This window comes from Nonomuraea sp. NPDC048892 (genome assembly GCF_040649735.1).
Classification (GTDB): Bacteria; Actinomycetota; Actinomycetes; order Streptosporangiales; family Streptosporangiaceae; genus Nonomuraea; species Nonomuraea maheshkhaliensis.
In genome coordinates, this window is record NZ_JBEZFZ010000010.1 from 1 (window position 1) to 56,393 (window position 56,393).

Here is a 56,393-nt window from a genome sequence, read left to right on the forward strand (position 1 = left end):
CATGATCACGCCAAGGCCGTCTCCATGTCCCGCGAACGCCCCAAACCTCCACCCAGCTCAACGACCGGCCGGTGGGAGAGGTTAAAGATCAAGCTTAGAAGGTGTCTTCAATCCCCGCGTTAATGATCATTAGGGGGGACGTAAAGACCTTGTTTGCCAGGGATTATCACTAGGCGTGATCAATAGGATGCTTGGTGTTGGTGGTCCGCATCCCGCCGTTGTCCCGTACGTCGCGTGCGAGGGGAGAGCGGAGCATGCCGACCATGATCGGTCACGTCAGCCAGGAGCGGTACGAACAGATCATCACTCGCGGCCGGGAGCTGGTTGAACTCCAGGCCCGTTCCCAGTTCGAGCTCGGCGACCTGGCGCTAGAAATCGAGCCGATGCAGCCGCACGGCGGCGCGCACCCGGACCGGGGCGAGGCGCTGTTCGGCGTCTTGGAATCCCTGCAGCTGTTCGCCGACGACCTTACCATTCCGGTGAAGACACTGGAGACCTACCGCTGGGTGGCCTCCCGCTGGCCGGCCCAGCACCGCCGGCACGGGGTCCCGTACTACATGCACAAGACGCTGGCCTCGCTCCGCGATGATGAGGAGCGGTGGGAGCGCATCACCAAGCCGCCGCTGGACCAGCGCACCAGGACGCACCGGTGGACCGACACGGCCGCCAAGCAGGCCGTCGACCAGAAGTTCGCCGACACCACCTCGGTGCAGCAGAAGGTGGAGCGCATCCACGACCTGGCCCGCGATGAGCAGGTCGCCGCCGCCGTGGCGACCGATCTGCTGCGCCGCCCGGAAGTCGCCTTCAAGGCGATGACCGACACCACCGCCCGGCATCTGGTCAACCGTGCGCAGGTCGACCAGGCCCGGCAAGCCGGCGAGGCGGTCCGCGAGCGCACCCCGGCACTGCCCCGGATCGAGCGCAGCCGCGACCTCATCGAGCTGGTCGGCGCGTGCTCGGTGTTCGTGGCCGCGGATCGTCGAGCGGTCTATCGGCTGGCTGATGAACGCCCGCCGCAACGTGATCGATTTCGAACGCAAGCCCGCCCATAGCGAAGCCCACCTGACTATGGCTGCTATCACGCTCATGAGCAGGAGGCTCACCCGAAGGAAGGCCGCCCGAGCCTGGACCAAGCATCAGCTTGACTCAGCCCAGGCGGCCTGATGCGCACCTGCATGTCTCACGGCCAGATTGCGGTCTCTCCCTACCGGCCCGTGTCCGGGTTCATGGAGTCGCCGGTGATGTACAGGTTCATGTGGGTGTAGTCGAAGGTGATGGCGAACGGCTTGAAGAAGTCGTGGGTGAAGTTGGCGATCGTGTCGAACTTCATCCCGGCGCCGACCTTGGGCTTCTCCTCTGCCCACCCCTTGACCCGCCGCCGCGTCGCCTTGCCCAGACTGATCTCCTCCGGCGCGATGGGGTAGCGTACCCCGCCCCGCCCCTGCTCGGGCTCGCCGAGCTCGATGCCAGCGCGTTCGGCGAAGTCGAGGGAGGTGCCAACGCCCCGGCCGGGGCCGCCGGTGTCGAAGGTGACGACCCGGGGCCCGAAGTCGTTGAGCGAGCCCAGCGTGCAGGGGAAATGGTCTTTCGCCAGCCACAGCGGCAGGACGTCACCCTTGAGCCGCGCGGCCTCGGTGCGGAATCTGCGCAGGTTGGCCTCGGTCTTGCGACGGATGACGAACTGCTGGTGACCGTAGTCCATGGTGGTCAGGAAATGGTAGAAGTGCACGGTGCCGATGGTGCCGTGTGCCTCGGTGCCGTCGGGCAGGTTGGGCCGGTCGGCCTCGTTCCAGTGGACGGGCGCGTTGCGGACCTCGAGGTCGCCGATACGCACCGACTTGGCGATGCCGTAATACATCGTGAACTGCTGCCCGTCGGCGCTTCCCTTGCTCTCGGAGATCACCTCCAGGCCGGCCTCCTTCGCCAACTGCATGCTGAGGCCGGCCGTCGTCGCTCCCGTGTCGAGCTGGAAGATCCTCGGCTGTGTTCCGTTGATGGAGATCATCATGTGGGGCAGGGGTTCGAGGCCGAGGAACGGGATTCTGGTGCTCTGCGGGCCATGCACCTGCCAGGGGGTTCCCTGGATCGTCTCGTACAGCTTGGCGTGGGCGAGGTCGGTCTGCGAGCCGGTCAGCTCGCCGCGTTTGCGCAGCCAGGGTACGGCTTCCGACAGCCTGTCCTGGCGGATGTAGCAGTCCGCGAGCTGGTAGAGGGAGAATTCGTCGTCGGGCTTCAGGCTAACGGCGCGTTTGAGGAATCTCTCGGCGTCGGCGAACCGGTTGGACAGCAGAGCGATGTAGCCGATCTGCGCGGCGGCCTGCGCGTTGTCGGCGTTTTCCTTCAGCCGGCGCCGGTAACCTTGCTCGGCACGTTTGAAATGGCCGCTCTTGAACAGTTGGTCGGGGTCGTCGGCGAGCCACGGAGCGGCGGCTATGGCACTCGCGCCACCCATGCCCAGCAGCGGCAGCGCCGCACCTACTCCGGCGGCCAGCCCCGCGCGTTGCAGGAACTGTCGTCGATCCAGTCCCGGAAAAGTCTCTTCTTCGTGCATGGCCGGCTCCTGAGGGTCTTGGCGATTTCAGCGGCGATCTGCCCGGCCCGTTCCCCCGGCGGTCGCGGCGCAGGGGTCCGGGCAGAGGCCTGCATCAGGAAATCAGCTCTGCTGTTTCCTCTGCGTTGCCGTCCGCCTTTGGCTGCATCGAGCGTGTGGGAGGCACCCTGCCAGACAAAGTCTTAACCTCTCGCCCAAAGGGACAAGGAAGATCATTAAGGGGGATCGAAGACACCTTCTTAGTCGCGCGCAGCATGGTCGATGGCCTCCATCAGGTAGCGGCGGGTTCCGTCATGCAGGTCAGGTCCAGGAGAGCCGAGCCCGAGCAGCCTGGCCGCCCACCACCCGTCCACGGCCATCCGTATGGCTGTGGCCGCTGCGGGGTCGATGCCGTCGTCGGCGAGCCTGGCCTGCCAGGCGGCGAACCGCTCACGCAACGGCTTGAGCTGCGTCGGGTCGACGAGCATCACGGCAAGCAGCGCCACAGTGACGCGGTCGGCAGGCACCGTGGCGGTGGTGTGCCGTTCGGGGATGGTCGCCTCGACATAGGCGCGCAAGAAGTCGCCTGGGAGGGTGCCCGCCTGAGCGAGCGCGTCCTCGAAGGCCGTGGTCAGCCGGTCGGCCATGGCGCCGACCAGGGCCTCTTTTGCCCCTCGCCTCGGCGACCAAAACCCTTTGTCGGCAGGCTCCAATGGCCTGCACGATGCAGGCGGTGGCCGGCATCGGCTTATCCGGTGTGGAGGTTGCGACGATGATCAGGTCGATGTCGTCCGCCTGTAGTCGTGCGGTGAGCATGGCTCGTCGCGCGGCGGCTGTGGCGAGGTCCGATGTCGCTTCGCTGTCGGTGGCGACGCGCCGTTCACGGATTCCGGTACGCTCCTCGATCCACTCGGGGGCGACGTGCATGCGATCCGAGAGCTCGGCGTTGGGCACGACGGTCGCAGGCAGGCAGGCACCGGTTCCGGCGATGGCGACGCGGTGGTTCGCGGGCGCGGCACGTTCACGATTTCGGTTCATGTTTCTCCCTGGGGATGTCGCCGGCGTTGTGGCGTCACACGCCGGTGTGCTGGGGCGGGTCCTCGGCGACAGGGGCCGGGGGGTGCCGCGGGTGTGGCGCGTCGCCCGCTGCTGGCAGCCGCCCCGATGACGGAGGCGCAGACGAGCGCGGCACCGATGATCTGCAGCGGCGACAGGTCTTCCGCGAAGACCAGGAACGCCAGCACGCTGGTGACGACCGGCTCGGCGCTGGAGATTGCCGCCGAAGGGGCGGCGCCCAGCAGCCGAAGACCGGCGAAGAAGGCGATGATGGCGATGAGTGTGGAGACGACGGCGGTCGCCACGGCCGCCGACCAACCGGCGAGGTTGCCGGGGAAGGACGGAGCGTGGGCCAGGCACGCGCCGGCGTAGACCCCGGTCGCGGCCAGGCAGACGGTGGTGGTCGAGGCGAGCGGGCCGGCCGCGCCCGACAGGTGGCTGCCCGCCAGGATGTAGCCCGTGTAGATGACCGCCGCGGCGACCGCGAGTGCGATGCCGAGAAGATCGCCCTCCAGCGTCGGGCCGGCGACCAGCGCGACGCCCAGAGTCGCCATGCAGGTGGCCGCGAGCGTGAGCAAGGCAGGCACGCGGCGGGCCAGGACGGCGCCGCAGATGGCCACCAGCACCGGGTAGGTGTAGAAGAGGACCGCTACCAAGCCTGCTGGTATCCGTGTCAACGCGGTGAAGTAGGTCAATGACTGCCCGACGTAGCCGACGGCGCCCATCAGCACTAGGAGGCGCAGATCCCGCCCGCGCGGCCATGGGGTCGATGTGATCGCCATCAGCGCGGTGAGGGCGATCGCGGCGACGCTGAAGCGGATGAGCAGCACACCGTGAACGTCGGCGCCGCTGTCATAGGCGATCCTCGCGAAGATCGCCATGGCGCCGAAGGACACGGCGGAGCCGAGGATGAGAAGCACTCCGGTCGCGGTACGCCGGGGCAGGACCGGGGCGGTCATCGCGATCCTCCGCCCGGGTGCGCCGTCCGGCGTGGTGAGCAGGCGCCTCGCGCCGCCTCAGGCCACGTGCTTCAAGGATCGATACGGCCGCCGGGGCGGCTCTGAGTGCGCCGCGCCTTGCGCTCTTCGGCTCTGATGCCGGTGGGGCTGAGCTTCGTGGGGCTGAGCTTCATGGGGGAACCACATCCCGTCTCCTTGAGCTTCCCCCCATTCGGAGTAACCTGTCAAGTAGTGAGAATGGTGACGGCGTAGATCGGGTGTCCATAATGACGAACGAGCAGCGGGGTAAGCCCGACGTGGCTCCGGAAGGCTTGGAGACGCTCCGGCTCTTTCTCAATACGCGAGATCTGGAAGCCGGCCTCGACGAGTTCGACGAGGCCGGCTCTCTCGCGAGGTGGCTGCGCGAACACGAACTTCTCGGCCCGGACGAGACGGTGGGTCATGACGACGTCCTGCGGGCCCGCGAGCTGCGTGAGGCGCTCCGCTCCCTGCTGAGCGAGCGCTCCGAGCCCGGCCGCGCCTCCCGCGCCGCGCAGTCCTTCAACGCGGCCGCCCAGTCGGCCGCCCCGCTGCAGGTCGAGATCTCACCGGATGCGACCGTCACGTTGGTCGCGACCCGCTCCGGGGCGCCTCGCGCGCTGGGCCGCATCGTCGCCGCCGTCGCCGGGTACGCGGGAACCCCTGCCTGGGAACGCCTCAAGATCTGTGGCAACCGTGCCTGCCAATGGGCGTTCTACGATCACGCCAGAAACAAGACCGGCCGCTGGTGCAACATGGCCACCTGCGGAAACAAGGCCAAGGCGAGGAGCTATCGGCGGCGGCGATCCAACACGGTGACGGCCGGCGTCGCCTTCGATCCGGGTGGCCGCCCCGGTTCACCCCAAACCGGCCTGCGCCGGCCTGCCGGTGACCGGCAGGTGCCGACTTGATGCCCGGGCGGCCTCGCGGCCGGCCCACGTGGTGGGCCGCGCTTTCCGTACCGTGTCCTCAGCCGAAGTCGCGGGGGCCGTCCTCAGCCGGTGGGATGGTGCCTCGTGGCGGAGAGTGCGCAAGCCGGATTCGTTCGGCGACCTCGACCTGGTGGAGGACGTCGCCGCGGCCGATTACGGCGAGATGTGGGCGCTCATCAGGGACGGCCGGGCTAGCAGCGTCGCCCCCTGCGGCGGCACGACCGGATTATTGATCCCGGCTCAGGAGGCCAAGGACACATTTCTGATCTATGGGCTCAGGTAACGGCCAGTATGCGCGCAAGGTGCCGACGAGGAAGGCAGTGCCTACCCTCCGTGTCCCGCACGGGTGGAGACAGTCCGAGTGAGTTGATACCAGCGTGCGGTGGCCATCTCAGCCCGCGAGTCACACCAAGCCCGTCAGCCTGAACATCAGGGCTCAAGGCCCCGGCCAGCCCACCTTACTCAGCGCACGTTCTACCTGATCACCAAGGTCAAGATCATCGGCTTAGGAACAGGCGTCCTGGACGCTGGGGCGAGCGGCGGCGGACAGCAGGGTGAGCGCGGCCTGGCGGGCGGCCTCGCCGGCGCCGGCTGGGTCGTGATGCGCGGCGACGACGGTCGCCCCCTCGACCAGCATGAGCAGTTGTCGTCCCAGGACGGGCGGATCGACAGCTCCGGCACGGCTGGCGATGCCGGTCAGGAGATCAAGGTAGTGGCCCAGATGGCGCGCGGTGATAGTGCGAACGGCGTCCACGTGGTGCTGGGCGGCCGCGTTCAGTATCGCGCAGCCACGGAAGACCGGGTCGTCGTACCACCGCTGGAGGGCGTCGAACACCGCGGCGAGTTGCTCGCCGGGGGCGTCCCCGGCGGCTGCGGCGGCTTCGGCCAGCCAGCTCGTGACCCGCTCGCTGCGCGCTTGCAGCATGGCCTCCACGAGGCCGTCCTTGGTGCCGAAGTGCCGGTAGAGCGTCTCCTTGGACACCCCGATGCGGGTGCACAGCTCGGCGACGCCGATGCCGTCGAGGCCGCGTTCGTACAGCACCGCGGTGGCCGCTTCAAGGATGGTGGCGCGAGTGCGTGCGGGGTCGATCGTCGAGCCTTTGGTGACTGGCATGAGGTAGATGGTACCGATCGGTCCGATCCGATGTAATGTCTCAGGTCGTACCGATCGGTTCGATCTCGGGAGTCTCTTGTGTTTGACCCGCTTGCTGCCGACCCGCCGCGCGATCCTGACTTTCCGGCCACCACGCCGGCGCTGAGGTTCGACAGCGGGGGCGCGTCCCTGCTCGGTGTGCTGCACGTGCCGGCAGGCCGAGGGCCGCACCCTGTCGTCGTGCTCCTGCACGGATTCCCCGGCAACGAACGCAACTTCGATCTCGCGCAGGTGCTGCGCCGTGCGGGCTACGCGTCCTTGGTGTTCCACTATCGCGGTTCGTGGGGCGTCGGCGGCTCGTGGTCGTGGGGGCACGTGCTGGAGGACACGGCAGCGGTCGTGGCCGGACTGCGCGACCACGCCGCCGCTCACCGGCTGGATCCGCAGCGGCTGGTATTGATCGGTCATAGCCTGGGCGGCTTCGCCGCGCTGATGACCGCAGCCGCCGAACCGTCCGTCACCGCCGTCGCCTCGGTGGCCGCGTTCGACTTCGGCACGGCAGCGGCGCTCTGCCGTACCGACCCGAGTGTCCGGGCGAGCTATGTCGAGGCGTTCACCGGCGAACTCGGTCCCCTGCGGGGCACCAGCGGGGAAGCCCTCGTCGGCGAGATGGAGGCGATGGGCGACTCATGGCGGCTGGCCGGACTCGCACCGCTGCTGGCGGACCGCCCCGTACTCCTGATCGGCACCGGCCTTGACACCGTCACGCCGTACGACGTGCATCACGAACCAGTCGTCACGGCCTATCAGGCGCAGCCCGTCGAACACCTCGAACACCACCTCTTCCCGACAGACCACGCATTGTCGGACCATCGCGTGACCATGACACGTATGCTCCTGGGCTTCCTGGAACGGTGCCCGTGAGGCAGGCGCCGTGGCAGGCGCTGCGGTTGGCTCTCGGCACCGCCTCGGCGCTCGGGCTGGCGCGCTTCGCGTACGGCCTGCTTTTGCCGGCCATGCGCGAGGACCTGCGCTGGACCCTGGCTGAAGCGGGGGCGATGAGCACCGCCAACGGCCTCGGCTACCTCCTCGGCGCGCTGGTGACCGCCGCGATCGTGCGCCGCTGGGGCACCGCCGCCGCCTTCCGCGTCGGGATGACACTCACGGCCGTGTCGCTGGCTGCCACCACAGCGAGCGACGCCTACCCGGCGCTGCTGGCCGCGCGGGCCGCGGCGGGAGCGGCGGGGGCGGTGGTGTTCGTCGCCGGCGGCGTGATCGCCTCGCGCGTCGCCGCCCGCGCGGCCTCCAGCTCGCCCATCACGGTGTACTTCGCCGGCACTGGACTGGGCATCGTTGTCAGCGGTGTGAGCGTCCCCGTGTTGGGGGAGCACTGGCGCCTGGCCTGGGTCGGCCTGGCCGTCGCCGCCGCGCTGACGACCGTGGCGAGCTGGAGTGCGGCGAGCACGGGTGAGGACGCGCATGCCGCCGCGGCCGGCCGGGTCCGCGTGCGCCCGCTGTGGGGGGCCGCCCTGGCCTACCTGCTGTTCGCCGCCGGGTACATCACCTACATCACTTTCCTGTCCGCCTACCTCGCCGACCAGCACGCCTCGCTCGGGCAGGTGGTGCTCACCTGGACGGCGCTGGGCCTGGCCGTCGTTGCGGCGCCCGCGCTGTGGAGCCGCCCCACCGCCGAATGGGCCGCCACCCGGGCATTGGCCACCCTGCTCGCGATCCTGGCCGGCGGAGCGGCGCTGGCACTGGCAGCACCCACGCCATCGGTCATCCTCGCCTCCGCGATCATCTACGGGGCGACATTCATGGGCGTTCCCGCCGCCATCACCGCCCTCATCAAGGGCAACGTCCCGTCCGCCGACTGGACCGCCACGCTGGCGGCCTTCTCCACAGTGTTCGCGGCTGGGCAGACCGCCGGGCCGTGGATCGCCGGCATGGTCGCCGATCACACCTCCACCGAGGCCACCCTGGCGTGGACCGCGATCCTGTGCTCCGCGGCCTCCGCGATCGCCATCGCCGGAGGCCGCACACGCCCCGGCGTACCCGGCGCGGCACACAACTGAGACGTGCGTCTCACACCGGCGACCGACACACACCGCGCATGCGGTCGACGTTCTCCCGGGCAGCGCCTCACGAGCCACCAGACACCAATCCGACAAGAGAAAGCGAGAAAGATCATGGGGAACTTCGTGCTCATCCCAGGGATGTGCCACGGCGGCTGGTGCTTCGAGGAGCTCACCGGCGAGCTTCGCGTGCGGGGGCACGCCGTCTACCCGCTGACGCTGACCGGGCTCAGCGAGCGCAGCCATCTGCTGCACGGCGGAGTGAACCTCGACACGCACATCCAGGACGTGACCAGTGTGCTAGCCGCTGAGAACATTCAGGATGTGGTGCTGGTCGGCCACAGCTACGGGGGCATGGTGATCACCGGCGCCGCCGACCGCGCACCCGAACGAGTGAATGCCCTGGTCTACCTGGACGCCATGGTGCCGGAGCCCGGCGACTCCACCTGGACCCTCGTCTCCGACCAGGAGCGCCAGTGGTACATGGACGTGGTGGAGACCGGCTACGCGGTACGGCCGCTGCCCTTCTTCGACCCACGGGCCACGCCCCACCCACTGGCCTCGCTGCTCCAGCCACTCCAGCTCACCGGCGACCTCGCGCACATCCGCCGCAGGGACTACGTGTACGCCGCAGGATGGGACGGCCATTCCCCGTTCACCCCCGTCTACCAGCGGTTGCGCGAAGACCCCTCGTGGCGGACGTACGCGCTGGACAGCGGGCACAACCTCATGCGGGACGCGCCGCAGGACCTGTTGAAGATCCTGCTCCAGGTCGTGGCCCCCGCTGATGGCGAGGATCGGGACAGCTTCACCGCGCGGGCTGCCACCAGAGCAGTCACCACAAGACCTTCGCCGGCCGGCCAAGCGTAGCGCCGAAGCAGCGCCGCGCGCCGACGCTCTGGGAAGCCCCTTCGCACCCAGCCATTCGCTCACGCTCAGGGCCATCCTTTCCATCCGGCGAATCGACAGCTGAGAGTGCGCGTTCCTCAGTGCCTGCGGGCGGCGGGATCGTGTCTGGCCTGCCAGCGCGCGAGTGCTTCTCCGGAGACCTGGGCATAGCGGGCCAGCGAGACGACTGAGGTATGCCCGGAGTAGGCCAGCAGGGTGGAGGTCTTGGCGCCGTCCTCGGCCGCGTGGGTCAGGGCCGAGTGCCGGAGTTGATGCAGTGTCCAGCCGCCGGTGGCGCTCTCGAACAGCTCGGCCGCCCGACGATAAGACAGCCGCGCCTTCCCGCTGCCCGCACCGACATCGGCCGGTGGCAGGTCCACCCGGGCCCGCCGGTCGGTGGTGAGTACCGGCCCGCGGGCGCCTCCCAGTGCTCCTGCGGTGGCAGGCCGGTCTCGCTGTGTGGCGTGCGGTGGTAGGTCTGGCGGACGAACTCGCTGAGGGCCGTGTCCAGCTCGGCTAGGCTGAGCCATGCTCGCCCGGCCCTGTCCCGGGTGCCGCGCGGCGCGTAGCCGGTGCCGCCGCACCCCGACTCGCCCGGTCCGCATACCGTGGCGCGCTGACCGCCCGAGGCCGATCGGTGAAAGTCCGGCCCCGCCACTGGAGCTGTCGCCCCTACTGCGGCAGTGATCACCACCCCGGTCGATACCCTCGCCTCTCGATGCGACCCGGATCGCCGGCGGGCCGAGGCTGGGGCCGGTCGTCACGGTGCGGTGGCAGCGGGCCGCTCAGCGAGTGGGCCGGGCAGGAGGGGCGCGGCGGTGGGGACGCGGAGGCGTTCCACGGCGTCGCGTGCTTCTTCGTCAGGCCGTACGTCGTAGCGGAGGGTGGTGCTGGGGCTGGCGTGGCCGGCCAGGCGGGCGGTCATGATCGCGTCTGCTTGCGGCAGGAGGTTGGAGATGAACGTGCGGCGCAGGTCGTGGGGTCGTACGGGGGTGGTGGCGGCCTGTTCGGTGCGTTTGGCGAGGATGTCGCGTACGGCCTGGGGGTTCATCTGCCAGGGACGGCCGTCCGGGGTGGTGCGTACGGCGCCGCCGCGGGTCAGGCGGGGGAACAGCGGGCCGCGGTGGGTGCCGCGGCGGGCGAGCCAGGCTTCCAGGCGGCGGGCGGCGAAGGTGTTGACGGGGATGCGGCCGCACTGGCTGACGGCGGCCACATCTTGGCTGTCCTGGACGGCATGGACGAAATCCCCGCACCCGCCCGCGCCCAGGTGATCGCCGCGCTCAACGCCTCGCTGACCGCCCGCGACCAGCTCATCCTGACCAGCCGCCGCACCGAGTTCGCCACCGCCATCCACGACACTGGTCGCCCGCTCACCGCCGCCGCGGTCATTGTCCCCCAACCAGTCCCCCCACAAGCCGCTGCCGACTACCTGACCGCCTGCCTCCCCGCATCCCCGACCGACGTCTGGAGGCAGACCCTGACCGCACTACGCTCCCGCACCGTCCCCGGCCTGACCCAACTGGCCGCCACCCCGCTGGGCCTGTGGCTGATTCGCACCGTCTACGTCACTCCCGGCGCCGACCCTGCCCCCCTGACCGGCCCGCTCGGCGCCGACGCCGACGCGCTACGGGCCCACCTGCTCGACCACGTCATCCCCGCCGTCATCGCCGCCCGGCCACCCAGCACCGGCCCCGCCGACCACTTCCGGCCCCGCCACCGGCTTGACCCCGATGCCACCCGCCGCCACCTGACCTACCTGGCCCGCGCCTTCCCCCCGGCCGCCACCCGCGACATCACCTGGTGGCACATCGCTCGCACTACACCCCACATCCGGTCAACGATCGGGCTCGCGACCGGGCCCACGATCGGGCTCGCGGCCGGGATCCTGATGGGCAACCATCATGCGTGGCTGGTCTGCACCATCACGGTGGCCCGGCTAGCCCTCCAACGCCGGCTTCCCTGGCGATTCAGGAACTTCCTCGACGACGCCCACCGCCTAGGACTACTGCGTGCCGTCGGCCCGGTCTATCAGTTCCGCCACGCCGCCCTGCACGACCACCTCGCCTCCGCGGACATGTCCCAGGGGACTTCTCAACGGATCGGACACAACTTGTGAGCTGACGTCGCAGACATGTTCGCGACGTGAAGCTCGAGGTCGGGACGATGTTTACACCGCGGTCGTTCAGCAAAGTCCACGTGGAGGCGGAACTGGCCAAGCTCGACACCAGCGGCTGGCGACCGCTGCGGCCCACTCAATTGCGGGAGCTGGGGCTGACCCCGTGAACTGAGGTCCTTGAGAGAAAGGTGAGGGCCCCGTCCTCGCCCGGCAGGGCCGGGTGAGGGTTGGGGCCAGTGGGATGGCGGCGCACGGGTTACGGGCTCGGCACGGGCGGGGGCAGGATCCTGGACGGCAGTCGGCCCAGTCACGGTGCCACGTTCAGTCGGGCCACCCATCGGCCCTCCAGGCGGAGATGACCTCCACATGCCGACTCCGCCCGACTCTGCAATGTGAACGAGACCACGTCGCACACTCTGGCACCGAGTTGACCTCCCGCGCGGCGTGCTCGGCCTCGGCTCGGCTGTGCCACAGCACCCCATCCAGCCACTCACCGTCGCCCTTGGTCAGATACGGGATTGAGGCTGGAAGCCAGGAACAGCGGTTGGCACCGAGTACGGTCATCGGCCGGGCGTCTGGAGCTCACCAGCTCTAACGACGCCTTTCGGCGCCTGCTCGGCGCCCTCGCCCCCGGAGGACGCCCAGGAGGTCTGCGGAGCGCTGCGGGTCAGACTCGCCGAGCTCTACGACCCCGAAGTGGCCTCCGCGATCCAGCCTTCCTGCGGTACGCGACCATCGCCACCCCCACTGCTGAGGCCCGCCTCGGAGGCGGCCTGTCCATCACCGTGCGCTTCCCTGGCTGAACGTCACCCGGCGCCCACGATGATCAGCCGTATAGAAGCACGGTACGGCGGCCGAGCGTCGGCAGCACGCCCCCGTACGCGGCGCCACAGATAACCCGCGACCAGCCCGGCGGCCGGCGCGAGCGGCAGTACCAGCCCGACCCTGACGAGAGCCCCAGGGGGCGCGACACCACGGCAGCACCATGGACCGCGCTGTCAGCGGGTCGTAGTCATATCCGGCCGGGAATTCCCGTTGCCGACCATCGACGCATCCCAGCAGCTTCCGAGAAGGCCGTGTTCCCGGAAGCTCTCGCCACGGGGACTTCCGAGAACGAGGCCCAGAGCGCGGCGAACAGCCAGCTCAGCACTTCCGAGAACAGCAGCCGGACACCAAGCGGGAATTTCGGCCGGATAGTACAGCACCCGGATCTGCACGCCCGCAGCGTGCGTGGCGGGTCGTCGGTATGCCTTGTGGCAGATGTGGCGGGAGATCGGCGTGCCTAATCTGTGAGGTCGTCTGCGGCGCTCGCCGCACCATCCTGTTGGAGGATTCGATGACCTGGCCACGATCGGTTTTGCTTGCCCTGCCCCTGGTGATGACGATGGGAGCGTACGCATCAGCAGCCTCCGCCTCATCCAGCGGAACGCCGGCGCCGCCCCTGACCTGGTCCGCCTGCGAGGGGAAGATCTCGGCCGAGCTGCAGTGCGCCACGTTGCGCGTGCCCATCGACTGGTCGAAACCCGGCGGTAAAACGATCGCCCTCACCGTGGGCAGGGCGCCGGCGACCGGTGCGGCGGCCGCGGGCACCGTCCTGTTCAGCCCCGGAGGTCCTGGTGGCGCCGGGGTGCAGGAGTTGTCCCGGGCGCTACCCCACTTCGCTGCTCTGCGTACCCGGATGGACGTTGTCACCTGGAACCCGCGGGGCGGGGTGAGCGGTGAACATATCCCGCTGGCCTCATGCGCGGCCGGTCCCGCCTTCGCCACTCCGGACAGCCGGCGCGAGTACGACCAGGCCCTCAAGGCGAACACTGCCGGGATCGTGGCCTGCCGGGACGCCGTGCCCGAACTGTTCGCCCACCTGGACTCCGCCACCCAGGCCCGCGACATGGACGCCATCCGCGCCGCCCTGGAAGAGAAGAAGATCGCCTTCCTCGGCAACTCCTACGGCGGTGTGCTCGGGGCCTCCTACGCGCGGCTGTTCCCGCAGCGGCTGCGCGCGATGGCGGTGGACAGCGTGCCCGATCACGTGGACCCGTTCGAGAAGTCGGAGCGGCTGCAATATGAGGGCCTGGAGGCCGGGTTCCAGCGGTTCGTCCGCTGGTGCTCCGGCTCCTCCGACTGCGTGCTGCGCGGCGCGAATGTGGAGAAGACCTGGCAGGCCGTCGTGCGGCGTGCCGAGCGCCGGCCCCTGTCTGGCGCCCCGGCCGCCGGTGAGCGCCGCTACGACGGCGACGACCTGAAGTTCCTGGCCTACGGCCTGGTGGACAGCACAACGGATTGGCCCGTGCTGGCCAAGGCCATCGCGAGCGCCGCCAAGGGTGACGCGGCCGGTTTCGACCCCCAGGGTCGCGGCCTGCCGTCGCGGGTGACCGCCATGCTCGCGGTGAACTGCGCCGACGGGTTCCGCTACGACGGCTACCACGCCTACCGTGCGGCGGTGCGACGCTCGGTCAAGGTGTCGCCGAACTTCTCCGGCATGCGGGAGAACGCCTGGCTCGCCTGCTCGCCGTGGGCGGCCAAGGCCGCTAACCCGCCGGCGTCGCTGCCGGCCCGCGAGCTTCCGCCGCTGCTCGGTGTCGGCCCGGTCTATGAGTACCCCTCCGTTCGCGCCATCACCGACCAGGTCCCCGGCTCGGTCACGGTCAAGTACGACGGCGTCGGTCACGGCCGGTACCTCAACGCCGGAGACCCTTGCGTGATCGGCCACGTGAACCGGTACCTGATCGACGGCGAGGTGCCCGCACCCGGCACCACGTGCCCCGCCTGGCCGGCGTGATACTGATCGCGTGAGACGACCAGCGGCTTTCCGCCCCCTTCCGACCGGCGCCTGGCGGCGTATGCCGCTCATGGGCCGCGACGCCCTGCTCGCCTGCGCCGTGGCGACCATCGCGCTGACGGTCTCGGCGCTGGACGAATGGCGGCGCGGCCCGCTTGCCGAGATCACCGATGTCGGCGCGGCGGCGGCGTGGGCGGCGCCGATTCTGGCCGTCTGCGCGCCGCTGGCGCTGCGCAGGCGGCTGCCCCTGACGGCAGTGGTCGCGTCCGCGATGGTGATGCTCGCGCTCGGCCTCGCGCTGGAGCGCGACGCCGGGATCTGGGTCCTGGGCCTGATCGTCGCCTCGGCGGCCTATCACCGCCATCGGCTGCGCGCAGTCCTCCTGGTCGGCTCGGTCGTCTGGGCGGTGGCGGCAGGACTCGGGGGCAGGTCCGTGCTGGGCCTGGCCGCCGTGTCCGTCTATGCGGCGGCCGGCGCGGCGCCGGTCGCCGCCGGGTATGCGCTGCGGTTGCGGGCCGACCGCGCCGTGCAGGCCGCGCGGCTGCAGCGTGCCCAGGAAGAGCGGGCGCGCTCGCAGGAGGCCGCGCGCATCGCCCGGGAGGTTCATGACGTCGTCGGGCATCACCTCAGCGCGATCAGGCTACAGGCGGTCGGTGCCCGGCGGGCGCTGGCTGGTCACGACTGCGAGGCCGACCGGGCGCTGGCCGGGATCGCCGGTCTGTCGGCCGAGGCGCTGGCCGAGATTCGGGCACTGCTCGCGACGTTGGTGCGCTCGGATGGCGAGGACCACGCTCACAGCGGGAGCCTCGCCGACCTGCCCGCGCTGGCGGAACGCAGTGGCGGGCCGGAACTGGCCGTCGCGCTGGAGGTCGACCCTCGCCTCGACAGCACCGTTCACCCCGAGACAGCGGCCTGCGTCTACCGGATCGTGCAGGAGGCACTGACCAACGTGGCGCGGCACTCCATGGCCGCGCTGGCCTCGGTCACGGTCCGTGCAGTGAGCAACCGAGTCGTCGTCACCATCGACGACCCCGGCCCGCCCCGGCCGTCGGCCGGCGGCGAACCGGCGGACGACGGTGTCCTGAACGGCGGGCACCGCGGGGGGCAGGGCCTGGCGGGTATGCGCGAGCGTGCGGCGGCGCTCGGGGGGCACTGCCACGCCGGCCCGCACGGCGGGAACGACTGGCGGGTGCGCGTCAGCCTGCCTGTGCTTCCTTCGAAGGCGCGTGACGGGCACGGTACGGCGGTGACCGCCGGCGGTGCGGACCGAGGCCCTTCCACGATGTCCGTCGCGTACGGTCATCCGGCCCGGCGGGTGGTCCCGTGATCCGGCTGCTGATCGCCGACGACCAGCAGCTCGCCCGCGAGGGCCTGCGGCAGTTGCTCGGCCATGAGCCCGACATCGCCTTCCTCGGAGCCGCACGCGACGGGGACGAGCTGATCAGCATGGCACGCGAGCACCAGCCGGACGTGATCCTCACCGACCTGCGCATGCCGGGCACGGACGGGATCACGGCGATCCGGCGGCTGACAGCTCAGGCGCCGGATCGCCCCATCATCGCGCTGACCACGTTCGACACCGACGAATACCTCTTCGGGGCACTCGAAGCGGGCGCCGTGGGCTTCCTGCTCAAGGACGGCGACCCCGACCTCTATCTGGCGGCGATACGCGCAGCCCACCGAGGTCAGGGCCTGATCGACCCGCAGGTGACCCGCAGGCTCGTGCGCCGCTTTGCCACCCCACCGGTGCGAGGTCAGGGCCCGGAGCTGACGCTCCGGGAAACAGAGGTCCTCCGCTTGGTCGCGCTGGGGCGGTCCAACGCCGAAATCGCCGCCGAGCTGCGTATCGCCGCAGGCACGGTCAAGATCCACGTGTCGCGTGTCCTGTCCAAGGTCGGTGTGCGAACTCGTGTCCAAGCCGCGATCCACGCCTACCGCTCAGGCTTGGTGCCCGCGGATGAGGAGAGGTGAAAGCCACTATCGGCGCCGCCGCAGGCCCCGCGCCACCGCCGGGTGGCGGACTTCTACGGCGGACGCCGGAGCTCCCCCGACATCCTGGCCTGCGTGGCCACCACGTGTTACCAGAAGATCGGCGGAGGCGGAGAGCGTGTCATTGCCGTACTGAACCGCGCGGTCCTGCTTGGAGCGCGTGACGCTGGACTCGCTGCGCACCAAGGCGCGGACATGACGGGCATAGGCCAAGACGTCCTCACCGCTCAGTTCGGCAAGAGTAGGCGGTGCAGGGCGCTGGTCCAGCCAGACGAAGAAGCGCCGGAGCTCGCCGAAGAGCATTCGCATGCTGATCAGCGACGGTCGTTCCTCCCCTGGCGGGAGCGGCATCGCCATGAACGCACAGAAGGCCTCCTTGTCCAGGGTTCGATAGCGAGCGGGGACCTTGTCGAACAGCAGCCTCAACCAGCGGACATAGGTCTGATGGATGCCCGGGGCCAGGTCCCATGCCTCGTCGACGAACCGGCTGGTGTCGGCCAGATCGTGGCCACTGCGCAGCACGTAGTCACGCAGGATGTGAACATCGTCCCAGGGATGCGCAAGGTCGGCCTTGGCCGCGGCGTGGGTCAGGCTCATTCGGTTCCCTCCCAGGGGCGTTCCACCAGGTCGAGCAGCGCGTCGGCGGGTTGGTGCCGTCGTGCGGCCTCGATCTCCGCCGAGGTGAAGCCCGCGTTCCGCGTAATTCAGCGGTCTGGAGGTCTGAATCTGGGGTGTGAGCTGGGCTGACATGGATGTGACCGTCTGGAGGGCGTTTCTCTAGGCGGCTGTGTTCGGGCTCCTGCTCCGGCCTGCCGGGCACGGGTCCGAACCCGACCCCCTCCGGCACGCAGCCCGTGCACCGGCGCATGCACGGGTTGCGTGGTCGGGGCTGGTGGACTGTCCGGTCGGTTTGCCGCCGATTACTTGGACTCGATCTTGCCAAGCGGCTGGGCCGTTCGGTTGAGGGCGGTGACCGCGCGAGCCCAGGCGGGGTCGCCGGGGTAGAGCTGACTGCGCAGATATGCCCACGACATCGCCCGTAGCTGGGCGACTCGTTGCGGGTTCTCGTCCGTGGTTTCCTTCGCGTCGTAGCCCGCGACACCGCCGAGCGAATGCTGTGCGCCGAACAGGGTCAGCAGGCTCTTCGGGCCGGGGCTCTGGTGGTAGGCGTCGGCTCGCCAGTTTCTGCGCGCGGAGAAGGCAGGGTTGAAGTCGTTGTCGCCGTACACGATCAGGGCGGGTTTGGTCATGGTGTCGAAGGTCAGCGTCCGCATCGCGGGCGACTGCGCCTTGGCGGGCGGCGTGAGGTCGGCGCCGTTGCCGGCGGGTGCCATGGCGACGCCGGCCTTGATCCGGTCGTCGGCGAGGTTCAGCGGTCCATCCACCGGATCGGTCAGGCCCTGGCCGAGGAGCATGGTTGCGGTGGTGCCGCCCATGGAGTGCCCGACGACGGCGATCCGGCTGCTGTCCAGGCGCCCGCGCAAGCCCGGCACGGCCTTTTGGAGGTCGTCGAGGTGGTCGAGGATGTCAGTCATGTCCTGGACCCGGGACCGCCAGTGCAGAGACGCCTCTGGGTCGTTCGCGTCGCGCAGGCCCAGTGTCGTCGAGTCCAGATGGGTGGGCTGGATGACGACGAAGCCGTGCGCGGCGAAGAAGTCCGCCAGCGGTGCATAGCCGTGGAGTGAGGAAAGGTGGTTCGAGGAGCCGTGTCCGTGTGACAGCAGAATGACGGGTAGTTTCTTGCCGGTGGTTGGGGCGGAAACCTTGATCTGAAGGGCGACCGGCCGCCCGGGGACGGCCATGGTGAGGGGCTGGAAGGTCGTCACGGGGGAGGGGCGGCTGACGGGTATCCCGCCTTCCAGGAACGACGAAGGACTCGCTTTCGCTTCGTCATCGGTCGAGGCATGTGCGGTCGGTAGGTGGCTTGATATCAAGGTTGCCACGACGGCGGCGGCCACGCCGGCACTCAGGCGGTCACGAGCACGTGAATCCCCGTCCTGCGGTGCCTGATTCTCCGTGGGAGTTTCCATGAGGGATGGTTGACGTCTTTTGCTTCGCACTGATACTCCCCGATGAGGGAATTAGGGTGTGTTGAAAAGCGGCGAAGAATCCGCTCTGGATTCCGCCCTCTCCGGTGCACCGATGAGAGCGGAACGGATGATGCGTGTCACCGCGATGATGACGATGACGACCGGACCGAAAAGGTTGAAGGTGAACATGGTTCCGTAGATGTCGTCAGTGTCCCAGGTGTGTCCGACGGCGTCGGTGACCGTGCTGTCGGACTGGGTGAAGAAAAGGGTCATCGTAGTGGCGGCGAGCAGGAAATAGATCGCGACGGCCAAGGCGACGGGCTCGCTCCGCCTGTTGTCGAGGCCGGGATCCACCGACCGGCGGCCGGCCAGCATGAGAGCGAAGATCTGGAAGAAGAGGTAAGTGACGAACCACCATCCGAGGTAGTTGGTCCAAGGCACGCCGAAGACAGCGCCGCCGTGATCCCAGATCCAATTCTTCTGGATGGTGGAACTGACCGAATCGGTGCCGAGATCGAACATGGTCATCATGGCGGCGGCGACTGCGGGCAGAGCGACGATGTCGACGCGGCGGGCCGGGTTGTTGCGATCGCTCAGGCGCTGGTCGGCATTGTCGAACAACGCGGCCGTGGTCAGCCAGCAGACCATCGCGAGTGAGCAATAGGCCAATGCGACCTGGATCGGGAAGTTGCCGATCCGCGGGCTGCTGCCGGGATAATAATAGTCGCCGAACGGAAAGCCGGTGGAGATGCTCAAGTTCTCGAAGATGTTCGCGACGGCGAAGGTGACGGCATAATACTGGCCCGTCATTCGCCAGCCGTAGCGACGACGCGCCAGGACGACGGTGAGCGGTATCGCGAAGAACATGACGACGGGTGTCGTGATGCCGAGGGCGGGCTGGATGACGGCCACCAGTGACGCGATCGCGGTCAGGATGCGGGCGGCGACGGTCCAGCCGTTGCGCGGCGGGGGTTTTTGAGCGGGGCGTGCGCGGTTGACGGTGGTCACGCAACCTCTTCTCATGTGGAAGCCGAGGCAATCTAAGCGATGCTTGGATTCTAAGCAGTGTATAGATCAATGCGGTCTAGACTCAAGGGGTGCCAGCCAGTGAGACCAGAAGCACTTACCATCACGGGACCCTCCGTGAAGAGTTGATCAGGGCCTGCGTCGCACTGATCGAGAGTGAGGGCATCGGTGCGGTCAGCCTTCGCCGCGTCGCGAGAGAGGCCGGCGTAAGTCCTGGGGCCCCCTACCATCACTTCGCCGACCGGGCTGAGCTGCTCACCACGATCACCGCACGCGGCTTCGAACAGCTGGCGACCGAGATGCGGGCGGCTCACGACAGCGTCGGCACCCCGGTGGAAGCCCTCGGAGCCATGATCGAGGCCTACGTCAGGTTTTCCAGGGAAAACACCGCGTACGCCCGGCTCATGTACCGCCCCGAGTTGTCCGAGACCGGAAAGGGACAGACGGGAGCGACACACGCGCACGAGGGGATGAAGCTGGTCACCGACACAGTGATCGCAGCCCAGCGCGAAGGCACCGCCCCGGCCGGCGACCCGGCTCCGCTGGTGACCATGCTGTGGTCGCTGGCCGTCGGCCTGGCGGTGCTGTCGATCGACGGCCCGCTGGCCGCCGCGTCGGCCAGACGCGGCTCCAGCGTTCCCGAACTGACGGCACAGGTCACGGCACTGCTCCAGCGGATGCTCATCAACACGGAGAAGTGAGCACCGCCGCGGCGGTTCTCTTCCGGTTGCCAAATCCGCTGCTCGGCCTCGTCATCAGCCCCAGCCGGCTCACCCTGCCGGACCGGCAAGGACAAGGTGGCTGTTCAGGACCACACCGCTCGCTTCCGGCTCATGCCCGCGCTAGCCAAGACGCTCAACGTCCCGACCCCGGCCATCCGCCGGCCGGGTAGCCGTTACTGTCCGTGTGCTGATCAATCAGTGTGACCCCGAGGGCCTATTAGGCATGGGGCTCCCGAGGGCGAGTACGACCCTGAAGTGCGTGATCTGACCGCTCTGGTGTGCGGTCAGGAAGAGATCACAGCCGAGGCTGTGGGTGTGGTCTGGAACCGGTGGTTCAACAAGGTCTCCGAGTGGAGCACCTGGAAAGCTGAGCAGGTCAAAGAGCGCGGCCGCGCTGGAGAGCCTTCGTGGCCAGCAACCGCGCTCTAGTCCCGCCACCACCGGCGCGATCGGGGGCGTTCACGAGTACGGTCGGCCTGGGGGAGGAGGTCATCGCAAGATCGCTTCCCGAACTCTTGGAGATCGTTTCCCGCTCAACCTGCGACACGGGGACCGTCACGCCAGCCCCCGTGTCGTTTCTGAGCCTTGGCACTTCGGGCCAATGAGGTCAGCGTCAAGCCTCGAATGTGCCCTTGTGGGGGGCATCCAACCGTTCGGCCCTGATGTGTGATGACCCGATTGACCAGATGATCGCGTAGAAAACGGCGAAAGCCCCAAGAAGACGAGTGGTATCGGTCATCCCGATGGTCGCGGCCATGGGTGTGCGACCGCAAGTGTCGACACCCCCTGTAACGCGGACGAGAGGCTGAAGACGAACACCATGACCCGTCCACGGATGTGGTCGGGTGTCGTCAGTTGCAGACCATTGAGGGCGAGGATCGCACACGCACCTACTCCGATGTGGCCTACCAAGGCCGCAGCCATTCCTGGGCCGAGGTGAGTGCTGTGAGCCAGCAGCAGGTATCCGAGGCCGAAGATGGCCAGGGCGGCCGCGGCCACGTACAGCCGTCGATGGGTTGAGCCGCCCGTGAGCCGTCTGCCCACGAAGGGCCCGAGAACGGCGCCGAGTCCTTGTGCGAGGTACAGGGCGCCGACCCGCTTGATCTTCGCGACGAGAAGCGCGGAGACAACGAACGAGGCGCCATCAATGAGGAGTGTGGCCGAGGTTCCCCATGTCGCGGTGACCACGCCCCCCAGACCGGCTCCCACGAGCAGGCCGGCCGAATACAGGCTGCCGATCACGGTCTGGGCCAGTGGCAGTTCCCGGCTGGTGACGAGTTCGGCAGTGCGGCAGAGTCCGCTGCGCAAGATGCGAACGAGTCCCGTCCCGATCAGAACCGGCGTCCGGACCCGCCGCAGTCGGCTGCGCACCGGGGCCGAGCATCGTCGGATCGGCGCGACCTGGCCGGGACTGACGAGCAGGTGGTGGCGGCGATGACCAGCGCGGGCCGACCGATGCGCGCCAAGGAGGTGGCCCAGGCATTGGGGGAACCACAGGCGCGAGGTCGGGTGGAGGCCACGCGAGCCCGGCTCAAGAAGCTGGTGACGGCTGGCTGGTTGACCCAGGCAGAGCCGGGACTGTTCGCGATCGCCGGCGGAATCAACGGTCATGCCGTGAAGGGAGCCGCCGAAGCCGACGCATGATGAGCGCCCCGCTACTGCCCTACCTCAGCAAGACGCGGCAACGGCCATGGACGTCCTGGCATCCGCGTCACCCGACACCGTCGTGCATCACCCGTTCACCAACCATGAGGGCCCCCTTTGCCTCGCCGTGCTGGACCTCGCTCCTCGGTGATGCATGGCCGGTTGCCACCGTGGCCGGGTCTGGGCTGTGCGTGACTTCTGATCTCGGTCTGCACCTTGCTCAGATCCTCCCCATCGTCTGGTCGCGGTGGTCGTAGCGGGCGGTGGTTAGGAGGGGTCTCGGTAGCAATGAAGAAATTTTCAACGAAGTAGTAGCTGACCTGCGGTAACGAAAGACCTTCCGGCTGACGTCTCGGTTCGATTACGGTGTGGGATCATCCTGCGCGGTGCCGGGTTGGTGGAGTTCTGCGACCCCGGACCCGGGTTCGTGGTGGAGGGCGACGCGATGGCAGCGTCCTGGGCCCCACTCGGGGTCCGCGTCACCCAGCCGCAAAATCACGCTACGTAATCGCCGCTACTCTTTGTGATTGCGAGATTGATCATCTCGGTGTCGAGTAACGACCGTCTGTCGACACTCATGGAGTTGATCACGGAACCGCAGGTGGATGCTGTCGATAGCTCGTGTCGAGAATCAATGTCGGTGAACGGTGCGTGGAGTAGATTTCGACAGTGGCTCTTCGGCTACGCGCGGATCAGTACCGCCGACCAGAACCCCAACCACCAGATCGACGCGCTGCTGCGCGCGGGCGTCAACCGCAACGACATCCATCTGGACAAAGCCAGTGGCGCCAAGGCCTCCCGGCCCAGCCTCGACCTGGTCCTCAAGCTGTTGCGCGAGGGCGACACGCTGATGGTCACCCGGCTGGACCGGCTGTCGCGTTCAGTCCTGCACTTGGTCACCCTCGGGGCGGACCTGCGCGAACGCAACGGGGGCCGTCGCCCCCGCCTCACGCCCGAGCAGGCAGCGCTGGCCCAAGAGCTGTACGACGCGCGAGTCAAGACCGTCCAGCAGATCGCTGACCTGTTCGGTGTGCCGCGCTCGACGGTGTACGCGACGGTGTACGGGCATCTGAAGGGCGACACCGTGCTCCGCCAACTGAAGGAGGCCCGGGGAAGGTCGCAGTCGGGATGTGGGGTTGGGGGTTTGTTTGTCGTGACTGGCCCACCGGTCCCGAGTGACTGCCCGCCTTGCGTTCAGACGAAGTCAGGCGCTTGGTCGCATGCCCCTTCTGCGAATGCGCGCGATGCCTACGCCCTGGGTTTGACCTTGACCCTAGGTCAGGGTGCACGCTTTACGGGTGAGTAATTTCAACTCCGCGTGGACAGGCATGGTGCCGATCGACGACACCGCGCTGGCCGTGACCGACACCGGTGGGCCCGGCCGGCCCGTGATCTACCTCAATGGCCAGTTCGCCAGTCAGGCGTACTGGCGGCAGGTCATCGCCGAACTCGGCAGCGACTACCGGCACATCACCTACGACATGCGGGCCCGCGGCCGATCGAGGCGTTCGGCCGCGGCCGCTTCGTTCGAGACGCACGTCCGTGATGTCGACGCCGTCCTTGCGGCCAGGGGCGTGGACCGGCCGCTTGTGGTCGGCTGGTCCTACGGCGCGGCGGTTGCGGTGCACTGGGCCGCCCGGAATCCGGACCGCGTCCTGGGGGTGGTGCCCGTGGACGGCGCCTACCCGCACGACTACCCCGACGCTCCCCCGGAACGGGTCCGGCAATTCTGGCGCCGGATGCGCTTGCTGCTGCCACTGCTCTCCAGGCTGGGCATGGCCGCGAAGATGTCCGCCGAGCAGCATGCCCAGAGCAACATCGAACTCATCGAGATCAGCGCCGCCCTCGGCCCGATCCTGGACGGTATGACCTGCCCGGTCCGATACGTGGTCGCCACGGGCGCCAACCTCGGAGGCGGCCATGATGAAATGGAAAGCGCGCGCGCCACCCTCACTCCGATGCTCGCCCGCAACCCCACCATCACGAGCACGAAAGTCGCCAGCAACCACAGCAAGATCGTACGCATGGACTTCCGCGCGATCGCGGACGCGGTTCGCGAACTCACCGGCGCCCCACGATCACGGCGCCGGCAGAGCAGATGACGGACGGCGTCACAATCGGCCAGGCGGCGGCATTCGCCGGCGTCACGGTGAAGGCCATCCGGCACTACCACCAGCACAGGTTGATCGACGAACCCGCGCGCGACAGCTCCGGCTATCGACGCTACGGATCGGCCGACCTGCTGCGGCTGGTCCAGATCCGGACACTGGTCGGCGCCGGCGTGCCGCTGGCCGAGATCGAGGCGATCCTCGACGCCGATCCCGACCGGTTCGCCGCCGCACTCGTCGACGCCGAACGGCGCCTCACCGACCGGATCGACGATCTGACCGCGCGGCGCGAGACGCTGCGCCGACTCGCCACCGGCGACCGTGCCCTGCTGCCCGAACGCGCTCTCGCCCTCCTGGATAGGGCCGCCGATCTCGGCTTGACCCCGGATGACGTGACGATGGCCCGGGAGGGCTTGGTGTTGATCAAAGCCCTGGTGCCGGAGGGTTTCAATGACTACCTCGGCCGGATCGAGCGCGCCCTCAACGATCCTCGGTACATGTCGTTGATCAAGCGCATGTGGCGTGCCGCCGAGTGGGAGCCGGACGACCCCCGCATCGACGAGCTCGCCACGGCCATCGCCGGCCACTTCATCGCCCATCCCGCGCTGCTGCCCATCCCGGCCGGACTCCAGGCCCGCACCGACAGTGCGATCCGCTACAGCCTGCTCACCCACCACGGACACGAGCAGAAGCCGGGCTGGACCCGGCTGACCGCGCTGATCGAAGCGCGCCTGCGCTCGGCCGGCATCGACATCGCGGACCAGACTCCCCTTCACTGAACTCTGAAATCGCACCCCCGGTTTCCACCGCGTAGGTCGGGCCCACTCCGGCCTTCTGAGCCAGGGGCACTCTGGCGGCCCACAGCGCAGCCGTCGGCTTTCGGATCCATACCAGCGGCCTCTTCCTGGTCAGCCGCCGGGTCATGAGTGTGTGCGCTTCGCCGTGCGTAGAGCGCACAGATACTCATGCTCGAGGGGCCGGTCCCGATCAGCCAGGGCCGCCCCCGCCCGGGCCGTGCTCGTCGCCGTCGAAGCGACCGCCCGCACCCGCCAGGCCCAGCCCGGCCGCACCCTGGCGGACATGGCGCCCAAGATCACCGAAGACTTCGACGCCGCTTGACGGGCTTGTCCCGAGGTTCTCGCCGGAGCCCCGTGCTGCGGCGTTTCATCGATTGTTGCCAGCCCAAAGGAGGGCACATGTCCAGTTTGAAACGGCGAGGGTTCCTCGCCGTGGTCGCACTCGCGATTCCGCTCGTAGTCGCCGCTGCTCCCGCCGCGTCCGCGACGGCGAAGCCGAAGATCAAAGTCTCCGGCGGGCTCACGCAGCCCGTTTTCTCCTACAAGGACGCCATCCGTGAGCACGTCCGGGTGCAGTCGACGGTCGACAGTGACGGCGACGGTAAGAAGGATCTGGTCCGGGTGGACATCATCCGGCCGAAGGAGTCCGGTCCCGGGCTCAAGGTTCCGGTGATCATGCACCAGAGCCCATACTTCGGTGAACCGGGTGTCGGCTTCGAGGTGGAAAAGAAGAAGTACGGCGCGGACGGGAACCTGACGAAGTTCCCGCTGTTCTACGACAATTACTTCGTGCCGCGCGGGTACGCGTTCGTGTCCGTCGACATGACCGGCACCCGATTGTCGGACGGCTGCCCGACGAGCGGCGGTCCATCCGACGTGCTGGGCGGCAAGGCGGTCGTCGACTGGCTCAACGGCCGCGCGGCCGCGTACGACGCCAAGGGCGCTGCGGTCAAGGCATCCTGGACCACCGGGCGTACCGGGATGATCGGCCACTCCTATGAGGGTGCCCTCGCCATGGCAGTCGCCGGCACCGGGGTGCGGGGGCTGGAGACGATCGTGCCGATCGCGGGGCCCAGCAGCTGGTACGACATGTGGCGCGCGAACGGCACCCTCACCGATATCAAGGACGGACAGGCCTGGATGGCCGCACGGATTGACGAGGATCCGGACGAAAAGTGCGCGGCGGTGCGCCAGCGCATGACCGAGGGCTCCGACGACGCCACCGGCAACGACAACGCCTACTGGCAGGAGCTCGACTACCGGACCGGCCCGATCTCGAAAGCGCGCAACGTGCGGGCCAGCGTCTTCTCGGTGATGGGAATGCAGGACCGGAACGTGATGGCCGACCAGTTCTCCACCTGGTGGGCCAGACTGCCCCGTACGGTGCAGCGCAAGGCGTGGGTGACGCAATACGGGCATCTCGACCCGTTCTGGGCTCGCCGCAATGTGTGGGTCGACACCCTGCACCAGTGGTTCGACCACGAACTCATGGGCGTCGCCAACGACATCACGCGCCGCCCGCGCGTCGACGTACAGCTCGGCCCGGACCGCTGGATCACTCAGGCCGACTGGCCCGAACCCGCGGCGCGGACGACGACCCTGCGGCCGCACCAGGACGGCTCCCTGGACCGCAAGCCCTCGACCGGAACCGCCAGCTACCTCGACACCGCCCAGACCGAGATCGCGATGGCCGACAACCCCGACACCGCCAACCCCAACCGGCTGGCCTTCCTGACCCCGCCGCTGAAGAAGGCGATGCGGCTGTCCGGGACGCCATCGGTGAGCCTGCGAGTCACCCTGAACGAGCCGACCGCCAACCTGGGTGTCGTACTCGTCGACTACGGCACCGACACCCGCATCGACTACCGCGAACGCAGCGCGACGTCCGCGGAAGGCCTGAAGTTCATCGGCGGTGAAGACTGCGTCGGCCAGAGCACGGACGATGACGACGGCTGCTACCTCAAGGCCGGCGACAACCTGGCGACTTCCGACTTCCACGTGGTCACCCGGGGAATTCTGGACGCGCAGAACCACGAATCGCTGAGCCACCAGGCGCCGCTGACGCCTGGCAAGGCCTACCAGATCACCTGGAAGACGCTGCCGCTGGACTACGAGTTCAAGGCCGGGCACCGGCTGGGCCTGATACTGACCGGAACCAACGACGACCTCAACCTCGACGAGAGCAGCAACGTCGAACCCGGCACCGGGGCCAAGGTCACCGTCGACCTGGCCGACACGTCGATCTCGCTGCCGCTGGTCAACGGCACCCCCAGCAAGTAACAGCAAAACACTCGCGATCTTCACCGCGGTGGTGCTCTCCGGCGCCACCGCGGTGTCACAGATCCCTTCTCCCCACGCCAGCTGCGCGCCTTGCCCGGCGCGTAGCCCACCCCCTGCCGTCGCCGGCACCCAATGCGACTCCGCCGTTGTCGGCGTGAAATACCGGATCAACTCATCCGCGCTGATCTCCGGGAACGAGCGCAGCTGGTCCAACTGCTCCTCGGAGAACATCTTCTCTGACAACGCACCACTCCACGTGCCGTACCGGACAAAACCGGAACGAACGTAGCGGCAGTGATCATCAACTCGCCACAGGACGTCAACTCCTACGTTTCCGCAGTTCAGGCGCTACTTCGTGTGCCGTCGGCCTCGGTCACCGCCCGCACGTCGTTGACGGTGAGGGCGGCCAGGGTGCTGACCCGGGCACCGAGGTCGTCGAGCAGCGCGATCGCGGCTGCCTCGGGCAAGACGCCCCTACTTTCGCAGGGCGAAGATCCCTGGCGGACCTGTCGATGCGCTAGCGCTGGCAGGGCCCGCGTGCTGCCCTCGGTGGAGACGCGGGGCGGACGGACGTCGGCGGCAGGGTTGTCTGGCACGACCTTGCGCCGCCGAGCGTAGGAGAAGAAGCTCGACAGGTTGTTCCGCATATTGGCGACGGTCCGCGGCTGCAGCGGCTTGCGAGCGTCTGGGACGCGGACCGACTATCTCACCGTCTAAGGCTCGGCGATCGGTTGGGGATCGAGGATCGCGCTCGCGCCGCGAAGGAGCTCAGCACGTAGGTCGTCCACCGGCACGTCTGTAAGTTGGCTGATGGGATCGGTGGCCGCCGCGAACGCCTGGGCCGCGCGTATGCGTCGGCGCCAGTCAGGATCGGGCCCGGCGAGCAACTCGATAGCCCGGTTGACGATGGTCACCATCCTCGACATGACATCGGTCGTCCCGTCGCTGTATACAGAGGCGTCGCGCAGGAGCAGGGCCATGGTCTCGCGGTGGGCCAGCATGACGTCTAGACAGCCGCCGAGCACGTGCTGCCTGATCTCCGCCTGCGTGGAGCGAGTCGCCGCGGCGTCGACCGTCGACTCGAGCTGGTCGATGGGGGGACCCACCAGGCTGGCCAAAATCTCACTCTTGCTGCGGAAATGGTGATACAGGGAGGGCTTGGTGATGCCTACCCGCTCTGCGATGTCGCGCATCGAGGCGGCCCGGTAGGTTTGCGTGGTGAACAGTTCCCGTGCTGTCTCAATGATGCGACTTCGGGTGTCGCCCTGCTCGGTACGCGGCAACTGCTGTCCTCTGTACTCGGTTCTCAGCTGATCACACCCTATCCAGTGCGTTCTGGATCGGTAGTCACGGGAGAGCGCTGTACACCAGTGCCGCCAGCTGCCTGGCGTTGGCATCCGCGCCTTCGATGTAGCCGGACATGGTTGGGCACGTACACGGGTGTGCCCAGGCTGAGCGTGCCGTCCTGGACCAGGAGCAGCACTGCGACGGCCAGCAGCTCTTTGGTGGCGTCGGTGACCGGGGCGATCGTGTTCTCGTTCCACGGCCTCCGTGTCTTGACATCGGCGGTGCCCGCCCAGATGTCCACGATGGGGACACCCTGGTGGTAGACGCACAGCGCCGCGCCACGGTCGTCGCCCTTGCCGACAACCCGCGAGAACGCCTCGGCAACGGCGGAGAACCGCGGTTTCAGCATGGTCAGAGCCTCCCTTCGTACAGCGCCTCGATCAGGCTGCGGACCCGGAAGTCGCCGCCTTCGAGCAGCTCGGAGCCGCAGTTGGGGACGTACGCGAAGGCCAGGTCACGTTGGGGGTCGGCGAAGGCGAACGAGCCGCTGGCGCCGCTGTGTCCGAACAACCCGGTGACCTGTTCCGGCGCGGGCCACATCGGACCCCCGGGCAGCGCGAACCCCAGCCCCCACGACGTTCGCACCCGCAGGATTTCATCGATGCCGTCGCCGTAGGACCGACGCACCTGGTCCACGAGCTGAGGGCTGAGGAGCCGCACGCCGTCCACCTCGCCGGCCAGCGCGGCGTAGTAGCGCGCCAGCGACGGGGCGGAGGCGACGCCATCCATGGACGGGCTCTCCACCTGGTAGGTCTTCGGGTCGTTGGTGGCGTCCCAATCGATGCTGACGCTGCCGAACATGGCACGGTACGTCAGCGTCGTCGGATCGTTCAGCGCTTCGACCATGTCGGCCAGCTCGGGCACCTCCATCCCCACATGATCTGTTCGGCGTCGGGGACCACCATGGTGGCCATCCGGGGCAGCTCGGCGTCGGGTACGCGGATGTAGCAGTCGAGGCCGCCGAGTGGCGCGGCGATGTGGCGGGCGAAGAACTCGCTGAGGCTTGTTCCGGACACCCGCCGGACGATCTCACCGGTCAGATGGCCGAACGTCACACCGTGGTAGCCGTGGGCGGTGCCGGGCGGCCATTCGGGCGCCGCGTCGGCCAGGGTGTCGGTGACCGGCGTCCATTCCCTAAGGTCCTCCCACGTAACCGGCCTGGCCTCCATCGACGGCAGCCCCGCGCGGTGGCTGAGTAGCACCCGCACGGTGATCTCACCCTTGCCGTTCTGGGCGAACTCCGGCCAGTAGCATGCCACCCGCGCGTCCAGATCCACCTGGCCACGCTCGATCAGCAGCAGTAATGCTCCCGCCGCGAAGGTTTTGGTGGTCGAGGCCAGGGCGGCGATCGTGTCGCGCTCCCACGGCCGATGGGTGTCGGGATCGGCGTAGCCACCCCACAGATCTACGACCGGCTCTCCGTTCTGGTAGATGGCCAGCCCGGCGCCCACGTCGGCGCCCAGGGCGAGATTGCGTCGAAAGACATCCCTTACCGTCTCGAAGCCGTTGGCGACGGTCCCGTTGACTTCGGTGGCATCCATGGCAGTCCTCTCATCTTGCCCTACCGACCGGTCGGTCGGCTGGTCGAGAAAGGAGGCTACCTACCGGTCGGTTGGTTCGCAACTTCTCGTCGCCACCTGCCGGTCGGTGCTGCCGTCCAGATGATCGTGGTCCCTCCCGGCAGGAACGAAGTGATCGACACCATCGGGGACGGTTGTCTGGGCAGTGGCTGCCGTGAGTGTCGGCTTCGTCGTGGTCCGTTTCCTCCTGGTGGAGCGACACCGGAGCTCTGCGACAGCCGTGGAGGCCCAGTAGGCGGGGCAAACATGCCCTCAGTGCTGGCCGCAGAGGTCTTCTTCGTCGCTGCCTCCGAGGAGAAAAGTGAAGCCTTCCAGATCGGCGCGAAGGGCGTCCAGGCCGTACGCGGGGTAGCCGAGGTAGGTAGGAGCGATGCGACAGCCTGGCAGGGCCTGCGGCGAGCCAGTCGGCGATGAACCGCAGGAGCTCGGCGAGTTCGATGGCGTCGACGGTATCGAGGCTGGTGGCGGGCGTGGTGGGCTGGTCGGGCCGCCCGGCGGCTGGAGCGCCGCAAGCCCGCCCGGTGCGGTGACCGCGCCATCCCGGCCGCCCGGCTGGACAAGCTGTTCACCGACCCCGCGCACGCCCTGCGGGAGAAGGTGCTGTGGAGGCTCCTGTACGACACGGCGGCCCGCGCCGAGGAGATCCTCAGCCTCAACGTCGAGGCCCTCGACCTGGAGTTCCGCTGCGCCCGGGTCATCTCCAAGGGTGGCGCCATCGACTACGTGCACTGGGCCACCGCCACCGCCCGGCTGCTGCCCCGCCCGCTGGCCGGCCGCACCGCTGGGCCGGTGTTCCTGGCCGACCGGCGCGCCCCCACGTCCGGCTCTCGCGCGCCCGCGCGCGGTGACATCTGCCCGATCACCGGGCGGGGGCGGCTGTCCTACCCGCGCGCCGAGTACCTGTTCAAGACCGCCTCCGCCGAACTGGATCCGCGCCACCAGGGATGGACCTTGCACCAGCTCCGGCACAGCGCGTTGCAGCATCTCGCGCAGGCCGGACGGACCGCCCCGGAGTTGCAGGCCAAAAGCCGCCACCAGCACCTGGCCGGCCTCGGCCGCTACGTTCGCCTGGGCGAGGAGACCTCCGCGCGCGTCACCGCCGAAGCCGACCCCGCCCAGCGCCGCCGTCCCCGCTGAATTTCCAGGGTCGTCGCTCATGATCAGCACCGTAAGCGAATCGAGACCTAAGCCGCTTAGCTCGGGATAACCGCGAGGTCAGAAGCAACTTCGTTGAAAATTTCTTCATTGCTACTGGGACCCCTTAGGAGGGAGGCGCACCCGGCGAGGGCTTGGACGGTGGACAGGTCGACGCCGGCGATCAGCAGCTCGCTGATGAAAGTACGGCGGAAGTCGCGCGCTGTGAGCCGAGCGGTTTTGGCCCGCTCGCTGCGCTCGGTGATCACGTGGCTGACAGTCTGGCCGGTGTGGTGATCGATGCGGCCGCCGACGCGGCGGCGAATCCGTTGGGAGCGCGGGGTGAATGGGGCGACCAGGCCGCCGGTATCGCGGCCACGCTCGGCCAGCCAGGCCTCCACCCGGGCGGCTGCGCTACGGGTGACGAGAACGAGCCGTTCCTTGTCGCTCTTGCCGCGCACGCGCAGCGAGCGCCGGGCTGGATCGTAGTCGTCAAGGGCGAGCCGGGCCAACTCGGCCTGGCGCAGGCCGGTGGAGTAGAGAACATCGATCATCGCAGCGTCGCGCAAGGCGATGAGACGCATCTCGGCGTACCAGGCCTCGTCCGGAGCGGGTGCGTCGAGGTCGGCGTCGCAGGCGTCAAGGAGAGCGTCGACCCCTGCCCGGGTGCCACCGGAATACGGCGGAAACGGGCCGCGCTCTTGATCGCCGGTCGTTAAACTCCTGACTTCACGCTGGTTGGTGATGGTTTCGGGGGGTTTGGGTGGCGTCGATCGATCGGACGGCGTACCCGAGGTTTGCACGGGCGGTGTCGGCGCGGGAGTTGGCGGAGGTGTTCACTCCGTCGGCAGCCGAGGTGGAGTGGGCGCGCGGCAAGACGCAGGATGATCAGCATCTGCTGGCGTTGCTGGTGTGGTTGAACGCCTATCAGCGGTTGGGATATTTCCCGAAGCTCAGAGACGTCCCCGCGGTGGTCTTCGAGCACATCCGAGAGATGATCGGCCGGCCGGAGGGGGTGGTGCTGGAGGATGCCGCGGAGCGGTCGGCCAAGCGGCATCGGTCGTTCGTGCGCCAGCGGATGGGTGTCACCTATGACGCGGCCCGGGTCCGGGAGGTGGCCGATGAGGCGATCCGCAAGGCGGCCCAGGCCAAGGACAACCCCGCTGACTTGATCAATGTGGCGCTGGAGGAGCTGGTTCGCGCCGAGTGTGAGTTGCCCGGCTACACGACGCTGGATGAGATGACCAAGAAGATCCGCACCGAGGTGAACCGCGGATTCTTCACGCTGGTGTCCAGCCGGGTCGACGCCGGAGCCCAGGTGAGGCTGGCCCGGCTGCTGCTGGTCGACCCCATCACCCGGCGCAGCGCGTACGACGGTTTGAAGGACGTGGCGCAGGCGGCGTCGCTCAACAAGTTCAAGGGTCGTCTGGCGTTCCTGCGGGAACTGGACGCTCTCGGGCCGACCGAGGCGTGGCTGGAGGGGATCCCGCCGGGGAAGATCGCGCATTTCGCGGGAGAGGCGAGGGTCACCGATGTCGCGGACCTGCGGAAGGTGCTGGATGAGGACAAGCGCCTCACATTGATCGTGAGCCTGCTGCACACGGTGCGGACCGGGGTGCGGGACGACGTGGTCACCATGTTCTGCAAGCGGATCGCGACGATCCACAAGAAGGGCCGCGACCAGCTGGAAGCCCTGCGGGAGGCGCACCGGGCCGAGTCCGAACGCCTGCTGGGCGTGTTCGGCGATGTTCTGGACGGCGTCCGCGAGGCGGTCACACCCGCCGAACTCGATGCGGTCGGCCCGCTGCCGGACGGCGCGAGCACCGATCCCGCCGCGAGCGCGGGCTCCGGATCCGGGGATGTTGCCGAGCGAGCTGGCCGCCTGGTGCTGAAGGCTTTGGAGGAGGCCGGCGGCCTGGACGCTTTGGCGGCCGCGCACGAGGCGGTGTCGGCCTATCACGGCAACAACTACCTGCCGCTGCTCGATCAGCTCTACCGATCCCACCGCTCGGCGCTGTTCACCCTGGTCGAGTCGATCGACCTGGAGTCGACCAACGCCGAGCGCAGCGTGCTGGACGCGGTGGAGTGCCTGCAAGCCCAGCGCAACGCCCGGGCCGTGTTCGTTCCCGATCGGATCAGCGTGCAGCGCGCGGGTCCGGACGGCACTGCGGTCGCGGTGGAGCTGGTGGTGGACGTGGACGCGTTCGCCTCGGCGATGTGGCGGAAGATCCTCAAGGATCCGGTCCGGCCGGGCCTGCTGGTCCGCCGCCATCTGGAGGTGTGCGTGTTCTCCTACCTGGCTTCAGAGCTGAAGTCGGGCGACATTGCGGTGGCTGGGTCGGACTCCTATGCCAACCTGCACGACCAGCTCATGTCCTGGGCGGAGTGCGAACCGCTCGTCGAAGAGTTCTGCGCCGAAGCCGGTCTGCCGACCGATCCGCGCGAGCTGACCCGCCACTACCGGCAGCTGCTGGCCGACACCGCCGCCGGGGTCGACGCCGACTACCCGGCCAACACCGACCTGACACTTGAGGGCGGACGGCCGGTGCTCAAACGCCGCAAGGGTGCCGAGCGGAGCAAGGAGGCGCTCAAGCTGGAGGAGGCCGTACACGAGCGGCTCCCGCAACGGGACCTGCTCGACATCCTCACCCGCACTGCCTACCAGACCGGCTGGACCCGGCACCTCGGCCCGGCCTCGGGCTCTGACCCGAAGATCAAGGAAGCGCTGGGCCGGTACGTGCTGATGGTGTTCACCTACGGGACGCTGCTCGGCCCGGCCCAGGTTGCCGCGCATATGCGCGGCAAGGTCAGCGCCGCGGAGATCGCCATGACCGCGAACAAGCACTCCACCAGCGACAAGATCTCAAAGCCTCCACCGACGTCATCAACGAGTTCAACAAGCTCGACATCGCCTCGGTGTGGGGCGACGGCAAGACCGTGGCCGCCGACGGCTCCCAGATTGAGACGTGGGAGAACAACCTGCTTGCGGAGAGTCACATTCGGTATGGAGGATATGGAGGTCTGGCCTACAGGCACATCTCCAACACTTATGTGGCGCTTTTTTCCCATTTCATCCCGTGTGGGGTGTGGGAGGCGGTCTACATCATCGAAGGGCTGTTGAAGAACGCCTCGGAGATCCAGCCCGACACCATCCATGCGGATACTCAAGGCCAGTCGCTGCCGGTCTTCGGGCTCGCCGCGCTCATGGGGTTCGACCTACTGCCCCGTATCCGCAACTGGCACGACCTGATCTTCTACCGGCCCACCCCAGGCACCCGGTACCAGCACATCGATTCGCTGTTCGGCGACGAGGTGATCGATTGGGCTCTCATCGAGACCCACTGGACGGACCTGCTCCGCACCGCGATCTCGATCCGGGAGAACCGGCTGTCCTCGGTGACCCTGCTGCGCCGCCTGGGCAACCACTCTCGCAAGAACCCGCTCTACCGGGCCTTCCGCGAGCTCGGCCGCGCGGTCAGGACGATCACGCTCTTGCGGTATTTGTCGGATCCAGACCTTCGCGAGCAGATCACCCAGGTCACCAATCGCAACGAGTCCTTCCACAACTTCGCCGACTGGCTGATGTTCGGCGGCAAGCTCATCGGCCACAACGATCCCGACTACCAAGAGAAGATCATCAAGTTCAACGAGTTGCTGGCCAACTGCGTCATTTACTCGACCGCTCAGGACATCACGGACGCGGCCAACGCCATCGCCGCCGATGGCCACCCCGTCGACCTCGATGACCTGGCCGCCATCTCGCCCTACATCACCCACGTCATCCGCCGGTTCGGCAACTGGATCCTCAACCTGACCCCGCCGGCCGCCAACCCCACCACCCGACTCGACCTCGAGTCCCAAGTCCTCTTCGCCCCACAACCGGCGGCTCGCTCGCCGCTGCGGGTGTTCTTCGGCACCGAAGGGCTGCGGATGACCCAGCAGGCCTACGCCAAGCGACTCAAGACGTGGGCCGACTGGGAGGAGCTGTCAGCGGCGGCTCACTGACTGCTTGGCCTCCTGAGTGTTCGGCCCGGACGCCCCTCGGTGTCCGGGCTGCGGTCAGCCACAGGCCGGTGAATACGGCGCAGGCCAGTGTCACGGCACCCGCCGCGAGGAAGGCGCTGTTGAGGCCGGATTCGAAGGAGGCGCCGCCGGACTCCCGCGTGTGGACGATCGCCCCGAGCACCGCCACGCCGAGCACCGCGCCGATCTGCCGGGTGGTGCTGCTGACGCCCGAGGCGAGGCCGCCCTCCTGCGGGCTGACCGCCTGGATTGCGGCCCCGGTCAGCGGCGACATGGTGAGAGCGAACCCGATGCCGACGACCGCCAGCCGCCACCACACGTTCCCGTAGCCGGTATCGGCGTGGACGAAGCCCAGCGCCAGCAGCCCCAGCCCGGCCAGCGCCAGGCCGATGCTGACGACGACGCGGAAGCCGTACCTGGCCGCGAACCGGCCGGCGTACGGGCTGACGATCACCATGGCCAGCGAGATGGGCAGGGTCTGCAGCCCGGCGACCAGGATCGAAGTGCCCTGGACGTAGACGAAGAACTGGGAGAAGAAGAACGACGACCCCATCAGCGCGAACCCGACCACGACCATCGCCGTGTTGGACACCGTGAACAGCCGCTGACGAAACAGCCGCAGCGGCAGCATCGGCGTCGACACACGACCCTCGACCACGACGAACGCGGCCAGGAGCACCAGTCCGGCGGCGAAGCTGCCCAGGATCACCGGCGAGGTCCAGCCTCGGGAACCGCCCTCGATCAGGCCGTAGGTCACAGCGCCCACGCCCGCGGCGGACAGCACCGTGCCGGGGACGTCGATCGGCGGCGCGCTCGGGTTGCGGGACTCCCCCAGCACGCGCAGCCCGGCCAGCAGCAGGACCGCCCCGATGGGCACGTTGACCAGGAAGATGGCGGGCCAGCCGAAGGACTCCACCAGGATCCCGCCCGCCAGCGGTCCGGCGGCCAGGCCGATGCCGCTGAACCCGGCCCACAACCCGATCGCTCTGACGCGCTCTCTCGGGGCAGGATACGCGGCGGCGAGCAGCGCTAGTGAGGCGGGGCTCAGCGCCGCGGCCCCGACGCCCTGCAGCACCCGTCCGGCGATCAGCCAGCCGATCGAGGGCGCGAGCGAACACACCACCGACGCGGCCGTGAACACCACCACCCCGGCCAGGAACACCCGCCTGCGGCCGAACCGGTCGGCGAAGACGCCGCCCGACAGCAGCAGCATGGCCACCAGCAGCACGTAGGCGTCGACGATCCACTGCAGGCCGGTCAGCCCGGTGTGAAGCCGCTGCTGCATGTCGGGCAGGGCGGCGCCGACGATCGTGTTGTCGAGCAGCACCATGAACTGACCTGCGCAGGTCAGGGTGAGCAACGCTTTCACGTATATCCCTCCTAAAAGCAGTAAATGACTGCGTTAACATAGAGCCTCATACGCTCTAACGCAAGTCTCAACTGCGTTAAGGTGGGGGCATGGATGAGCAGGGGCGGGCTAGGCGGCCCGGCGGGCGCAGCGCCCGGGTCCGCGCGGCAGTGCACCAGGCCGTTACCGAGCTGGTCAGGGAGCGCGGCTACGGAAACTTCACAGTCGGCGACATCGCGGCCCGCGCGGGCGTGGCCGACACCAGCCTCTACCGCCGGTGGGGCAACCTCCAAGCCCTGCTCAGCGATGTGCTGCTGACCCGGCTCAACGCGCAGTCGCCGATGCCTGACACCGGCAGCCTGGCCGGCGACCTGCGGACCCACGCCGCCAACGTGGCCCGCGAGGTCACCGGACCCGACGGCCTGGCGCTGGTGCGGCTGACCCTCGCGCTGTCAGGCGAGGGTCAGCAGGGCCTTCAGGCGCGCGACGAGCTCCTAGCCGACCGCACCAGGCAATTGCAGGCCATGCTCGACCGCGCCCGCGGCCGCGGCGAGGACCCGCCTGACGTACTGGAGGTGCTGGACCATCTCCTGGCGCCGATCTACATGCGCGTCCTGTTCGGCGCGGGCCCGCTCACCCCTGACTACCTCGACGGGTTGGTCGACCGGTTGCTCGCCTGATCCAGTCCGTCGCGCTGTGGAACAGCCGCTACCTGTCGACCGCCGTCGGCGAGCTACGCCCCCATCACTACTTGTGGCTGGGGGTCAGTTTCGAGAATAGGATGCCCAGTTGGTTGCGGGATAACGTTCGTTATCTGGCTAGATAGCGATCACGGACGTAGCGCGAGCTGGGCCACCGCCGCCCGGCACGGACGCTTCGTTTCCCGGTTATCTGGCAACTCGGCGGATGGTGGAGGCGTACCGCATGGATCCGGTCATCGCCGAGCAGCTCGGCCGTGCCCACCCGCTCGCCCGCCATCTCGACGACTTCCTCACCGACCTGGCCAACGCCGGCACCTCACCGCACACCCGGCGGGCCTACCGCGGCGACCTGATCGCTTTTGCCGCCCACCACGGCGAGGAGATCGGCGAGCTGACCGCGACGCCGATCCGCGCCTACCTGGCCGGGCTCGCCGAGCTGTCGCCGGCCAGCCGCAAGCGTAAGCGCGCCGCGATCGCCTCCTTCACCAGATGGGCGGTTCGCCACGACCTCCTGGGTGCCAACCCGATGGATCGAATCGACACCGTCAAGGTCCCGAAGGCCCTGCCACGCCCGGCCGCGGCCGCCGACGTGGCCAAGGTCCTCGCAGTGATCTGCTCGCGGCGGCCGCGCAAGGACGTGCCGTTGGACCGGTTGCGCGATCGGGTGCTGTTCGAGACCGCCTACGTGTGCGGCGCCCGCGCCTCGGAGGTCTGCGGGCTGTACGTCGAAGACCTGGACCTGCGCCTTGACGACGAACACGTCCGCATCCACAGCAAGGGCGGCAGTGTGCGCACCGTGCTGCTGGACGATCGCGGCTACGTCACCCTGCTCAAGCTCTACCTGGCCCGCGCCGGCTACACCGCCGGGCCGCTGTTTCGCGCCTCCATCAACGGCCGCGGTGGTCCGCTGTCCTACGACGCCGCCCACCACCGCTGGCAGAGCTACTGCGCCGCCGCACGTGTCGAGATCGACATTCACCAGCTGCGCCACGCCCACGCCACCGAGCTCATCAACGCCGGCGTCTCCATCGAGGCCGTGCGCCGTCGTCTCGGCCACGCTTCTGCCGAGACCACCCAGCTGTACGCGCTGCTGGACGACAAGGTCACCGACGCCGAGATCCGCGCAGCCCGACGACGCCGAACCGCCGGGCGATGAACCGACGGATCACCAATACCCACGACCAAGATCATTCTCAGCGATAACCGCTGTCCGCAGGTTCCCCAGCCCCGTGGAAGTCGCCGACGGCGAGTCGGTCACTGAGGCCGCCCGCACGCTCGAGATCGGTCGCTCCACTGCGTACGAAGCGCTGGCTCAACGCTGACCTGCGGTTATGTCGTCCCGCGGCCCGTTTCCGCCGTATTCCGGTGGCACCCGCTGCCGGGGTGAGCTGCTCCTCGGCCGGGAGACGGACCCCCTCGAACGGTCGGACGCCCACAGCGCGGTCGCATTCCTCGGCCGTGACCCGGCCCAGCTGCCACGCGATCTTGATCACCTGGCGCAGCGCGGTCATGTGCTTGTTGCGGTAGGTAGGTGACCACGGACGGTGCTCACCGGTCCTGGAATCGAAAACGACCTGCTCCTCCAGGCGGGCGCGGACATAGACAGTGTGCTCGGCCCGCAGCACGCGTTGCTCAGCGCCACCGAGATCTTCCGTGGCGCCAGCGACGGCGAACATGGCCCGGTACTCGACGGCTCCAGAACGAGGTTGAGCCCGGTGCGCCGGTCAAACAGATGGACGCCGGATGAGGTCTGGCCGAACCTTGAGCGGAAGCACCGAAATATCCTGCCAGAACCGACCTTGAGATGACCATGGCGCACGGCTGCCGTCCGCGTTATGCGAGGCCGGCTGGCGGTGCGTCGCCCGGCTTGGAGCCGTCTGGGGTGGGACTTCGACCGGATGACGGACGTGCCGATTCGATGACATCGGCGGTAGCGGCGGGATCACCTGTACCGGGGCCGGCGTGTTCGGGCAGGCGTGAGCTCTCCTGCTCGTGCAGCAGGGCCTGCGCCACCGCAGCGGCGGTGACGGCCTCCTCGCGCTGCCGCTGAGCGGTCTTCAGCGCGCTGGCGAGGCTGGCAAGTTCGTCACGCAGTCGATCGGCCTCTCCGGCGGCGTCGGTCCGGGCTTGGGCGGCGGCCTCGCGGGCCTGCTCGGCCACGGCGGCCGCAGTGACGGCTTGCTCGCGCCGCTGCTGTTCGGTGGCCAGCGCCTGGCGCAGCCGGTCGGCCTCCTCGGCGTGCACCCCGGCCATGCCGCGTGCTTGGTCGCGTTCCTGCTCGGCTTTCCGGGCCCGGGCTTCCTGTTCCTTCAGTTGGCGACGGAGGTTGGCGAGTTCGTGCTGCTGTTCACCGTTCTGCTGTTCCAGTTCGGTGATGCGCGCGGTCGCGGTGGCGTGCAGGTCGGTGAGTTCGGTGGTCCGCCGGTGGGCGGCGTCCCGGTCGTGCTCGGCCTGACGCTGCCGGTCGGCGGCTGCGGTGGCGAGCCGCTCGGCTTGGGTGCGGGCGTTCTGGTGCTCGCCGACCTGTCGCCAGGCGTCTTGCTCGCGCTCTTCGGCACGGTCGCGGGTGGTCTCGGCCTGGGCGCGGGCCTGGTCTGCGGCGGCGATCCGGGTGGTGGCGGTGTTGGCCGCGGTCGTGGCGCGTTGCTCGGCCGCCGCGGCGGCGGCGCGGGCTTCCTCGGCGGCCTGCTCGGCGGCCTCCACCTGGGCCAGCGCGCCGCTGTTCAGCTCAGCGAGTTGCGCGCTTAGCGCCTCCTGGGCAGCCTGCCACTGCTCGCCAGCCGCCAGCAGCGGGGCGAGCAAATCCTGAGTGCGCAGCAGCGCGTTCGCTACGGGGGCGGCCTGCGCGGTGGTGCGCGCCCGGTAAGCGGCCGCCCGGCAGGCGTCGCTGCAGTACCGGGCCCGGCTGCTGCGCCCGGGCAGGGCCTTGGCACAGCCCGGGCCGGCACACCGCAGCTGCTCGGTGATTCCGTTTGTCCCGCTATCGGCCTGGTCGTCACGTTCGGCCGGTACGTCCGCCGGCACAGTTTTCTGATCGTTTGCCACAAGCAGCAGGCTAGCGTTCGCAGCGTTCGATCGCAGCATTTACGGGCGTTCGCAAACGCTAATATTCGAGTGGCTGACCCATGATAACCTTCCTTATCGCGGGTCAGAAACGCGGCACCGGACCGGTGCCACAGCGGGCGGGAGACGGGGCGTGCACGACGAGCGGGAGGCGCTGCCGGCCCCGGTGGCGGGGGAGCGGCCGCCGATTTACCCGCTTGCAGAGAATACGGCGCACGACGGCGGGCATACCGCCGCCGACTACACGCTCAGCGCCCGCACCCGGGAGCGGATCGCCGACGGCGTGCCGGCCAACACCCGCCGCGCCTACACCCGGCAATGGGCCGCCTTCACCGCCTGGTGCGCCGAGCATGGCCGGATCGCGCTGCCCGCCACCGCGCACACGCTGGCCGAATACACCTCGGCGCTGTGCGAGGGCGGCCAGGCCCCGGCCAGCATCGAGCAGGCCATCGCCGCCGTGCGCACCATGCACCGGCTGGCCGGCCACCCCGCACAGCCCGCCACCGAATCCGCCCGCCTGGCGCTGCGCGCCTACAAACGCCAGCGCGCCGAGGCCGGCGGTCGCGGCCAGCGCGAGGCCCCGCCCGTCACCATCGACGCGCTGCGCGCCATGGTCAGCGCCTGCGACCTGACGACGCTGATCGGGCGGCGCGACCGGCTGCTGCTGGTGCTCGGCCTGGCATTGATGGGCCGGCGCAGCGAACTCGTCGCCCTGCAGCGGGAGGACGTGCGCGAGGTCGCCGACGGCATCGAGGTCACCATCCGCACCTCCAAGACCGACAAGGACTCGGCCGGCGAGACCATCGCCATCCCGCGCGGCAGCCATCCACTGACCGACCCGGTCGCCGCCTGGCGCGACTGGCTGCACGTGCTGGACCAGGCCGGACACGCCTCCGGGCGGCTGCTGCGCCGCATCGACCGGCACGGCACGATCGGGCCCTCGCTCGGCGCCGACGCCGTCAACACCATCGTCCGCGACCTCGCCGTCCGCGCCCGCGTGCCCTCGGCCGACACCTTCACCGCGCACAGCCTGCGTGCCGGCGGCGCCACCGTGGCCTACGCCGCCGGCGTCCCGGTCGCGGTCATCGCCAAGCACGGCCGCTGGGCGCCCGCCTCACCGGTGGTCTTGCGGTACATCAGGGCCGTGGACCGCTGGCGCGACAACGCCATGCGCAACGTGGGGCTCTGACCAGCAAAACGCACAGAACAGCAGACGCGCAGGACCGAGTCAGGCTCATCCACCGCCCCCATCGACACCACCGGTATCGTGCACCTGGCCTGACCTGGGCAACTGTCAACGGCCAAGTGCGTGTCGCCGCTGGTGGACAGGTAGAAGTCCCCATCTCTTCGAAGTTGACTACTTCTTGGTCAGGCGTGCTGGTGTCCTGGTTCGTGCCTGTTTCATGCGGAAGGACTCGCCCTCGGTGACCACGACGATGCTGTGGTGCAGCAGCCGGTCCAGCAGGCTGACGGCGGTGGTGTGTTCGGGCAGGAAGCGTCCCCACTGGTCGAAGGGCCAGTGTGAGCCGATGCCGAGCGCGCGGCGTTCGTAGGCGGCGGCCACGAACCGGAACAGCAGCTGGGCGCCGGTGTCATCGAGTGGGGCGAAGCCGACCTCGTCGATGACGATCAGGTCGGCGCGTAGCAGGTTCTCGATCACCCGGCCGACGGAGTTGTCGGCCAGTCCGCGATAGAGCGTTTCGACCAGTTCGGCGGCGGTGAAGTAGCGGACCTTGTATCCGGCCTGGATGGCGGCGACGCCGAGTGCGATGAGGCTGTGGGACTTGCCGGTGCCGGCCGGGCCGACCGCGCAGTAGTTCTCCGCCGCGCGGATCCATTCCAGCGAGGCGAGGTAGTCGAACGTTGCTTTCGGGATGGAGGAGGCCGCGACGTCGAACTCCTCGATGGTCTTGAGCACGGGGAAGGCGGCGGCCTTCATCCGGGCGCGGGCGTTGGAGGCATCACGCGCGGCCAGTTCGGCATCGATGAGCGTGCGCAGGAACTCCTCAGGGTTCCAGCGCTGGGTGCGGGCGGTGAGGAGCAGTTCGGGCGCCAGGCGGCGGATCGTGGACAGCTTCAGGCGGCGCAGCCCGCCGTCCAGGTCGGCGGCCAGTGGCGCGGGCGTGGGGGCGGTCATGACACCTGTCCGATCTTGTCCAGGGTGTACTCGGTCAGCGACCGGGTCGGGACCGGCGGCAGCTCCAGCACCAGCGCCTGGCCGGCGGGCGCCGGTTGCGGGGTGCCTGCGCCGGCGGCCAGGATCGAGCGGACGTCCTCGGCTCGCCAGCGGCGGAAGGTCACCGCCCGTTCCAGCGCCGCGATCAGCTTCTGCTCGCCGTGTGCGGCCTTGGCCGGGCGCAGAAAACAATCTTCGTTGCCCGCCATCTCCGGCTTCGCGAGTTGCAGCGGGAGATTCAGGAAGGGCTCAACGTGGTGGAGTCCTCCAACGGAGCGAACTTGGTGATCTTCTACGGCAAGGGCGGCGACATCGCCACCAACCGGCGCGAGGAGCTGGAGATGAGCGTGTTGTGCCTGCGCGTCCTGCAGGCCGCGCCCGTGTACATCGACACCCTGATGCTCCAGGACGTGCTCGCCGACCCCGAATGGGCCGAACTGCTCAAGCCCGCCGATCGGCGCGGACTGACCCCGCTGTTCTGGCAGCACGTCCAGCCCTACGGCGAGGTGTGGCTGGACGTGGCCAAGCGTCTACCACTGGGCGGCGGCGAGCGCGCCGCCCAGCGCGAACCGGAGTAGCCCAGATCTTGCGGTTCTTCCCCTGCGGGTCGGGCCGGGCGCGATAACGACAGTGGCGCTCTTGGCCGCTACCCGGGCAGGAGCGCCGTGCCGATGTCTGAGCAGCGCGCAGATCCCGAGGAGGCGCAGTATCGGCCTCTTCAGCACGAACGTCATGACCAGCGCCGCTGTCGTGATGACCAGCGCAACCGGGTGACCGTGCCGAGTTCGGGGACCTGCACGGCGAACGACCGCCCACGCCAGGTTGGCGATGACGCCCGCCACGGAGACGGTGATGCCGGTGGGCGCGGCGCTGACGGCGGTATTGTGCCGCAGCGTCTCCACGTAGGAGGCGCCGAGGAACGCGACGAACTGCCTTGACGCGCCGGGACGCTGTGAGCCTGTGCATCAAGCTGTCCTGAGCCACACGCGCACCGCAGGTACTTCACACGGGCGGGCCCGCCTTGACGCGCCGCACCAGTCGTTCCATCGACCCCCGGTAGTTGTGGAGGTGCTCCAGCCACCACGTGGCGCCCGCGTCGGCGTAGGCCCGGACCGACGAGCCGGGCTCGCTCACTCCGATGACCGCCACGTCGAGGCCGCCCGGGTCTGCCCGGTGCCGACGCAGCTCACTGACCTGGGCGGCCAGGGAGTCGGGTGAAAGCGTCATGCGGCCCTCCTGGTCGTCGCCGGCGACGATCCAGCCGTCCCAGCGGGCGGCACGCCGAAGGGCACCCGAAGCCGTGCCGCCGACCCACACTGGGACCCGGGGCCGCTGGAGGGGCAGCGGCGCGAGTCGCACCCCGTCGACGGTGTAATGAGCGCCCCGATGGTGCACCTCCTCGCCGGACCAGAGGGAGATCATCACGTCGAGTGCCTCGTCGAGCATGACCCCGCCGGGACGTGTTGAGCCGAAGGCGGTGAACTCCTGCCTCACGCCGCCCAGCCCGGCGCCCAGGATCGCGCGGCCGCCGCTCAGCCTGTCGAGCGTCGCCACGGTCTGGGCCAGCCGTTCCGGGCGGTGCCGGGCCACGGCCGTCACCGCCGTGCCCAGCCTGATGTGCGAGGTCGCTTGCGCCGCGGCGGCCAGCATCACCCACGGGTCGGCCGATGGCGTGCCCCAGGTGAAGGCCAGGTGGTCCCACACCAGCACGGCGTCCCACCCGGCGGCCTCGGCCTCCCCGGCGAGGGTGACGAGGTGTGCCGGCTCCGCGAGGTCACCGAGGATCGCGACGTCGATGCCATAACGCATGTCCCCACCCAAGCACCCGGCACCGACAGTTCTGGGGTGCCGCGATCGCGCAGCGCGGCGCCGACGAGCGGGTGAGCGCCGCCCGAGAGGAAGCCGTAGAGCAGATCCGGCAGACCCGCGAGCAGGCCGACGCTGCTGTCGCCGAGGCCAACCTCGCCGCGCGGGAGGCATGGAGTCAGGCAGCCGCTGTACAACACCAGGCAGAGCGAGAACTCACGAGAAGGTGGGGCCGCTTTCGCGCCTGGAATCAGGGGCCCGGCCACGGCTGATATCGAGCAGAGAATCTCGTACCGGCAGGTCCGGCCAGTCCTGAACGTGGACCGCCGATGTCGGCCGGGATAGGTTCGGCAGTGTGCTCAGACGAATCAAATACGACGACCGTCAGCACCTGGTGTACGCCCGCGGTCGAGCGCTGCCTCCCGACGTCATCGCCGCCTGGATGGCCGAATTCGCCCGGCACTCGCCGTCCCGGCGGCCGCTGACGGTCCTGGACCTGGGCAGCGGTACCGGCCGGTTCTCCCCAGCCCTCGCCGACACTTTTGGCGGCCCGGTGTACGGCGTCGAGCCCTCCGCACGGATGCGCCAGGTGGCCGCGGACCTCACCGCCCACCCGTCGGTCAGCTATCTCCAGGGCACTGCCGAGAAGATCCCCTGCCCGGCAACGGGTGCGACCTGGCCCTGCTCTACCTGCTGATCCACCATATCCAGGATCTACCGGCGGCGGCCGCGGAGATCGCCCGCGTGCTGGCCCAGAGGGCCGGTTGCTCATCCGCAACACCTTTGCCGACCGGATGCCCGACCCGCTGTGGCACCGCTGGTTTCTCCGCGCGCGGACCATCAAGGAAGAGCTCTTTCCCAGCCTCGCCGAAGTGGCGCAGGCCTTCGCCACGGCCGGCATGCACCCGGTTGCCCTCACCTCGGTCCGGCACCGTCTCGCAGACCGCCCCGCCGACTACGCCGCGCGACTGCGGCTGCGCGCCAGCTCGATCTTCGACCAGCTGACTGAGCAGGAAATCACCGAGGGATTCGCCGCGCTGGACGCCGACCTCGCCACACATCCCGACACCGGCCCCATCGAGGAAGACCGCGACCTGCTCATCCTGGCCGGCTGACGGTTGGGTTCGCGCTGCTGGTCAGGCAGTCCCCGCCGACCAGAGCGGTGACCCTGACGTCCTCGATGAACGGCTCACGCCCAAAAGTCCTCGAGGTCGAGCACACCATCCTGGACGCCGGCAGAAGATCACCCGCTTCGAACCTCGTGGGGGGCGGACTACGCGTGCTGTTCGCCCCGCGCACGTGATCGAATCGGTGTTAATGAGCGGGTAGAAGCCAACGGCTCCAGGAGCTGTTCATCGGCAGGAGAAGAGCCAAGCCGATGGCAAACAGGGCTGTCATCCCTTTGATGGGTCCGATCGCCGCAGGCTCCGAGGGGGCCTCCCAAGCTCCCTCGGCGGCGATCAACCTGTGTCAGCATTTCGTATCTGGGTTTAATGCCTGTCAGGTGCCGGACGGTCGCGCGCTCACCCCGTCGAGCAGCACCTTGAGCGAGCTCTCCAGCGTGCCCCGCGCGGCGATGTTGGTCAGCTCGCCCGCCAGGGTTCGCACCCGTTCGAAGCCGCGCAGACCTGCGGTCGCCGCCATCGCGCGGCCGGCCTCCGCCTGCGCCTCGGCGTCGATGTCGCGCCGCGGCCGCTCGAACACGATGTGGCCGAAGGTGAAGGAGAAGATCCGCCAGAACGTCCGCGCCGCCTCCTCGCCGGTGATGCCGCCGTCCTCCAGGTTCGCCAGAACATGCTCGGCCAGCCGCCCGAGACCTTCGGAGTGGGCCGGAACGCGCCTGTTCACCAGCATCTGGACCACGCTGGGATGGGCGAGGAGCAGCTCCCGCCAGGCCACCATGATGTCGATGACCCGCTGCCGCCAGTCCGAGGCGCTGCTGTGCGGCACCTCCATCCTGCTGAGCGCGAGGACGAGCATGGCGTCGATCAGCTCGTCCTTGGAGTCGACGAACCGGTAGATCGTCATCGGGGAGATGCCCAGCTCGGTCGCGACGCTGCGGATCGTCACGGCGTCGAGCCCGGACTGGCCGGCCTGCCGCAGCGCCGCGGCGGCCACGTCGTCCAGGGTGACGGCGACGGCCTGCGTGCGTGACCCGCGGCGGGCTCGCCGATCGCCGGGCTCGGGACGTCCTTGGTCTGGGGCGGGTCGGGAGGTCACGCCTCCCATCGTACCGCAGACGTATACGTCGTACAGGAGATTAAGATCTTTTCACCAATCTATTTACAACGTATATGAAATCTCTACGCTGTATCGCCAGGAGGTGTCATGACCCACATCACCACCGGCGATCCGGCCGCCCTGCGCTCAGCCACCCGTAAGGCCGCCGTCCGGCTCATCCCCCTGGTCGCGCTGATGTACGTCATCAGCTATCTCGACCGGGTCAACATCGGCTTCGCCGCCGCCACCATGAACGCCGATCTCGGGCTGTCCAGCACCGCGTACGGCCTGGGGGCGGGGCTGTTCTTCATCGGCTACGTGGCGTTCGAGGTGCCCTCCAACGTCATCCTGCACCGGGTCGGCGCCCGGATCTGGCTCGCGCGCATCATGGTGACCTGGGGACTGATCTCGGGGGCCATGGGATTCGTGCAGTCCGAGCTCGGCTTCTACGCCGTGCGCGTCCTGCTCGGCATCGCCGAGGCGGGGTTCGTGCCGGGCGTCATCTACCTGCTGACGCTCTGGTTCCCCGCGCCGGTACGGGCCCGCATGGTCGCGCTCTTCCTCATCGCGATCCCCGTCGCGGTCGTGCTGGGCGCGCCCCTGTCGGCGCTGCTGATCGAGCACGGGCACGGCCTGTGGGGCCTTGAAGGCTGGCGGTTCATGTTCGTCGCCGAGGCCGTGCCCGCCGTGGTCGTCGGCGTGCTCGCGTTCTTCGTCCTGCCGGGCTCGCCGAAGCACGTCCGGTGGCTCAGCGAGCACGAACGCGGCGCGCTCCAGGCCACGCTGGAGCGTGAGGCCGGCGCCGCCGCCGAGCACGGCCCGTCGGACGTCCGGTCGGCGCTGAAGGACTGGCGCATCTACGCCGTCTCCTTCATCGGGCTGTCGGTGAACATGGGCGGCTACGCCCTGTCCTTCTTCCTGCCCCAGGTCATCGCGAGCCTGGCGCCGCGCTCCGGCCGGCCGTTCTCGATCTGGGAGACGGCGTTGCTGACCGCCGTGCCCTTCGCGACGGCGGCGCTGGCCATGTGGCTGGTCGGCCGCAGCTCCGACCGGCACCAGGAGCGCCACTACCACGCCGCCGTCCCGCTGCTCGTGGGCGCCGTCGCCGTGTCGGTGGCGCTCTACCTGCCCGGCACGACGCTCGTGATGGTCGCGATCTCCGTCGCCGCGGCCGGCAGCTACGCGGTGCTGCCCGTCTTCTGGCAGCTGCCGCCGCGCTTCCTCAGCGGCGCCGCCGCGGCGGCGGGCATCGGCGTGGCGGGCGGGCTGGCGAACGTGGCCGGGTTCGTCGCCCCGTACATGACCGGCGGCCTGTACGGGGCGACCGGCAGCTACCGGCCGGCCATGTTCGTCGTCGCCGCCGTCATGGCGCTCGGAGCCGTGGTCGCGCTGCTGCTCAGGCGGCGGCCCGAGTTCGCCGGCCCGCCGCGCGCATAGCCCGCTCACCCGAAAGGCCGAACCCTTGCCAGAGATCATCGGACAGTACGTCGACCAGATCATGACCACCGAGCTGCGCCCCCTCGGCAACATGCCCAGAGGCGTCGCCCACCAGCTGTACGAGGCCGTACGCCGGCACACCGGCAAGCCGCTCAGCACCACGATGGCGCAGGCGATCGTGAACCGGGTCGAGCCCGGCGACCGTGTCGTCATCCTCTGCGGCGCGGGAGGCCCGCCGAGCCTGCCCACCGGCGAGATCGACGGCCTCCTCGGCGCGGTGGCCCTCGCCCGGATCCTCTCCCTGGGCCTCGGGGCCGAGGTCCACCTCGCCTCCGTCGAACGGTTCATGGAGCCGCTGGCCGAGGTCGTACGCGCCGGCGAGCTCAACGTCCGGCTCGGCGAGGACGACCACCGGCCGGGCACGGTCACGCTGCACGTCTCACCGCAGGACGACGAAGCGGGACGGGAATTCAGCCGCGCCATCCTGGACGACCTGCGGCCCTGCCTCGTCCTGGCCATCGAACTGCTCGCCCCGAACCGCGCGGGCGTCATCCACGGCGCCACCGGCAACCCCTGGCACGACGTGCACTTCGACAGCGCGGCGCTGTTCGAGCGGGCACGTGCTCAGGGCGTGCTCACCTGCGGCATCGGCGACGCCGGCAACGAGGCAGGCTTCGGCGCCATCCCCGAGGTGGCGGCCATCCAGCCCGCGGGCGGAACGTGCCGCTGCCCCTGCGGCGCAGGAATGGCCGCCGCGGTGACGACCGATCACGTGCTCACCGCTGCCATCTCGGACTGGGGCGGGTACGCGGTCACAGCGCTCATCGCCTACCTCGTCGAACGGCCCGACCTGATCGCGGACGCCGACTACGTGGAGAACCTGCTGCGCGCCGCCGTGCGCGCCGGGGTCGTCTGCGGCTGGCACGCCCGACCCACGCTGAGCGACGACGGCGTGCCGCTCGACGCCCAGCGCGCCGCCGCCACCCTCATCCGGACGGCCGTCACCCAGGCCCTGACCAGGGCTCCCTCCCCGTCACACTGAGCACACCCGAGAGGCCGTCACGATGACGACGAACCCACCTGCCACCGGATACGCCGACGTCGGCCGCATCCAACGCCTGCTCGACGCGGGCCCGTTCGACGCGATCGTGTCGACCTGGCCCGAGAACACCCACTACCTGTCCGGCTTCTACCACCCCGACATGCGGCTCACCTGGGAGCGGCTGCACATCGTCGTGTGGCCCGCGAACGGCGCGCCGCCCGTCTACGTCGTCCCGGCCCCGCGCGCCGACGCCTGGAACGGGGCCGGCACCTGGGCTTCCGAAGAGCGCCGCCCACGCATCCAGGACATCCGGGGCTACCAGGGGGAGCACGACCACATGATCGACGTGGTCGCCGAGGCCCTCACCGGCCTGGGCATCACCTCCGGCCTGATCGGCGTCGAGCACCGCGCCACCCCGTACAAGATCGTCGATGGCCTGCGGCGCCGGCTGCCCGGGCTGCGGTACGGCGACGCCTGGCCGCTGCTGAACGAGATGCGCAAGGTGAAGACGCCGGCCGAGGTCGCACTCCTCACGCACGTCAACCGGATGACGGCCCGCCACCTGGAGAACGGGCTGCGGAGCATCGTCGCGGGCGAGAGCGAACGGGCCGTCGCCGCGCGCGTCACCGACGCGCTCATGCGCGAAGGAGCGCAGGAACTGACTCATTCGATCTTCGGCGGCGGCTGCCGCGCCGGGCAGTGGCATCCGTGGCCCGGCGACCAGGCGCTGGAGGCCGGGATGCTGATCCGAACCGACTGGGGCGTCCGCATCGACGGCTACTGCTCCGACATCGCCCGTACGGCCGTCGTCGGCACCGCGAGCCGGGCGCAACGCACCCGCTTCGACCGCATCAGCGCCGTTCACGACGTCATCGTCGAAGCGGCCCGGCCGGGTGTCGTCGCCCGCGAGCTCGTGGACCTCGCCCGGCGCGCGTACGAGCGCCAGGGCGAGGAGTTCCGCTGGAGCATCGTCGGGCACGGCATCGGCCTGGTCCTGCACGAGGAGCCCCAACTGACCGTCGAGTACGACGAGCCGCTCGTCGAGGGCATGACCCTCGAGATCGAACTCGGCTGGACCGACCCCGCGCAGGGCTTCCACATCGAGGACTTCGTCCACGTCGGCCGCGACGAGACCGTCAACCTGACCACACCCCCCGGCACCCGCGTACTGATCGAGAGCGCACGATGACCCACACCCCATCGGCCGGCTCGGCCGACGTCCTCGCCACGGCCGGTCGCAAGGCGGCCAGGCGCCTCCTGCCGATCCTCATCGCCCTGCTGTTCGTCAACTACCTCGACCGCGTGAACGTCGGCTTCGCGGCCCCCCACATGAACCCCGACCTCGGCATGACCGCCACCGCCTACGGGCTGGGCGTCGCCCTGTTCTTCGTCGGCTACGTCGTGCTCGAAGTGCCCAGCAACTACCTGCTCTACCGGGTGGGCGCGCGCAAGTGGCTGGCCAGGATCGCGGTGACGTGGGGGCTGGCCGCCGCGGCGCACGCCCTGGTCACCGGAGCGAGCTCGTTCGCCGCGATGCGCGTCCTGCTCGGCGTCGCCGAGGCGGGCCTGCTGCCCGGGATCCTGTTCTACCTCACGCTGTGGTTCAGCGGGCCGCAGCGCGTCGCTGTGCTCGGCGTGTACTACGTCGCGGTGCCGCTCTCGACGGCTCTGGGCGGCCCCGTCTCCAACTGGCTCATCCACCACGGGACCAGCACGTTCGGGATCGAGGGCTGGCGCTTCATGTTCGCCGTCGAAGGGCTGGCCGCGGTCGTCCTCGGACTCGTCGTGCTCAGGGCCCTGCCTTCGACGCCGCGCGAGGCGACGTGGCTGACCCCGCAGGAGCGGGAGGCCCTCGAACGGTCCGGCCCGGCCCAGGAGGCCGGCGAGCACCGCTCGTTCCTGGCGGCCCTGCGCAGCCCGGTGACGATCCGGCTGGCCGGGATCTTCTTCCTGCTCACCTTCCCGATGTTCGCGATCAGCTTCTTCCTGCCCCTCGTCACCGCCGCCCTCCCGAGTGGCGACAACGCCACCGCCCTCAGCCTCGTGACCTTCGTGCCGTTCACGCTCGGTGCGATCGCCTGCTGGGCGTGGAGCCGGCGCTCCCGTACGCGGGGGCTGCGCGCCTGGCGGTTCTCGGCGCCCGCCGTGCTCGCCGGCTTGGCCGTCCTCATCTGCTCCTACGCCGGCGACTCCTTCCCGCTCCTCATGCTTGGCGTCTCGATCACGGCCATCGGCATCTACGCGGCCATCCCCATCTTCTGGAGCATCGCCGGCGAATCCCTCACGGGCGCGGCCGCCGCGGCGGGCCTGGCCCTGATCAACACCGTCGGCAGCCTCGGTGGCTTCGCGGCCGGCTACTTCACGGGCTGGCTGCGTGACCTGAGTGGCGGCTACCAGGCCCCGTTCACCGCGATGGCCGTCTGCCTCATCCTGAGCGGCCTGCTCGCGCTGACGACGTCCGCTTCCCGCCGCGAGGCCGTCACATCGTCGGTACAGGGCGGGGCCAAGTAGGCCGAGACGAAGTGGGCTAGCCTTTGCGTGATATTGGTCGCGCCCTGGAGGTGCTGATGCAGCAGAGCAAGGTCACGGTCACCGTTTCGACGCGAGGGCGCGCCCGCTAAGCAGCAGGTCGACGCTCCTCGCTTCGAAACGGTCTCCGATCTCTGACCGTTTCCTTTGCTGAGGAGCTCTGTTTTGCGTGCCCTCAAGTCCGCGCGGTCAAGCGCGGACTTCTCCAAGCTGTGGACCGCTTCGGCGCTGCCATTCGCGGCCGACGCATCAACCTTCCTCATCGCGGCGGCACTGACCCCGGCCGTCCGCATCCCCCCGGCCAGATCGACAGGCGGCAGCAGGCCGGGATCCGCTGGCTGTGGGGCTGCCACCATGACCGCCATCACCATGGTCGCCTGGCGACCGCTGCGCGCTGCTGAGCCCGGGAGACATCGATGATCACTCTTCCGGCCGCCAGGCGGCCACCACTATCTGGCCATCTCTACGGCACGTCACCGTGGTCGAGCGCGACCCGGCCGTCATCGGGCTCGGCCGCCGACTCGCCACCTCGGCCACCCACCCGGCGGTCAAGGACGCGATGTGGCGCAGATCGGAGATCCGGGCCGATCCCAACACGCCACCAGCAGATCTCATCTCGCTGTCCTACGTGCTGGGAGAACTGCCGGCGGCTGTGCGCGATCCGGTCGTACGGCGGCCGGCCGGCCGGGCCACGACGGTCGCCGTCGTCGAACCCGGCACACCGGCTGGACACGCTCGCGTTCTCGCCGCCCGCGACCAGCTGATCGGTCTCGGCATGCGCGTCGCGGCGCCGTGCCCGCACGCTGCCTCGTGTCCGCTTGCGGGGGAAGATGGGTGTCACTTCTCCGCTCGGCTACCCCGCACCGGGCTGCACCGCCGGCTCAAGTCAGCGGAGCTGGGGTTCGAGGATGAAAAGTTCTCCTATGTCATCGCGACGTCCGCGTCCGCGATACCTGCGACAAGCCGCGTTCTTCGGCATCCACGCACTCGCAAGGGTCTGGTCACGCTGACCTTGTGCGCGGACGGGCTACGCGAGGAGAACGTGTCCAAGCGGCACGGCGACCTCTACCGTGCTGCTCGAAGCGTGACATGGGGTGATCCCTGGCTGTAGGCGTGACCATCGGCGATCAGCACACCCAGTTGCGACACCAGCATGAAGCGCGGCGTGTGGTACGTCGGGGCGACCTTGCCGCCCCGGGCCCTACAGGCGCTGCCCGCCGGCGCGAGAGTTCTGAGAACGAAGATCGAGGACAAACCGGACACGTAACAGGGAGTGATCGGCTCTCGCAGACCTGACCATTTCTGCGAACGCGCACAGTAGCCATCATTACACAGAGCATCGAGGGGGCGGTTTCGGGCCTGGTCCGAGGTGATACCACCAGTTGCGGTGGAGTACGTGGCATCGCTGGTGAAGATGGAGGCGGGGCTGCCGGCGAAGCACTCCTGGCGTCGACCGTCAGTGGTGGAACGCCGTGCGCTCGGCGTTGCTCGCCGGACCGCCGGTCAACCGGTCGAGTGCGTGCCTGAGGTCGGCGACCAGCAGTGAGATCTCATCGCGGCCGATGCCGTGCCGGATCATGACTCGCTGGATGACGGTGTCCTGCTGGTCGGCCGGCAGGCGGTAGGAGGGGACCTGCCAGCCGCGCATGCGCAGCTGATCGCTGAGGTCGAAGAGGCTGAAGGGGGCGTTCGCCGGGTCCTTGAGCGTGTACGAGACGGCCGGCAGCGCGCCCTTCCCGTCGTACAGGAGCCGGAAGGGACCCATCGCGGCGATCTCCTTGGCGAGGTACTGTGCCGTGGCGGCGCAGGCTTCGGCAATCTGGCGGTAGCCCTGCTTGCCCAGGCGCAGGAACAGGTAGTACTGGGCGATGATCTCCCCGCCGGGCCGGGAGAAGTTCAGCGCGAACGTGGGCATGTCGCCACCGAGGTAGTCCACGTAGAAGATCAGGTCCTTGGGCAGCATCTCCGGCTGCCGCCAGATGATCCAGCCGACGCCCAGCGGTGCCATGCCGTACTTGTGCCCGGAGGAGTTGATGGAGACGACCCGCTCGACGAGGAAGTCCCAGGGCAGCTCCGGGTGGAGGAACGGCGCGATGAACCCACCGGAGGCGGCGTCCACGTGGATGGGGATGTCCAGGCCCGTGCTCGCCTGGATGCGGTCGAGTTCGTCGGCCAGGGCCTTGACCGGCTCGTAGTCGCAGGTGAACGTGACGCCCAGAATGGCGACGACCCCGATCGTGTTCTCGTCGACGTACTGCTCCAGCTGGTGTGGGCGCAGCCCGGTCGCGCCGCGCTCCAGCGGCACCTGGCGGAGTTCGACGTCGAAATAGCGGGCGAACTTCTCCCAGCAGACCTGGACGGGCCCGCACACCAGGTTCGGCCTGTCGTACGGTTGGCGTTCGGCCTTACGCCGTTCCCGCCACCGCCACTTGAGCGCCAGACCGCCGAGCATCGCGGCCTCGCTGGATCCCGTCGTCGAACATCCCATCGTGTCGTGCCCGCCGGGGGCGTGCCAGAGTCTGGCGAGGATGGCGACGCAGCGCGACTCGATGGCGGCCGTCTGGGGGTACTCGTCCTTGTCGATCACGTTCTTGTCGAGGCATTCGGCCATGAGCCGCCGTACCTGGTCCTCTGACCAGGTCGTGCAGAACGTCGCGAGGTTCTGGGCCGCGTTGCCGTCCAGCGACAACTCCTGGTGGATGGCCTCGTAGACGGCGTCGGGCCGTGCGTGTGCCTCGGGCATCGCGTCCTTGGGCAGGGGTTGAGAGCTCACGGGGCCGACGAACAGATCGCTGGAGTCGTCGATGTCCTCGGTGAATTTGACGCGGTGCAGCGCCACCAGTGCCTCCCCTGTCTGTGACCGCTAAGCGAGCGATGCCCCGATCTTGAGCAGCAAAAAGCTACACACAGGCAAAAAACGGACGATCGCTGTGAGGGCCGCCGCCATGGCGGACCGGCCCGGCGAAGGCCTCGGTACCTCGACGTCGAGCACGACGTGCGCGCGGGCAAACCGAGTCGGCTGATCGACGGCGACGGCGCCGAGACCGCCGTCAGTTACGACCCGCTCGGCAGGGTGCTCACCATCGCCGCGCCCGGGCGGACGCCATTTCCCGGCTCGACAGTGAGCTGCCCGGACCGGACGGCGCGCCGCTGCCGTTCGACCGCGAGCTTCAAACCGGCCGCCTCAAAGCATTCCGTGCGGGATCCGGTCGGCCTCCGGGACCGGCTGCAGGACGTCCCAGTGTTCGACGACCTGCCCGTCGGCCAGCCGCCAGATGTCGACGACGGCGACGCCACGCGGGTCGTCGGCGGTGGTCATGAGGTAGTGCATCACCACGAAGTCGTCTTCGGCGATGACCCGCTTGAGGTCGAGGCGGGCGCGGGCGACCGGGGCCTGGGTGATGTATGCGATGAAGGCGTCCCGCCCCGAGGGGTTGCCGGGGCTGTGCTCGATGAAATCTTCGTGCAGGAGGGTTCGGAGGACCTCGGTGTCCCCGGCGGCGAAGCGGGCGAAGCCGTCGAGGACCAGTTGCTTGTTGCTGTTCATGACGGCAACCGTCGCAGCCGCCGCCCGGCGGTGTCGATTACATGGCATGTAATCGTGCAGGTCGGGGCGGTGCCGGGATAATCATCCGCGTGACTTCCGACCAGCCGATCGGTGCGCTGCTGCGCGAGTGGCGACACCGGCGCGGGCTCAGCCAGCTCGATCTGGCACTGCAGGCGGAGGTGTCGGCCAGGCACGTCAGCTTCGTGGAGACCGGGCGGACGATCCCCAGCAGCGCGATGGTGCTGCGGCTGGCCGAGCACCTCGGCGTGCCGCTCCGCGAACGCAACCGGTTGCTGGTCGCGGCCGGTCACGCGCCGGTCGTCCGCGAGCGGCCCCTGCAGGATCCGCAGTTGGCCACGGCGCGCAAGGTGCTCGAACGGGTGTTGCGCGGGCACGAACCGTATCCGGCGCTGGCCGTGGACCGCCGCTGGAACCTGTTGTCGGCCAACACGGCGATCGACGTCTTCCTGGAGGGCGTCGACCCGGCGCTGCTGCGGCCGCCGGTCAACATGATGCGGCTCGGCCTGCACCCCGGCGGATTCGCGCCGCGTCTGCTCAACCTCGGCCAGGTCCGCGGCTTCCTGCTGCCTCGGCTCGCCCGCCAGGTCGCGCACAGCGGTGACGCAGAGCTGAGCGTCCTGTATGAGGAGGTGCTGTCTTACGGGGCCCCAGCAGAACCGCCGCCGCCCGATCCGGCCGAGATCGCGCTGCCCATCCGCATCCGCCATCGCGGAGCGGAGCTGTGCTTCATCAACACCATCACGACCTTCGGCGCCGCCTTCGACGTCACCCTCGAGGAGATCGCCGTCGAGGCGTACTTCCCCGCCGACGACGCCACCGCCCGCTTCTTCGGGACGGGGGCCGCAGTGACCTCACCCTGATATCTCACTGGTAAGTACGGGGACGGTGCGGCAGGCCACGACCGCCACGGCCTCCACCATCACCGCTTCCTCGAGCATCTCATCGGCCAAGCGCTTGAGGTTGACATGCACTGGGATGCCGATGGGCAGTTGGCGGCAAGGGCAGCGACGCCGTCCACTCCGACGGCCGGCATGACATGCACCTGCACGCCCGCATCCGAGGCGACGAGCAGGTCACCTGATGCCGACTTGACCATCAGCTGAGCCGTCTACGACGCGGCCCCAGGCCGCGCGCCCACCACCGCCGGGGTCCGCACCCTTTCACTTCCCCTTCTTGCACCCCTTCGGGGGAGAAGTCGGCGGCCCGGTCCAGCCGGACTCGGAGCCGCGGGCCTGGTAGCCCATGACTTCACCCTTGGTCGCCCCCAGAGCGGTGCGGGCCGCGTAGGAAACGCGCGAGAGTGTCTCCCCCGTCTCCGGGTCGAGGATCTGCCTGTGGTAGACCGGCAGCTCCTTGCGTGGCTTGTTGGAGTACACC

Annotated in this window: 53 protein-coding genes and 7 pseudogenes (1 of these 60 running past the window's edge); 34 read left to right on the plus strand and 26 right to left on the minus strand. The window is 68.9% G+C overall.

The features are described from left to right. Window positions 1-557: 557 nt before the first annotated feature. Window positions 558-947 (plus strand): annotated as a pseudogene (locus AB0C28_RS29780) (DUF6192 family protein); the annotation flags it as partial. Window positions 948-975: 28 nt separating this feature from the next. Continuing rightward, window positions 976-1,104: pseudogene (locus tag AB0C28_RS29785) on the plus strand (IS5/IS1182 family transposase); the annotation flags it as partial. Window positions 1,105-1,204: 100 nt separating this feature from the next. On the opposite strand, the gene AB0C28_RS29790 reads toward AB0C28_RS29785, so the two are convergent. The 3 genes from AB0C28_RS29790 to AB0C28_RS29800 form a co-directional block, all read right to left on the minus strand. Further along, window positions 1,205-2,551 (minus strand): aspartyl protease family protein, encoded by a 1,347-nt coding sequence (locus AB0C28_RS29790; protein WP_358079102.1) that lies wholly within the window; start codon window positions 2,549-2,551, stop codon window positions 1,205-1,207. 239 nt (window positions 2,552-2,790) lie between these two features. After that, the gene (locus AB0C28_RS29795) at window positions 2,791-3,177 is read right to left on the minus strand and encodes a hypothetical protein (RefSeq protein ID WP_358079105.1); all 387 of its coding nucleotides are present in this window, start codon (window positions 3,175-3,177) and stop codon (window positions 2,791-2,793) included. 387 nt (window positions 3,178-3,564) lie between these two features. Beyond that, a complete protein-coding gene (locus tag AB0C28_RS29800; RefSeq protein WP_358079108.1) occupies window positions 3,565-4,545 on the minus strand; it encodes a DMT family transporter in 981 nt (326 codons plus the stop codon). Window positions 4,546-4,811: 266 nt separating this feature from the next. Between AB0C28_RS29800 and AB0C28_RS29805 the strand changes: the two genes are divergently transcribed. Beyond that, window positions 4,812-5,474 (plus strand): CGNR zinc finger domain-containing protein, encoded by a 663-nt coding sequence (locus AB0C28_RS29805; RefSeq protein ID WP_358079111.1) that lies wholly within the window; start codon window positions 4,812-4,814, stop codon window positions 5,472-5,474. Window positions 5,475-5,589: 115 nt separating this feature from the next. Next, entirely contained in the window at window positions 5,590-5,778 is a 189-nt protein-coding gene (locus AB0C28_RS29810; protein WP_358079114.1) for a hypothetical protein, read from the plus strand. A 222-nt stretch (window positions 5,779-6,000) separates the two neighbouring features. Here the strand turns inward: AB0C28_RS29810 and AB0C28_RS29815 are convergent, their stop codons facing one another. Then, on the minus strand, window positions 6,001-6,609 hold the full coding sequence (locus tag AB0C28_RS29815) for a TetR/AcrR family transcriptional regulator (protein ID WP_357856880.1): 609 nt from the start codon (window positions 6,607-6,609) through the stop codon (window positions 6,001-6,003). A 78-nt stretch (window positions 6,610-6,687) separates the two neighbouring features. Here AB0C28_RS29815 and AB0C28_RS29820 point away from each other — a divergent pair, with 78 nt between their 5' ends. From AB0C28_RS29820 to AB0C28_RS29830, 3 genes are all read left to right on the plus strand, one after another. Then, window positions 6,688-7,512 (plus strand): alpha/beta fold hydrolase, encoded by an 825-nt coding sequence (locus tag AB0C28_RS29820; RefSeq protein ID WP_358079117.1) that lies wholly within the window; start codon window positions 6,688-6,690, stop codon window positions 7,510-7,512. Beyond that, window positions 7,509-8,663, plus strand: coding sequence for a YbfB/YjiJ family MFS transporter (locus AB0C28_RS29825; RefSeq protein ID WP_358079120.1), 1,155 nt, complete (start codon window positions 7,509-7,511; stop codon window positions 8,661-8,663). The genes AB0C28_RS29820 and AB0C28_RS29825 overlap by 4 nt, the downstream gene beginning before the upstream one ends. Before the next feature lie 114 nt (window positions 8,664-8,777). Then, a complete protein-coding gene (locus tag AB0C28_RS29830; protein WP_357856889.1) occupies window positions 8,778-9,533 on the plus strand; it encodes an alpha/beta fold hydrolase in 756 nt (251 codons plus the stop codon). 116 nt (window positions 9,534-9,649) lie between these two features. On the opposite strand, the gene AB0C28_RS29835 is transcribed toward AB0C28_RS29830, so the two are convergent. Both AB0C28_RS29835 and AB0C28_RS29840 read right to left on the minus strand, forming a co-directional pair. Continuing rightward, window positions 9,650-9,931 carry a tyrosine-type recombinase/integrase gene (locus AB0C28_RS29835; protein ID WP_358079122.1) on the minus strand — a complete coding sequence of 94 codons (282 nt, stop codon included), beginning with the start codon at window positions 9,929-9,931 and terminating at the stop codon, window positions 9,650-9,652. Window positions 9,932-10,311: 380 nt separating this feature from the next. Then, a complete protein-coding gene (locus tag AB0C28_RS29840; protein WP_358079125.1) occupies window positions 10,312-10,764 on the minus strand; it encodes a site-specific integrase in 453 nt (150 codons plus the stop codon). Between the two features lie 21 nt (window positions 10,765-10,785). Here AB0C28_RS29840 and AB0C28_RS29845 point away from each other — a divergent pair, with 21 nt between their 5' ends. The 6 genes and pseudogenes from AB0C28_RS29845 to AB0C28_RS29870 all read left to right on the plus strand — a co-directional run bounded on the left by AB0C28_RS29845 (window position 10,786) and on the right by AB0C28_RS29870 (window position 16,417). Further along, window positions 10,786-11,667: a hypothetical protein gene (locus AB0C28_RS29845; RefSeq protein WP_358079127.1), complete on the plus strand. Its 882-nt coding sequence runs from the start codon at window positions 10,786-10,788 to the stop codon at window positions 11,665-11,667. A gap of 26 nt (window positions 11,668-11,693) precedes the next feature. Beyond that, complete coding sequence (locus AB0C28_RS29850) at window positions 11,694-11,834, plus strand: hypothetical protein (RefSeq protein ID WP_358079130.1); 141 nt, start codon at window positions 11,694-11,696, stop codon at window positions 11,832-11,834. A gap of 463 nt (window positions 11,835-12,297) precedes the next feature. Further along, window positions 12,298-12,381 (plus strand): annotated as a pseudogene (locus AB0C28_RS29855) (triose-phosphate isomerase); the annotation flags it as partial. 664 nt (window positions 12,382-13,045) lie between these two features. Then, on the plus strand, window positions 13,046-14,446 hold the full coding sequence (locus AB0C28_RS29860; protein ID WP_358079560.1) for an alpha/beta fold hydrolase: 1,401 nt from the start codon (window positions 13,046-13,048) through the stop codon (window positions 14,444-14,446). 10 nt (window positions 14,447-14,456) lie between these two features. After that, complete coding sequence (locus AB0C28_RS29865; protein ID WP_358079133.1) at window positions 14,457-15,773, plus strand: histidine kinase; 1,317 nt, start codon at window positions 14,457-14,459, stop codon at window positions 15,771-15,773. Then, window positions 15,770-16,417, plus strand: coding sequence for a response regulator transcription factor (locus tag AB0C28_RS29870; RefSeq protein ID WP_357856910.1), 648 nt, complete (start codon window positions 15,770-15,772; stop codon window positions 16,415-16,417). Before AB0C28_RS29865 ends, AB0C28_RS29870 begins: the two co-directional genes overlap by 4 nt. 6 nt (window positions 16,418-16,423) lie before the next feature. Here the strand turns inward: AB0C28_RS29870 and AB0C28_RS29875 are convergent, their stop codons facing one another. The 3 genes from AB0C28_RS29875 to AB0C28_RS29885 form a co-directional block, all read right to left on the minus strand. Continuing rightward, complete coding sequence (locus AB0C28_RS29875; RefSeq protein WP_358079136.1) at window positions 16,424-17,032, minus strand: hypothetical protein; 609 nt, start codon at window positions 17,030-17,032, stop codon at window positions 16,424-16,426. A 323-nt stretch (window positions 17,033-17,355) separates the two neighbouring features. Next, window positions 17,356-18,393, minus strand: coding sequence for an alpha/beta fold hydrolase (locus AB0C28_RS29880; RefSeq protein WP_358079139.1), 1,038 nt, complete (start codon window positions 18,391-18,393; stop codon window positions 17,356-17,358). Window positions 18,394-18,516: 123 nt separating this feature from the next. After that, a complete protein-coding gene (locus AB0C28_RS29885; protein WP_358079142.1) occupies window positions 18,517-19,473 on the minus strand; it encodes a carotenoid biosynthesis protein in 957 nt (318 codons plus the stop codon). A 143-nt stretch (window positions 19,474-19,616) separates the two neighbouring features. Between AB0C28_RS29885 and AB0C28_RS29890 the strand changes: the two genes are divergently transcribed. Beyond that, on the plus strand, window positions 19,617-20,192 hold the full coding sequence (locus tag AB0C28_RS29890; RefSeq protein ID WP_358079145.1) for a TetR/AcrR family transcriptional regulator: 576 nt from the start codon (window positions 19,617-19,619) through the stop codon (window positions 20,190-20,192). Between the two features lie 276 nt (window positions 20,193-20,468). Next, a complete protein-coding gene (locus AB0C28_RS29895; RefSeq protein WP_357856924.1) occupies window positions 20,469-20,642 on the plus strand; it encodes a hypothetical protein in 174 nt (57 codons plus the stop codon). Between the two features lie 306 nt (window positions 20,643-20,948). Here the strand turns inward: AB0C28_RS29895 and AB0C28_RS29900 are convergent, their stop codons facing one another. Continuing rightward, the gene (locus AB0C28_RS29900) at window positions 20,949-21,584 is read right to left on the minus strand and encodes a hypothetical protein (RefSeq protein WP_358079148.1); all 636 of its coding nucleotides are present in this window, start codon (window positions 21,582-21,584) and stop codon (window positions 20,949-20,951) included. A gap of 54 nt (window positions 21,585-21,638) precedes the next feature. Between AB0C28_RS29900 and AB0C28_RS29905 the strand changes: the two genes are divergently transcribed. The 5 genes from AB0C28_RS29905 (at window position 21,639) to AB0C28_RS29925 (ending at window position 27,042) form a co-directional block, all read left to right on the plus strand. Then, window positions 21,639-21,857 carry a hypothetical protein gene (locus tag AB0C28_RS29905; protein WP_357856930.1) on the plus strand — a complete coding sequence of 73 codons (219 nt, stop codon included), beginning with the start codon at window positions 21,639-21,641 and terminating at the stop codon, window positions 21,855-21,857. A gap of 535 nt (window positions 21,858-22,392) precedes the next feature. Beyond that, window positions 22,393-23,163, plus strand: a complete 771-nt coding sequence (locus AB0C28_RS29910; RefSeq protein ID WP_358079151.1) for a recombinase family protein — start codon at window positions 22,393-22,395, stop codon at window positions 23,161-23,163. A 22-nt stretch (window positions 23,164-23,185) separates the two neighbouring features. Then, a complete protein-coding gene (locus AB0C28_RS29915) occupies window positions 23,186-23,959 on the plus strand; it encodes an alpha/beta fold hydrolase (RefSeq protein ID WP_358079154.1) in 774 nt (257 codons plus the stop codon). Further along, entirely contained in the window at window positions 23,956-24,744 is a 789-nt protein-coding gene (locus tag AB0C28_RS29920) for a MerR family transcriptional regulator (protein WP_358079157.1), read from the plus strand. The genes AB0C28_RS29915 and AB0C28_RS29920 overlap by 4 nt, the downstream gene beginning before the upstream one ends. Window positions 24,745-25,161: 417 nt before the next feature. After that, entirely contained in the window at window positions 25,162-27,042 is a 1,881-nt protein-coding gene (locus AB0C28_RS29925; RefSeq protein WP_358079160.1) for a CocE/NonD family hydrolase, read from the plus strand. A gap of 341 nt (window positions 27,043-27,383) precedes the next feature. Here the strand turns inward: AB0C28_RS29925 and AB0C28_RS29930 are convergent, their stop codons facing one another. From AB0C28_RS29930 to AB0C28_RS29945, 4 genes and pseudogenes are all read right to left on the minus strand, one after another. After that, window positions 27,384-27,509 carry a hypothetical protein gene (locus AB0C28_RS29930; protein WP_358079163.1) on the minus strand — a complete coding sequence of 42 codons (126 nt, stop codon included), beginning with the start codon at window positions 27,507-27,509 and terminating at the stop codon, window positions 27,384-27,386. 246 nt (window positions 27,510-27,755) lie between these two features. Continuing rightward, window positions 27,756-28,325, minus strand: coding sequence for a helix-turn-helix domain-containing protein (locus AB0C28_RS29935; RefSeq protein ID WP_357856946.1), 570 nt, complete (start codon window positions 28,323-28,325; stop codon window positions 27,756-27,758). Window positions 28,326-28,363: 38 nt separating this feature from the next. Further along, complete coding sequence (locus tag AB0C28_RS29940; RefSeq protein WP_358079166.1) at window positions 28,364-28,738, minus strand: serine hydrolase; 375 nt, start codon at window positions 28,736-28,738, stop codon at window positions 28,364-28,366. A gap of 2 nt (window positions 28,739-28,740) precedes the next feature. Then, a pseudogene (locus AB0C28_RS29945) lies at window positions 28,741-29,930 on the minus strand (serine hydrolase domain-containing protein). Window positions 29,931-30,554: 624 nt separating this feature from the next. On the opposite strand from AB0C28_RS29945, the gene AB0C28_RS29950 reads away from it, so the two are divergent. Then, window positions 30,555-31,106 (plus strand): site-specific integrase, encoded by a 552-nt coding sequence (locus AB0C28_RS29950; protein ID WP_358079562.1) that lies wholly within the window; start codon window positions 30,555-30,557, stop codon window positions 31,104-31,106. 56 nt (window positions 31,107-31,162) lie between these two features. Here the strand turns inward: AB0C28_RS29950 and AB0C28_RS29955 are convergent, their stop codons facing one another. Beyond that, the gene (locus AB0C28_RS29955) at window positions 31,163-31,906 is read right to left on the minus strand and encodes a tyrosine-type recombinase/integrase (protein WP_358079169.1); all 744 of its coding nucleotides are present in this window, start codon (window positions 31,904-31,906) and stop codon (window positions 31,163-31,165) included. A 29-nt stretch (window positions 31,907-31,935) separates the two neighbouring features. On the opposite strand from AB0C28_RS29955, the pseudogene AB0C28_RS29960 reads away from it, so the two are divergent. Further along, a pseudogene (locus AB0C28_RS29960) lies at window positions 31,936-35,108 on the plus strand (Tn3 family transposase). Here the strand turns inward: AB0C28_RS29960 and AB0C28_RS29965 are convergent. Then, window positions 35,062-36,495: an MFS transporter gene (locus tag AB0C28_RS29965; protein ID WP_358079173.1), complete on the minus strand. Its 1,434-nt coding sequence runs from the start codon at window positions 36,493-36,495 to the stop codon at window positions 35,062-35,064. The pseudogene AB0C28_RS29960 and the gene AB0C28_RS29965 overlap by 47 nt on opposite strands. Window positions 36,496-36,584: 89 nt before the next feature. Here AB0C28_RS29965 and AB0C28_RS29970 point away from each other — a divergent pair, with 89 nt between their 5' ends. Then, window positions 36,585-37,154, plus strand: coding sequence for a TetR/AcrR family transcriptional regulator (locus tag AB0C28_RS29970; protein WP_355378183.1), 570 nt, complete (start codon window positions 36,585-36,587; stop codon window positions 37,152-37,154). 244 nt (window positions 37,155-37,398) lie between these two features. Then, a complete protein-coding gene (locus AB0C28_RS29975) occupies window positions 37,399-38,331 on the plus strand; it encodes a tyrosine-type recombinase/integrase (protein WP_358079178.1) in 933 nt (310 codons plus the stop codon). 37 nt (window positions 38,332-38,368) lie between these two features. Here the strand turns inward: AB0C28_RS29975 and AB0C28_RS29980 are convergent, their stop codons facing one another. Continuing rightward, window positions 38,369-38,851: a hypothetical protein gene (locus AB0C28_RS29980; protein WP_357857037.1), complete on the minus strand. Its 483-nt coding sequence runs from the start codon at window positions 38,849-38,851 to the stop codon at window positions 38,369-38,371. A 157-nt stretch (window positions 38,852-39,008) separates the two neighbouring features. Further along, window positions 39,009-40,220: a hypothetical protein gene (locus AB0C28_RS29985; protein ID WP_358079181.1), complete on the minus strand. Its 1,212-nt coding sequence runs from the start codon at window positions 40,218-40,220 to the stop codon at window positions 39,009-39,011. Window positions 40,221-40,371: 151 nt separating this feature from the next. On the opposite strand from AB0C28_RS29985, the gene AB0C28_RS29990 reads away from it, so the two are divergent. Further along, window positions 40,372-41,427 (plus strand): tyrosine-type recombinase/integrase, encoded by a 1,056-nt coding sequence (locus AB0C28_RS29990; RefSeq protein ID WP_358079183.1) that lies wholly within the window; start codon window positions 40,372-40,374, stop codon window positions 41,425-41,427. A 168-nt stretch (window positions 41,428-41,595) separates the two neighbouring features. Here AB0C28_RS29990 and istB read toward each other — a convergent pair whose 3' ends face one another. Beyond that, on the minus strand, window positions 41,596-42,375 hold the full coding sequence (istB, locus tag AB0C28_RS29995; protein ID WP_358079186.1) for an IS21-like element helper ATPase IstB: 780 nt from the start codon (window positions 42,373-42,375) through the stop codon (window positions 41,596-41,598). Then, window positions 42,372-42,584: pseudogene (locus AB0C28_RS30000) on the minus strand (IS21 family transposase); the annotation flags it as partial. The gene istB and the pseudogene AB0C28_RS30000, both read right to left, overlap by 4 nt. On the opposite strand from AB0C28_RS30000, the gene AB0C28_RS30005 reads away from it, so the two are divergent. Continuing rightward, window positions 42,576-42,992, plus strand: a complete 417-nt coding sequence (locus AB0C28_RS30005) for a Tn3 family transposase (RefSeq protein ID WP_358079189.1) — start codon at window positions 42,576-42,578, stop codon at window positions 42,990-42,992. The pseudogene AB0C28_RS30000 and the gene AB0C28_RS30005 sit on opposite strands and share 9 nt — an antisense overlap. Here AB0C28_RS30005 and AB0C28_RS30010 read toward each other — a convergent pair. Together AB0C28_RS30010 and AB0C28_RS30015 are read right to left on the minus strand one after the other, a co-directional pair. Then, window positions 42,945-43,328, minus strand: a pseudogene (locus AB0C28_RS30010) (hypothetical protein); the annotation flags it as partial. The gene AB0C28_RS30005 and the pseudogene AB0C28_RS30010 sit on opposite strands and share 48 nt — an antisense overlap. Window positions 43,329-43,416: 88 nt before the next feature. Then, a complete protein-coding gene (locus tag AB0C28_RS30015) occupies window positions 43,417-44,223 on the minus strand; it encodes an LLM class flavin-dependent oxidoreductase (protein WP_358079192.1) in 807 nt (268 codons plus the stop codon). A 352-nt stretch (window positions 44,224-44,575) separates the two neighbouring features. On the opposite strand from AB0C28_RS30015, the gene AB0C28_RS30020 reads away from it, so the two are divergent. Then, window positions 44,576-44,917 carry a methyltransferase domain-containing protein gene (locus AB0C28_RS30020; protein WP_358079195.1) on the plus strand — a complete coding sequence of 114 codons (342 nt, stop codon included), beginning with the start codon at window positions 44,576-44,578 and terminating at the stop codon, window positions 44,915-44,917. Between the two features lie 67 nt (window positions 44,918-44,984). Beyond that, a complete protein-coding gene (locus AB0C28_RS30025) occupies window positions 44,985-45,335 on the plus strand; it encodes a hypothetical protein (RefSeq protein WP_357857058.1) in 351 nt (116 codons plus the stop codon). 385 nt (window positions 45,336-45,720) lie between these two features. Here the strand turns inward: AB0C28_RS30025 and AB0C28_RS30030 are convergent, their stop codons facing one another. Further along, window positions 45,721-46,440 (minus strand): TetR/AcrR family transcriptional regulator, encoded by a 720-nt coding sequence (locus tag AB0C28_RS30030; RefSeq protein ID WP_358079198.1) that lies wholly within the window; start codon window positions 46,438-46,440, stop codon window positions 45,721-45,723. Window positions 46,441-46,548: 108 nt separating this feature from the next. Here AB0C28_RS30030 and AB0C28_RS30035 point away from each other — a divergent pair, with 108 nt between their 5' ends. The 5 genes from AB0C28_RS30035 to AB0C28_RS30055 all read left to right on the plus strand — a co-directional run bounded on the left by AB0C28_RS30035 (window position 46,549) and on the right by AB0C28_RS30055 (window position 52,559). Then, entirely contained in the window at window positions 46,549-47,877 is a 1,329-nt protein-coding gene (locus AB0C28_RS30035; protein WP_358079201.1) for an MFS transporter, read from the plus strand. Between the two features lie 25 nt (window positions 47,878-47,902). After that, window positions 47,903-48,919: a glutamate cyclase domain-containing protein gene (locus AB0C28_RS30040; protein ID WP_358079204.1), complete on the plus strand. Its 1,017-nt coding sequence runs from the start codon at window positions 47,903-47,905 to the stop codon at window positions 48,917-48,919. Window positions 48,920-48,941: 22 nt separating this feature from the next. Further along, entirely contained in the window at window positions 48,942-50,108 is a 1,167-nt protein-coding gene (locus tag AB0C28_RS30045) for a Xaa-Pro peptidase family protein (RefSeq protein WP_358079207.1), read from the plus strand. Then, window positions 50,105-51,430 (plus strand): MFS transporter, encoded by a 1,326-nt coding sequence (locus AB0C28_RS30050; RefSeq protein WP_358079210.1) that lies wholly within the window; start codon window positions 50,105-50,107, stop codon window positions 51,428-51,430. Before AB0C28_RS30045 ends, AB0C28_RS30050 begins: the two co-directional genes overlap by 4 nt. Window positions 51,431-51,860: 430 nt before the next feature. Further along, on the plus strand, window positions 51,861-52,559 hold the full coding sequence (locus AB0C28_RS30055) for a small ribosomal subunit Rsm22 family protein (protein WP_358079564.1): 699 nt from the start codon (window positions 51,861-51,863) through the stop codon (window positions 52,557-52,559). A gap of 345 nt (window positions 52,560-52,904) precedes the next feature. Here the strand turns inward: AB0C28_RS30055 and AB0C28_RS30060 are convergent, their stop codons facing one another. Together AB0C28_RS30060 and AB0C28_RS30065 are read right to left on the minus strand one after the other, a co-directional pair. Then, window positions 52,905-54,287 carry a glutamate decarboxylase gene (locus AB0C28_RS30060; protein WP_357857079.1) on the minus strand — a complete coding sequence of 461 codons (1,383 nt, stop codon included), beginning with the start codon at window positions 54,285-54,287 and terminating at the stop codon, window positions 52,905-52,907. A gap of 345 nt (window positions 54,288-54,632) precedes the next feature. Further along, entirely contained in the window at window positions 54,633-54,995 is a 363-nt protein-coding gene (locus AB0C28_RS30065; RefSeq protein WP_357857082.1) for a nuclear transport factor 2 family protein, read from the minus strand. Window positions 54,996-55,084: 89 nt separating this feature from the next. Between AB0C28_RS30065 and AB0C28_RS30070 the strand changes: the two genes are divergently transcribed. Then, the gene (locus tag AB0C28_RS30070; RefSeq protein WP_358079213.1) at window positions 55,085-55,876 is read left to right on the plus strand and encodes a helix-turn-helix transcriptional regulator; all 792 of its coding nucleotides are present in this window, start codon (window positions 55,085-55,087) and stop codon (window positions 55,874-55,876) included. Between the two features lie 300 nt (window positions 55,877-56,176). On the opposite strand, the gene AB0C28_RS30075 is transcribed toward AB0C28_RS30070, so the two are convergent. Then, window positions 56,177-56,393: the 3' portion of a hypothetical protein gene (locus AB0C28_RS30075; protein WP_357857088.1), read on the minus strand. The gene runs 326 nt beyond the window's last position; only the last 217 of its 543 coding nucleotides appear in the window; its start codon lies off the right edge, out of view; the stop codon is at window positions 56,177-56,179.

What these genes read in the sequence shown, in the direction of transcription:
- AB0C28_RS29790 (WP_358079102.1), bottom strand. Translation starts at nt 2,551, where the DNA reads ATGCACGAAGAAGAGACTTTTCCGGGACTGGATCGACGACAGTTCCTG.
- AB0C28_RS29795 (WP_358079105.1), bottom strand. Translation starts at nt 3,177, where the DNA reads ATGGCCGACCGGCTGACCACGGCCTTCGAGGACGCGCTCGCTCAGGCG.
- AB0C28_RS29800 (WP_358079108.1), bottom strand. Translation starts at nt 4,545, where the DNA reads ATGACCGCCCCGGTCCTGCCCCGGCGTACCGCGACCGGAGTGCTTCTC.
- AB0C28_RS29805 (WP_358079111.1), top strand. Translation starts at nt 4,812, where the DNA reads ATGACGAACGAGCAGCGGGGTAAGCCCGACGTGGCTCCGGAAGGCTTG.
- AB0C28_RS29815 (WP_357856880.1), bottom strand. Translation starts at nt 6,609, where the DNA reads ATGCCAGTCACCAAAGGCTCGACGATCGACCCCGCACGCACTCGCGCC.
- AB0C28_RS29830 (WP_357856889.1), top strand. Translation starts at nt 8,778, where the DNA reads ATGGGGAACTTCGTGCTCATCCCAGGGATGTGCCACGGCGGCTGGTGC.
- AB0C28_RS29845 (WP_358079127.1), top strand. Translation starts at nt 10,786, where the DNA reads ATGGACGAAATCCCCGCACCCGCCCGCGCCCAGGTGATCGCCGCGCTC.
- AB0C28_RS29860 (WP_358079560.1), top strand. Translation starts at nt 13,046, where the DNA reads ATGACGATGGGAGCGTACGCATCAGCAGCCTCCGCCTCATCCAGCGGA.
- AB0C28_RS29875 (WP_358079136.1), bottom strand. Translation starts at nt 17,032, where the DNA reads ATGAGCCTGACCCACGCCGCGGCCAAGGCCGACCTTGCGCATCCCTGG.
- AB0C28_RS29915 (WP_358079154.1), top strand. Translation starts at nt 23,186, where the DNA reads ATGGTGCCGATCGACGACACCGCGCTGGCCGTGACCGACACCGGTGGG.
- AB0C28_RS29920 (WP_358079157.1), top strand. Translation starts at nt 23,956, where the DNA reads ATGACGGACGGCGTCACAATCGGCCAGGCGGCGGCATTCGCCGGCGTC.
- AB0C28_RS29925 (WP_358079160.1), top strand. Translation starts at nt 25,162, where the DNA reads ATGTCCAGTTTGAAACGGCGAGGGTTCCTCGCCGTGGTCGCACTCGCG.
- AB0C28_RS29940 (WP_358079166.1), bottom strand. Translation starts at nt 28,738, where the DNA reads ATGCTGAAACCGCGGTTCTCCGCCGTTGCCGAGGCGTTCTCGCGGGTT.
- AB0C28_RS29970 (WP_355378183.1), top strand. Translation starts at nt 36,585, where the DNA reads ATGGATGAGCAGGGGCGGGCTAGGCGGCCCGGCGGGCGCAGCGCCCGG.
- AB0C28_RS29975 (WP_358079178.1), top strand. Translation starts at nt 37,399, where the DNA reads ATGGATCCGGTCATCGCCGAGCAGCTCGGCCGTGCCCACCCGCTCGCC.
- AB0C28_RS29980 (WP_357857037.1), bottom strand. Translation starts at nt 38,851, where the DNA reads ATGTTCGCCGTCGCTGGCGCCACGGAAGATCTCGGTGGCGCTGAGCAA.
- istB (WP_358079186.1), bottom strand. Translation starts at nt 42,375, where the DNA reads ATGACCGCCCCCACGCCCGCGCCACTGGCCGCCGACCTGGACGGCGGG.
- AB0C28_RS30015 (WP_358079192.1), bottom strand. Translation starts at nt 44,223, where the DNA reads ATGCGTTATGGCATCGACGTCGCGATCCTCGGTGACCTCGCGGAGCCG.
- AB0C28_RS30035 (WP_358079201.1), top strand. Translation starts at nt 46,549, where the DNA reads ATGACCCACATCACCACCGGCGATCCGGCCGCCCTGCGCTCAGCCACC.
- AB0C28_RS30045 (WP_358079207.1), top strand. Translation starts at nt 48,942, where the DNA reads ATGACGACGAACCCACCTGCCACCGGATACGCCGACGTCGGCCGCATC.
- AB0C28_RS30050 (WP_358079210.1), top strand. Translation starts at nt 50,105, where the DNA reads ATGACCCACACCCCATCGGCCGGCTCGGCCGACGTCCTCGCCACGGCC.
- AB0C28_RS30065 (WP_357857082.1), bottom strand. Translation starts at nt 54,995, where the DNA reads ATGAACAGCAACAAGCAACTGGTCCTCGACGGCTTCGCCCGCTTCGCC.